This is a genomic window from Protofrankia sp. CiP1_Cm_nod1, assembly GCF_920888515.1.
Lineage (GTDB): Bacteria > Actinomycetota > Actinomycetes > Frankiales > Frankiaceae > Protofrankia.
In genome coordinates, this window is the sequence record NZ_CAKKTM010000026.1 from 1 (window position 1) to 56,879 (window position 56,879).

Here is a 56,879-nt window from a genome sequence, read left to right on the forward strand (position 1 = left end):
GTCCCCTGTCGCCTGTCGGGGCGGGCCGCTCCCGGGCGCGCCGGAGTGTCCGGCGGGCGGGCGCAGAGCCTCCCGCGGGCCGGGAGCCCCCCGCGCCGGGCCTCGGCCGGGCCCTGGCCGGGCTGCCTTTCCTCCTGGTCGCCAGGGTATTTTCTGCCCGGCGGGACGGGTATTCCTCCCTATTTACCGAGGCGATTTACCGGGAGTTCGTCAAATCGACCGGAAGTCGCTCGTGGACGACAGGTTAGAAGTGTGTAAAAATTCCATTTCGCAAACGTCGACCGGCCCGCCTCGATGATTCATTAGTGGCGACGTCCTCCCAGCTCACAGGGCATCCGGGAGTTCGCGGTGCCGGCTGGCTCCCATAGCAGACGGCGGGTCCAGCGCCGGTGCGCTCTTTCCGTCCCGTGATTCACGACTCACCGCTCCAATCATACGTGCGTATATGCGGACCGTACGATGGAATTGTGTCAGGTGCGAGAATCGTGAAAGAAGGCAGTGAGCCACATGAATCCGCAGTCGCCCGACACGAACAGGGCCCGTGAGTCCGCCGACGTCGTCCTCATCGGCGCGGGAATCATGAGTGCCACCCTCGGTACTCTGCTGCGCAGACTCCAGCCGGACTGGTCGATCGACGTGTACGAGCGATTGCCCAGGGTCGCCGAGGAGAGTTCGGATCCGTGGAACAACGCGGGTACCGGTCACGCCGCCCTGTGCGAACTGAACTACACCAGTGAGCTCCCGGACGGCACCATCGACGTGCGGAAGGCCGTCGGGATCAACGAACAGTTCCAGGTGAGCCGGCAGTTCTGGTCGTATCTGGTGGAGGACGGAACATTTTCCGAGCCGGAGACCTTCATCAACTCGACGCCGCACATGACCTTCGTGCAGGGGGCGACCGATGTCGACTTCCTGCGCAGGAGATACGAGGCGCTGCGTACCGAGCCGCTGTTCTCCGCCATGGAGTTCAGCGACGATCCCGCCGTGATCCAGCGGTGGGCTCCGCTGCTGATCGAGCAGCGCAAACCCGGCGAGCAGATAGCCGCGACCCGTGACATCTCCGGGACCGACGTGGACTTCGGTTCCCTGAGCCGGCAGCTCTTCCGGACGCTTGAGGCCTCTGGCGTCGGTATCCACCTCAACCAGGAGATCAGGGCGCTGACGCGGAAGCCGGACGGCCGGTGGCGGCTGCGCATCCACAACAACACGACCGGGAAGACCAAGGAGGTCTCCGCGCGATTCGTGTTCGTCGGCGCGGGTGGGTGGGCGCTGAAGATCCTGCAGAAATCACGGATACCCGAGGCCTACGGTTTCGCCCTGCTGCCCATCAGCGGGCAGTTTCTCCGTACCGACAATCCGGCCGTCGTCGCCCGGCACCACGCGAAGGTGTACGGCAAGGCGCCGATCGGCGCGCCGCCGATGTCCATGCCGCACCTGGACACCAGGATCGTCGACGGCAAGAAGTCGATCCTGTTCGGCCCGTACGCCGGCTCGAGTCCGAAGTTCCTCAAGCACGGCTCCGTCCTTGACATGCCGTCGTCCATCCGTTGGCACAACGTCCTCCCGCTGCTTGCCATGGCGAGGGACAACATCGCCCTTGTCGCCCTGCTGGTGAACGCGCTGCGAGCGACCCGGAAGAAGAAGATTGCCGAGCTCGCGAAGTTCGTTCCCGGCGCACTGGCCAAGGACTGGCGGATCATCACGGCCGGGCAGCGGGCACAGATCGTGAAGAAGGATCCCGAGAAGGGGGGGATCCTCCAGTTCGGCACCGAGGTCGTCGCGTCCGCAGACGGCTCCATCGCCGGAGTTCTCGGTGCCTCACCCGGAGCGTCCACCGCTGTACCGATCATGCTTGATCTTCTCCAGCGGTGCTTTCCAGAGCGTTATGACGTCTGGCGGCCCATGCTGAACGAAATGATCCCCACGTTCGGTCAGCGGCTCTCGGACAATACCGAGCTCGCGGCCCAGACGATGGCCGCGACCGCGAAGACCCTGCACCTCACCGAAATTTCTCGGCCCCTTTCGCGGCGATCCGCCGATCCGGTGGACTGACCGGCCGCCGGATGAACCGGATGTCGCCGGACGACGATGCTCGCTCGGTGGGTGCGGTCCGCTCGCGGGGGTGGGCGCGGCCGTCCGCACCCGGCCTGGGACGGACTTCGACGAGGCCCGGACAGCACCGTTCTGTCCGGGCCGGCCGTCGCGTGGCCGCGCGGGAAACGGGTGGCCCCGGTAGCTGGTTTTCCCGGCATCCCGGCATCCCGGCATCCCGGCTCCGGGTCCCGGCATCCCGGGCCGGGTCCTAGACTGACGGCATGGCGTTGGGCGATGCGAAGTATGTTGCTGTGACGACTTTCCGTAAGACCGGTGTCGCCGTGTCCACGCCCACGTGGATCGTTCCGCTTGACGGGGGCCGGGTCGGATTCAACACGTCGTCGGTGTCCGGTAAGTACAAGCGGCTCCGGAACAGCCCCAGGATCGTGCTGCAGCCGTCGGACGCACGCGGGCGCGTCCGGGCCGATTCGTCGCCTGTCGAGGGGACCGCCGAGTTGGCGACCTCCGGCGACGGCTTTGACGAGGTCCAGCGCAAGGTCCGCGCGAAATACGGTGTGATGGTCTCGGTGTCAAGGCTGTTCAACACGCTCAGCCGTCTCGGCCGGGCGAAACTGCCGTACGGCGACGTCGCCGTCATCATCACGCCGGCCACCTCGGAATAACGATTATCTCCACGCCATCGCTGACGGCGGCTGCCCGCGGCCGCGTGCTCAGTCGGGGAGGCCCTGGTCGCGGATGATGCGGTCGATGCGGCGGTCGGGGATCAGCCACAGGATGGCGACGGCGACGAAGAAGCCGAGCGCGATCCGGATGCCGATGCGCCCGTGGCCGGTGAGCAGCGCGCTCACGATGCCGGCGAGATAGAGGATCACGGATGCCTTGCCCTTGAGGTCCCGTCCGACAGCCTGCCGCAGCGGGGAGCCCGCGCCCTCGTTCCGAATGATCACAGTTTGTAGCACGAAGTAGGCGATCGCGGCCGCGAGCAGGTTCACCCCGTAGAGGACCACGGGCGTGCGGGCGAATTCGCTGTCGTCCATCCACGCGGTGGTGAATGGAAACAGGGAAAGGAAGAACAGCAGGCCCAGGTTCGCCCAGAGCACGCCGCCGGTGCTGCGCTGGACCAGTTGGAAGGTGTGGTGGTGGTTGTTCCAGTAGATGCCGACATAGACGAAGCTGAGCAGGTAGGTGAGCAACGAGGTCCCGGTGGTGTGCCGCAGCGCCGCCAGATCGTGCCCTTCTGGAACCTTCAGCTCCAGCACCATGATCGTTATGATGATGGCCAGGACAGCGTCGCTAAACGCTTCCAGCCGGCTCGTTCTCACGCGACGGCCGCCCGATCGCGCCCATGACCGGCAGCCCGGCACGCCGGCGGCCGCACACCACGAACATCCCTCCACACGGCGCCCATCATCCCATCCTGGCCGCCGTCCTCAACGCAGGCATGACCACGCCGGGCGCCGCCGGGCACGGATGAGTACCCAGGCGCCATCCGGATCGTGCTCGTTGCTGATCTACGATTGACCAGCCCGCGCACCGCGTCCGATGTCATCGCGCTCAAGGGCGTCATCCGGCCAGGGCGCCCTGTGCTGACCAGCCTTGACACGCTCGTTTCGGCCCGTTATGCCCCCGAGGTTCGCGCTGGCGACTACGATTGTTTTGGCTACCTTCGGTGGTGGCTCCACTGTGAGTGATCTAACGGTGGCAGAGGGGCGCCCAGGCGGACGCCTACGCGGGGCGGAGGCGAGGGGATGGCCGAGAACACGCTGCTGACCATCCGTGCCTCGGGCTCGGCGACCACCGGGGGTCGCCTGCCGCTGGCCGAGTTGGCCCGGCTCGCCGGTGAGTTCCAGGCAACCGTGGAGCGGATCGCGCTTGGCCTGCGTGGGCTCTCCCCCGTTGCCGGCCGTCGCCCGAAACATGTCGTCGAGGCCGTCGGCATGGAAGTCAGGGCGCTGACAAGCGGATCCGCGGTTCTGACCGTCGGTCGGATAACCCAGCCGATGTTGGGAGACGATCTCCTGATCGATTCTCTGGAGACGCTGGAAGCAGGGCTCGACGCCATCGCCAACGGTCGACCGACGCCGGAGGTCTTCACCGCCCCCGTCCTCGACGGGCTGTTGAAGCTCTCTGGTGGTGTCGCGGACGGCACGCTTGCGGGTGTTGAGATCCAGCGCGGCGGGCGGACGACAATCCGCTTCGACACGCAGCTGTATTCCTCGGTCCGCGCCGCTCGGCGCGCTGTCAGCATCACCGAGCAAGTGATCGTGGGCCGGCTGCAGATGGGCGACTTCGCACGGGGCGCATTGCGTTGCCGGATCGACACGGTTACCAGCAGTGTCTCCTGCACCTTCGACGAGGGGCTCAAGAAGGATGTCCTCGCGGCAATGAATTCGCTGGTCCGTGCTCGTGGGCTTGCCGAGTCGACAGCGGGTGGCGTGATCCGAGCGTTCACGCTGCGGGCGGTGGAGCGCCTTCCCAGCTCCCCTCATCGCACATTGGACGACATGGCCAGAGAGCAGGAGGTAGAGCCAGTGCGGAGTCTCGCCGAGCTGGCCATGTCGGAACCGCTGACCGACGAGGAGTACGAGGATTTCCTCGCCGCGGCGATGTCGGCACGGGGGGACCAGCCGCCGAGGTGAGTGACTACGTCATTCTTGATACCGACGTCTTCTCCGCAATCACCGCGGGCCGGGCGACGGCGGCGAGATACGAGGCCGTCCTGCGGAACAAGACGCAGGCACTGACCTTCGTCTCGGTCGCCGAGCTGCTCTATGGAGCGCGGCACGGCGGATGGGGTGAGCGTCGGACCACCGCGCTTGTGGAGAAAATTGAGCGCCTGCTGCTCATCCCGTTCGACAAGGAGCTTCCCGCGGTCTGGGCGCAGTTACGCGACCTGGCCCGCCGCCGCGGCCATCCACTCGCCCAGCCCGCGCACACCAACGACCTGTGGATAGCCGCTTGCGCGGTCCTCTATCAGGCACCGCTGTTGACCGGCAACCGGCGACATTTCCTCGGCGTACCCGAGCTGACGGTGGTCAGGGCGGAGGATCTGGAAGCCGGCGTTCCGTACTGATCCGTCGTCTCCTCCTCGGCAGCCCCGGGCCTGCGTGGTGATCGTCCGCTCGGTGGAGTACACGCTGCTCTGGGTCGACTATCGCGTGGTGACCGCGGTTCGTGGGCTCGGTCTGCGACTGCTGTACTGGCCGAGCGAGGTGATCGTTTTTCTGGCCGGAGTCGGCCTGTGGGTCGCCGCGATCCCCCCGACCATGGCCGGCGTTCTCCATCGCCGCGCGGGACGGATCGCACTGATCGTCGCCATAGTAGGACTGTTGACCTGGAACTTCTCTCTGTGCGTCCCCGGCGGGGGTTGTGTGAGTCCGATCGAGGGCTGGTGGAGGTTTACCTCGAAACTGGGCGGGGTCAAACGGTCGTAGCGACGTCCCGATAGGATGATCGTGTTGGCGTCGAGTGGCTGGATGGTGGATGGGTCGGCGGGGCTCGTTTCGAGGACCATCGGATGGGGGTGGTGACGAGTGAACCCCACCACAATGAACGCAACAGATCCGCGCTGGCTTTCCCGGGGGTGTCGCCGGAGCGGCAAAGATAACCCACCGCATCGCGCCAGCTCAGATGCCGTCGACATGGGACAGTAGCTGACCAGCAGGTGTGGTTCAAGCAGCTACGAAGCCTATGATCATCGTTTCTGTCCGGCGAGGATCGTCGTGTCCGTCGTACGTCAACCGATGAGTTCTGCCTCGGTCGATGGTCGTACTCTGCAACAGCCGGTTCGAACCAGCAGAGGAGCAGCAGATGGTGATCGTCGCGGGGCATGTCGTCGTCGATCCGCAACAGCGCGAGTCCTACCTCGTGGACTGTGTGAACGTGGTTGAACAGGCCCGCCGCGCATCCGGTTGCCTCGACTTCTCTATCACTGCGGATCTGGTGGATTCCGGCCGCATCGTCATCTTCGAGCGCTGGGAGTCGCAAGCGGCTGTCGAAGCATTCCGGGGCAGCGGCCCCAGCAACGAACAGAGCGCTGCGATACTCGCCGCATTGGTGGCCGAGTACGACGTCGCCGATGTGCGTTCGCTGACCTGAACGGCGGGCGGGCGCCGACGACGACAAGACGCTCAGGTCGCGTGGTTCGCGCAGAACGCGTGGGCCCGGGGACCACCGCGACCACGCTCTGGTCCAGAACATCCGACGCGGCCACGACGACCTCGGGATCGACGTCGACCCACAGCTGCGGCTCTCGGCCGTGTTCACCGAGCTCACCCAGGCCGTCTGACCGCGATCGCCTGGGCCCTGGCGTGCACCGCATCCCCGTAACGCAACAGCGCCAACAGACCCGCCTGATGTGCCTGGGCCGAACGCTGGCTCGGCCGGTGACTGAGTCGATCACCGGCCGAGCGCAGGGTCCTGCTCTGCTTGCGTGCGCTACTTCTGAGGGTTTGTCATACGTCTCCCATTAGGGCTTCGGGGCCAGCGTGGGCGTGGGTGCCAGTGTGGGGGTCGGGATCGGGGTCGGAGTGGGGATCGGGGCCGGCGTGGCGGTCAAGATCGGAGCCGGAGCCGAGATACCGGGAGGAGTCCAGGTGATCGTGACCTCACCGTTGCCGTCGTTGATCGTGCCCGAGTTGACCCCGGTGGTCAGGACGGGGTTCCCGATGGTCGACGCGGCGAACGAGCTCCCGCCCGCGCCCCCGCCGCCGGCGCCACCGTAGCCGCCGAAGGTGCCGCCGCCACCGGAGCCGCCGCCACCACCGAAGTAGCCGCCGCCCGCGCCGCCGCCCGCGCCACCACCGGACGTGGTGGCGGTCGGGTCCAGGCAGGGCGGGGTGTGCACCCCGCTGCAGGGCAGGTTCCCGGCACCGCCGACACCGCCGGCACCGGACGTGCCGTCAGTACCGTCTCCGCCGCAGCGCGGATCGGCCAGCGGATCGGTGGTCGGGGGATTCCCGGCGCCGTGCCGGCACGCGTTCAGTCCTCCGGCGCCTCCGGTGGTCTGGGTGCCGCCCTTGCCCGGGAGTCCGGCATTACCACCATCGACGGTCGACCCAGCGTCGGTGCCGGCGTCACCGCCGCCGGCACCCCCGGCTCCGCCGAGCGCGTTGCCCTGCCCGCCGGTGCCGCCGCCGCCGCCTCCGCCGGCACCGACCAGCACCCGGGTGGACTGGTCGCACTTCCGTGCGGCACATCCTGCCGCGGCCACGCGGACGTCGGAGGAACCGCCGCCGCCGGAACCGTTACCACCGTCGAACGCTGTCCCGCCGTTCGCGCCGGAGCCATCACCAGGCCCACCTGACACGCCGGCGTCGGACCCACCGAACCCGCCGAGTGCTCCCGATCCGCCGGAGGGGCCATTGCTCATTCCGCCCGAGCGCGAGGCCGCGGTTCCGTTGGCGCCCTTGCCCGCCACGTCCACCTGCAGGACCTGGTTGCCCTTCAGCCCCGTCAGTGATCCGGACGCCTGGCCACCGCCACCTCCGGGACGCCCGGTGATGTCCCCTGCCGGGGACGGGTGTGCCGCGTCACCAGTGATGAAGTAGTGCCCGCCCTGGGCGCCGGTCACCACGACCTCGACCGAGCTCACTCCCGCGGGCACCGTGAAGGTGTCCGATCCGATGTTGTGATAGGTGCAGGTCATTGTCGTCGTCCCGGACAGCACACCGGTCGTCCCGCACACCGGCGGGGGCGGTACGGCCTTCGGTGGTGCGCTGATCGCGATCCCCACCGGCCGGTCACCGACGGGGATCGGGGTGCCGGCGGTGTTGCTGGCCACATCGATCGGCGTCACCGTGTCGCTGTCGCGGTTGACCGCATAGGCGGCCACGCCGTCCGGCGTGACCGCGATGTAGAACGGTTCGATGCCTCCGGTGGAGATAGGAGTGCCGGGGGTGCTGGTGGCCACATCGATCGGCGTCACCACGGCGTCACGCTCATTGGTGACGTACACGGTTCGGCCATCGGGCGTGATCGAGATCCCGACCGGGCGGTCGCTGACCTGAATCGGTTTGCCAGGGGTGTTGGTGGCCACATCGATCGGTGTCACGGTGGCGCTGGCAGCGTCGGCGTTGTCCGTGACGTACACGGTCCTGCCGTCGGGTGTGATCACAATTCCCTGCGGGTTGTTCCCGGCTGGGATCGGTGTGCCGGGGGTGTTGGTGGCGACATCGATCGGCGTCACCGTGTTGCTTGCGGCGTTGGTGACGTAGGCGGTCCTGCCATCGGGGGTGATCGCGACGTAGTGTGCGTCGTCCCCCACCGGGATGCGGGCACCGGGAGTACTGGTGGCCACATCGATCGGCGTCACGTCATCGCTGGCGTTGTCCACCACGTAAGCGGTCCGGCCGTCGGGAGTCACTGCGACCCCGAACGGGAACTGACCGACCGGGATCGGGGCGCCAGGGGTGCTGGTGGCCACATCGATCGGCGTCACCGTGTTGTCAGCCCGGTTCGTCACATAGACGGTCCTGCCATCAGGTGTGACCGTAAGCCCTCTGGGGCTTGCACCTACCCGGATCGGGGCACCGGCCGTATTGGTCGTCACGTCGATCGGGGTGACCGTGTTCCCGAAATTGTTGATCACATAGGCGGTGGCCGCTGCCGGCTTCGGAGCAGGGCTCGGCGTTGGGTTCGGACTCGGTGTCGGGCTCGGTGTCGGTGTCGGTGTCGGTGTCGGGCTCGGTGTCGGAGGCGTGGACGGCTTCGTGGGCCTGGGCTCCTGCGAGGAACCCCACGTGATGATGACCTCGCCGTCGCCCTTGTTGACGGTGCCGGCGTTGACACCGGCGGTCAGGGCGACAGAGCTCACTGTCGGTGCGGCGAAGGAGCTTCCCCCGCCCCCACCGGCGCCTGCCCCGCCGCCACCGATCGTGAGGCCGCCACCTCCCGAGCCACCGCCACCACCGAAGTACCCACCACCACCGCCGCCACCGGCGCCACCGCCCGCAGCCGAATCATCGGGGTTCCGGCAGGGCGGGGTGTGCACACCCAGGCAGGCCTGGTTTCCCACGCCCCCGGCGCCGCCTGACCCAGAGCGGCCATCGGTGCCATCACCGCCGAAACGCGGATCGTTGGGATCGGGTGGAGGCGGAGTCGCGTGCCGCCCGGCGTTGAGCCCCCCGGCCCCACCCGCGGTCTGGGTTCCACCGCCCCCAGGAGTCCCCGGGTGGCCACCATCGACGACGGCACCACCAGCCGCGCCGGCAGTACTGCCACCGGCGCCGCCGGCACCGCCCAGCGCGTAGCCCTGGCCGCCAGTGCCGCCGCCTCCGCCGCCGCCCGCACCGACCAGCACCCGGTCCGCCAGACCGCACGTCAACGTCGCGCAGCCACCAGCCGCGATCCGTACATCCGAGGAACCGCCGCCACCGGCGCCGTTGCCACCGTTGAGGCTCGCGGTCCCGCCATCAGCCCCGGCGGCGTCCCCCTTACCGCCTGCCACACCACCGTTGGAGCCGCCGAAGCCCCCCACGGCGCCCTGTCCTCCGGATGGTCCGTTGTTCTTCCCGCCAGACCGGCTCGCCGCCGTGCCGTCAGTACCCTTGCCGGCAACATCGACCTGCAGAACCTGACCTGCGGACAGATCCGCTATCACGCCGTACGCCTGGCTGCCGCCCCCACCCGGACGGCCGGTGATATCACCCACCGGCGAGCCGCCATGACTGGCGTCCCCGGCAATAAAGTAATGCCCGCCCTGGGCGCCGACCACCGTGATCTCGACCCATTTTGCGCCGTTGGGCACGGTGAAGGTGTCTGACCCGACCGTGCTGTAGGTGCATGTCTTCTTGTCGAGGACGCCTGAGCTCCCACAGGATTTTTTCGGAGAGGCGCTCGACGAGGACACCGCTGCCGCGGAACCGGCCAGCAGCATACTCAGCACAACGCCTAGCACCGAAACAGACCATGCAAAGACACGACGATTGCGTATGATGATCAGCCTCCTCTGGCAGCGTATTCGTGAACCAAACAAAAATCCCAAGACCGGACACCCTCTTGGCTATGCTCCCCGGAACGAGGGTTCCAGGGTCCCGAACTGCTTCTTGCCAGGTCGGGGTTGATGTGCCGGCAAGGCGGCGGGCCATGATATTGATCACCACAATGTGGATCATTGCTTTGGAGCGGTGGACAGGGTTTCTGTAGTCGCGCGGCGGCGATAGGAAATCAACCGGCCGAAGGTCCGTTCCACAGTCCACGCAGAATCGTGGGGTCGCCCAGCACCGCGGGCCCCCGCGCTTCCTGCCCACGATCTTCTTCACCACGTCGTCCGTATACCCGTACAGTTTCGTGGTCCCGGCGCGCGGCACCGGGACCACCTGTCCGCTATGGGTGTTGCAGAAACCGCGTTTCGTCACGTGACGAAACGTCGGGCGGGCCATGCTCGGTGCCGCGCCCGCCCGCGGACCGGGGTTACAGGTGTCTTCAGACGCCGTCGTTGGCGCACAGCGCCCAGACGTCGGAGTAGGTGTTCGGCGAGCTTGTGCCCCCGGTATGGGTGAAGGCTGTCCAGTACGCCGCCGTGGTGGTTCCGTCACTGACCGGGTTGCCGCTCGAGTCGCTGGGGAAACTTCCGTTGAGGTGGTCGCCGCCTGAGCCCGGTCCGGTGAAGTCGGTCGTGGTCACGCTGCCTCCGCTGATGGCGGCGCCCCCGCTGATCAATTTCCCGTCCCCGCTGGGGCAGTTGACTGTCGTCTTCTGGCCTGTGCTCCCCGTGGTCGGGCCGCTCGCCTCGCTGAAGTGGACTTTGACGGTGACGCCGCTGATGTTGATGTTGTTTCCGCTGCAGACCGCGTAGGCGTAGGTCTCGTTGGTGCTGTTGGTGCCGTTGGCCCACCCGACGGCGGTCCAGGCGTTCGGGTTGGTCTCGCCGTCGGCCGCGGCTTTCTGGCCGTAGTCATGTGCGGAGTTGTTGAAGGTGGGGAAGCTGGCGATCGGCTTGAAGTTGCCGACACTGGCCGGGGTGGCGCGCGCCCCGCCGCCGAGCAGGACCGTGTTCGCCGGATAGGTCGCGGTGACCAGGCCCACCGTCGACCCGCTGGTGGGTGCGTTGGTCTTGTTCATGACCACCTGGGTGTGGTTGATCAGGTTGCTGGTGAAGCACACCGCGAAGGGGGTGGTGGAGAAGGAACTGTCGGCCTGGCCGCCGCTTCCGCCGATCCCGAGCCAGTGCGTCACGTCGGTGCCGACAACCCCGGTGGAACCGGTGTATTCGGTGGTGCCGTCGGGACTGGGTGAGGTGCCCATCACATGGTTGCCGTTGCCGGTGCCGGTGGCCTGGTTGATCCCACCGCCGGAGATCAGGCCGCTACTACAGTCCGCGTGGGTTGAGATCTCGGAGTTAGGGTTTGCAGGACCGCTGGTGGCCCCGGGTGACTTCACCGTGACGCCCACGGTGTTGGCGTGTGCCGTGGCCGGGAAGGCCACCGCCAGCGCGGCGCCCAGGACCAGTGCTGTTCCCGCTGTGCGCGTACGCACGGACAGATGTGATCTCACGTCAACCTTCGCGTCAGGGGTGCGCGATGCGAGCAGATGCGCCCGTCCGCACCGGGGGTGACAACTTCTGCGCGTGTAACGCAGGGTGTGCGACGCTGCACAAGACCCGCAGATGCGGAGCTATCGGCGACTATAGACCGCTTCTACGCGGAACTTGTGGTCCCTTGCGCCGATCTGAAGCGAGGAAGTTGTGGAACGCTGATAAATTGTCCTGAATTATCCGTTTCACACCTTTCCGGTGGCGGCGTGGACGCGGCTTCCGCGCCGGGGAGCTGGGCGTATGCGCGGCGCGTAGGGGGTTGGTGGAGCGGTCGGCGGAGGCTCCCCACGAGCTGGTTCGGGTGCCGGCGCGGCAGACGCGGCAGTCCCCGGCTGCCCTTCCGCGCCCTTTCAGCTGCCGAGCAGCGCAAGATCCTCTTCCGGCTCAGCTTGATCTTTAGCCTTTTCGCTGCTGGTGGGCGGTGATGGTCCGGTCCCGTTTGACGGTTTTCCCGACGTCGTGGCGGGGTGCTGGTCTGCGGTTGTGGGTGCTGGGTGGGCGGCCGGGGTGGCCACGGTCGGGACATGGGCCGATCTCCGCGCTATCCCTCCGATATGTCCGACGCGGAGTGGGCCTACGTACAGCCGCTACTACCTCCGCAGCCGAAGGACGGTCGCCGCGCCATCGCCTCGAGTTTTCGTCGCTACACCCGTTGCTGCATGATGATCTTAAAAAGATCTCACTCTTGGAGTGAAACCGCAGGTCGGGGGTGGTGGACAGGAGCGGGGTCGAACCGCCGACCTTCCGCTTTTCAGGCCGAATCGACCGTGTCGCCAGTGTCCGTAGCCGTGCATTTCCGTCCGTGGAGCGCCGCCGAAGTACCTGTTTGGTCGTCGACATTGCTACACCCGCCGCTACACCTCCGGCTAACGGGCCGTGAGTCAAAGAGCGGCGACGAACTCCTCGATCGACAGCCCCGTGTCACGAACGATCCGACGCAGTGTCCCGACCGGGATGTCACGACCCGGATGAACAGGTACGACCGTGAAACGACCCTCGGTGTTCCGCATCATGTGATGGCTTCCCTTGATACGAACCACCTCGAAGCCGAGCTTCTCAGGGACCTTGACCACATCCCCGCCAGGCAGCACGGGAAGAGGAGGCATCAGGCGACGTCCTGCACGATCGTCAGGACCGGTGGGACACCGAACTCCTCGATGACCAGCCTGACGGCCTCGTAGAGATCCGCTACAGCGTCCTCGGGAGTGTCACCGAGCCCGTGCGCGCCACCGCTGGGGAACGACGCATGGGCCGCCCAGGTGCCGCCCTCCTCCTGCTCCAGCTCGTAGGGAATCTGGACCATCCGCTTCATGGCGCTGACTGTACGCCGCCAGCCGCAAGGTTTGCGGCCTCCGCGTGTTCCACTGGATGGCCCTGGCGGCGGACACGTGGACGTTTCCACAACCATGGCGTTCCCCTCCCTGCCCGGGCGCCCGGATGTCCTGGCCAGAACTGGCAGAGCTGCCCGGGATGCCAGCCCCACGTGTGCCCGTCCGGGAGAATCCAGCCTGAGGGCTCGCCATCCAGGTTCTCGACACCGTGCGCCGCCCCCGGCTTCCACCTTCAAGATCGACATCGCCTTCTCCGCCGGCCGCCCGGCGTTGTCCAACGAGATCCGGCTGCCCGCGCCCGGGGCCGAGGCCAACGTGCAGATCTTCGCCGCGACCGGACTGCGCCGGCAGCGGGCGCTGCCGCAGCACCGTCGAGGTAGAAGCGCCGCGCAGCCTGTCTGCGGTCGGCGTTTGAGGCACTCGTCGTTGGCGGCATTGTCGAGCGCGGCCGTCGTGGCGGCGAGTTCGCGCGCGACCAGCTCATGAAGATCCCTGCCGCTGGTGAAGTCGTCCAGGCGGCGTAGCTGCGCGCCCCGATCCTCCACCGTGCGGGGTGAACGCCTCCCGGCGGGAACCACGCAGGTCAGACCCGATCCGACCTTGACCGTCCGCCGCTCTAGCATCACGGTCGTTGCTACACCCGTTGCTACAGAATAATCTTCAAGTAGCTCTAATTGATCTCAACATGGAGACAAAAGGCCTGGTCAGATGCGGTGGGCAGGGGCGGGGTCGAACCGCCGACCTTCCGCTTTTCAGGCCGGTCCATACCGTCCAGGAATGTCCGCACACGTACCCTGACGTGCACTTCTGGCTGCTGGAGTACCCCTCTGGCGGCCCGCGTTGCCACACGCACTGCCACACATCCGCCGCCCCCGAGAGGGCCGGCGGTGCCGCTGCCGAGACTTCGCTGCACCCATGTGTGGCAACGACTACGGCAGCAGGCAGTGCGAACCAGGCAGCGCCACCCGAGAGATCCCCCGCGGCCTGGCGGCCGAACACGGCCGTGCGTGATCTCTGATGAGCGCCGACGCGGCAGAAGCCGCCGCATCGACGCCGATTTCCCCCCGAAGCGGGGGATCCGCCGCCACTCCCGTGAAGATCGTTACAACTGTGATCGTGACGGTCGTCGGACTGACGTTCCTGTTCAGCTTCGGCAACATCTTCGCGCTCGGACTCCGACTCGGCGTCTCCCTCTGGGTCGCCCCCCTCGTCGCACCCGCCGTCGATCTCTCTGTCGTCGGACTCCTCCTCGGCACCCGCCACCTCGCCCTGCACGGCGGACCCGCCGACGTACAACGATCCGCACGACGCCTGCTCATCTTCGCCAGCATCGTCACCTTGGCGCTGAACATCGCCGAACCACTGATCACACGCCAGTACGGCAAAGCTGCCTTCGACGCAGTCGGCCCGCTCCTCCTTATCGGATGGGCAGAAGTCGGACCAAAACTCATCCAAGCAATGCAAGGCACCGGCACCGGCACCGGCACCACACAGACGTCATTTCCGACGAACCTTGGCCCAGGTTTCCACACCGGAAAGAAACTACCCACCACCGACCAGCGCGATCTGGCGTCGCCATGCATTCCACACCAGCAGAAAATGGACCAGCCGTCGTCTCGCGGACACCGCAGGAGAGCCTCCGAACAGGACCTGCTGCACCGTGCACGCGCCGAGGACGCACTCCATTGGGAGACCCACCACCGCCCGATCTCTGCTGAAACACTCCGCAAACACCTCCACGTCGGCGCGCCTACCGCTCGCAACATCGTCACGCAACTCCGAACCGACACCCACGCCCGCCTCGATAATGGAGCCGATACCGACATTCCCAGCGGTGAAGGCAACGGAGTCTCGGAACCATGACAGGGGCGGTGGGTAGCTGGACGGATACGGTCCAGCTACCCACCGCCCGTTAAAATGCGCGTCGACGATGGCCCCCACCGGCGTCCGTCAGCTGCGCTCGGCGAGATCGTTCGCGCCGTCTGACAGGGCTCGGCGTTCAGGGTTTCGCGAGCCCTGGTTTCGCTGAATGCGAGGTTCCCGCCTGTCCTGTGGACACCAGTGTGCGACTGGCCGTTGCCGCGACGGCAAGGGCGGCCAGGCGGTGCGGGGCCCGCAGCCGGGTGAATGAGCCCGCCGCGAGAGAGATCGCGAGTCCGCTTCCGGCGAGGGTGAGGGCGTGGCCGAGTCCGGTGTGTTGGGCGGTGAGCCCGCCGGCCGCTGCGCCGATGGGCTGGCCGCCCCAGGCGATGATCCTGGCGGTGGTGTTGACCCTTGCCTGGAGCTCGATGGGTGCGATGGTCTGGCGTACGACGATGCCGTTGAGGCTGACGGTGGTGTTGGCCGCCTGCCAGGCGAGCAGTGCCAGCGCGCCCGGGATCAGAGTGGTACTCACCGCCCAGCAGCCGAGGAAGACCAGGCCGGCGGCCAGGCCACCGAGGGTCAGCCAGCCGACCGGAAAGCGCCGCTGCAGCGGCGCGATCAGCAGGCTGCCTGTCAGGCTGCCGGCGCCAGCGGCGGCGTAGAGCAGTCCGATCCGCCCGTCGTCGTCGGGGAGCCCGAGCCGGCGGACCGCGACGACGACGATCAGGCCGGTGATGAAGCCCGCGGTCAGGCTGTTACCGAGGCCGATAAGTGTCAGGGTGCGGACGAGCCGGTGCTCCCACACCCACCGCAGGCCTTCGCCGATGTCGGCGCGCAGCGACCGCCGGACTGGCCGCACTGTCGGTGAGGGCGGGGGAAGCCGGGCCATCAGCAGTGCGGAGGCGGCGAAACTGGCGGCGTCGACGGAGAGGGCGGGGCCGGCGCCGACGGTGGCGGCGAGCAGGCCGCCCGCCGCGGGCCCGGCGAGGGCGATCACCGTGCTGACGGAGCTCATCCGTCCGGTGGCCTGCCCCATCGCGCCAGGGGGGACCAGCGCGGCCAGCGCTCGGAAGCCGGCCGCGTCGGAGAAGGTCAGAGCTGCGGCGTTGCCCGCCGCGACGATCAGCAGCTGCGTGGTGGTGAGTACGTCGATCGCGTCTGTCAGCGGGATGCTGGCTAGGAGAAGGCAGCTGGCCAGGTTCGATGCGACAAGCACGCGGCGGGGATCGAGGCGGTCGGCCCATGCTCCGGCGGGTAGCCCGAGCAGCAGGTAGGGGACGGCTTCGAAGGCGGTCAGCAGCCCGGTGAGGGCGGCGCTGCCGCTGCGTTGGTAGATCAGCAGCGGCAGCGCGACGAGGCTGACGGCCGATCCGGCCCAGGAGACCGCCCGTGCGGTCAGGAAGCGCCGATACCCGGATCGGTCGAGGGCCTGGTCGGCGAGAACCTGGTCGGCGTCGAGGGCGGTCGCCGGCTGCTCCGGGCTGGGGGGTGTGGTCATGGGTGCAGGGCCGCGGCCAGGGCTTCGACGCCTTGGACGCCGGCGAGGTTCGTCGAGTTCCACTGCGGGAGAAAGACGATGGTGCTGGTGCGGACGGCGGTGACCGTAGGCAGTGTCCTGGCGAGGAAGGTCCGGGCGTCGGTCTGGCTCTCGCCGCCGCTGAGCAGGTACACGAGTGTGGCCGGGTCGTCCTTGATGATGGTTTCCTTCGACAGCTCGCCGTAGTACTGGCCCGCGGGGAGTGCACCGGCGTAGATGTTGCGGGCACCGGCGCGCCGGGCGATGTCGGTGTAGACGCCGTCGTAGGTGTAGATCGAGCCGTTGTAGGTGCTGATCATCGCGACGGGTACGGGTGGCTGGCCGTCGACTTTCGCCGTCACCGCGGCGAGGCGGGTGTCGATGTCGGAGCTCAGCTGGGCCGCCTTCTCCTCCACGCCGAAGATGCGGCCCAGGGTGTTCAGGTCGGTGGTGACGTCGGTGACCTTCGCCCTGGTCGCGTCGTCGGTGCAGAAGCCGCTGAGGATCAGGACCGGGGTTCCTCGGGCGGTGAGGTCGTCGAGGGTGGGCAGCTGCTGGCCGTCGAAGAGGTACGAGCCGTCCGCCCAGATCAGGTCGGGACGCGCGGCGAGGAGTTGTTCCCGTGTCGGCGCGCTCTCGCTGAGGACGGGGATGGCGGTGACAGCCGCGGCGTAGGCGGGCTCGGGGCTGCCGTTGCTGGTGTTGTACTGGCCCACGATCTTCTCCCCGAGTCCGAGCGCCGCGAGAAGATCGGTGTTGGTGGGCCACCCGGAGATGACCCTGGTGGGCGCCCGGTCGAACCGCAGGGTGCGTCCGCAGTTGTTCACGCTGACCGGATAGCCGGCCTGGCTGCCGACGGCACCGGGCTGCTGTCCAGCCGGCGTCGAGGACGGCGCGGAGGAGTCGCCACAGGCGGTGGATGCCATGGCGGTGGCCAGGAGGGCCAGACCGAACGCGAGCGCCGTTCTCGGGGCGCGGCGGGTGATCATATGGTTCCTTCCAGGGAGAAGGTCGCGCTGTCAGGTGCCGGTGCTGGCGGGGTGGACGGCTCCCGTGGTGGTGGCAGCGGCTGCTGGACGAGCGGCTGCCGGGTGGCGGGCGGTGGCGGTTGGCCACCGGTCAGCGAGGTGAACGCGAAGTGCGGCCGTCCGGTGAGCGGATGGGTTCCGCGGTGGGCGTGCACCCCGAAGACCGTGCGCAGCAGGTCGGGAGTGAGGACTTCGGTGGGGGTGCCCGCGGCGACGACCCGGCCATCGGCCATGACGTGGACCACGTCGCAGTACGCGGCGGCGAGGTCGAGGTCGTGCAGTGCGGCGAGGACGGTGATCCCCAGCGAGTGAATCAGGTCGAGCAGGTCGAGCCGCGACCCGATGTCGAGGTGATTGGTGGGTTCGTCGAGCACGAGCAGGCGGGGCTGCTGGGCCAGTGCCCGGGCCAGCAGGACCCGTTGCTTCTCCCCGCCGGACAGCGAGGTGAACGGTCGCTGTGCCTTCTCGGCCATCCGTACGGTGCGCAACGCCTCGTCGATGATCTTTTTGTCGCCCGGGGAGGTGGGGCTCCAGGCGTTCTGGTGCGGGAGGCGGCCGGTGCTGACCACGTCGCGCACCGACAGAGCGACGTCGCCACCGTGTTCCTGCGCGAGTGCGCCCACCTGTCGGGCGGCGGCCCGCGGTCCCAGGTCTCGGTGCAGGTCGCGGCCGTCGAGCAGCACCGTTCCGGAATGCGGTCGCAGGGCGTGGTAGACGGTCTTGAGCGCGGTGGACTTGCCGCTGCCGTTCGGTCCGAGTAGCCCGACGAAGGTCCCGGGAGCGCAGTCGACGGTCAGGTCCCGCACGATCGCGGCCCGGTCGATACGGACCTCGACGCGTTCGATGCGCAGTCCGGTCACGAGGTGCCTCCGGGGTTGCCGCGCCGCAGCAGGACAAGGAAGAACGGAACGCCGGCGACAGCGGTGACGATGGTCAGCGGCAGTTCGAGCGGTTGGGTCACCGTCCGCGCGGCGAGGTCTGCCAGCACGAGGAAGTTGCCGCCGAGCAGGGCGGTCAGCGGCAGCAGTCGGCGGTGGTCGGCGCCCACCAGCAGGCGGACACAGTGCGGGGCGATCAGGCCGACGAACTGCACCCCGCCGGCGACCGCGATGACGGTTCCGGTGAGCAGCGCGGCGATGACGAGCAGCTCGGTGCGCAGCGCGCTGACCGCGACCCCGGCGGAGGCGGCCATGTCGTCGCCGAGGAGCAGCGCGTTGAGGGTCCGTCCGCGCAGGATGAGCCAGCAGGTGCACACCGTGACGATGGCGGCGGGCGGGCCCAGCTTGTGCCAGTCGGCGCCGGACACCATCCCGAGCAGCCAGAACAGGAGGTGCGCGAGCTGATTACTGGACACGCGCAGCTGTAGGAAGCTGGTCGCGGCCTGCAGCAGGTACCCGAGAGCGACGCCGGCCAGCAGAAGTCGGGTCGGTTCGACACGCCCCGCCCGCCGGCCCAGCACGAGCACCGCGCCCAGGGTGAGGACGGCGCCGGCGAAGGCGGCGCCGGACACGCCCAATGTGGACAGCCAGCCGGCGGCACCGGATCCGCCGGCGCCGGCGAGCGTGAGCACCGCGGCGGCACCGAGGGACGCCCCCGACGAGACGCCGAGGACGTAGGGGTCGGCCAGCGGGTTGCGCACGACCACCTGCAGCGTGGCGCCGGCGACCGCGAGTCCCGCACCGACGACGAAGGCGAGCAGGACCCGCGGGGTGCGAACCTGCCAGATGATCTCGTCGTCGGCTCCGGGCCGGCTGTCCACACCGAAGGCGGGCCCGACGACGTGGGCGACGACGCTCGACCAGACCTCACGCAGCGGAAGCCGGACCGCGCCCACACTGATCGCGACCGCGAGGATCAGGGGTGTCGCGACGATCAGGACCGAGAGGACGAGCCTGAACCGGGTCTGTTCGGAGACCGCCGCGCGGGGGGCTGGGTGTGCGGGCGACGAGGCGACCGCGCTGTTGGCGTACAGAGCCTCTCCCAACAAGAACGATTTTGATCACAAGGAGAGGACCTCCGACGTGCGGCAGCGAGTCGGAGTCCTCGCAGGCCAGGGCCGGTCGAGCAGAGCGGCTGGTCCACGCGGGTGGAGTTCGAGGAGTTGGGCGGAGTCCGATCGGCGCTCAGTGCGGCAGGGGCGTTGCCGGCAGGGATGCCGTCCGGGGCAGGGACCGGGCGGCGGGTAGCCGCTGGCCGCCGAGGAGGGGCATCCCGATCGGGGCGTTGCAGTACAGGCCGGGAACGATCACCCGGGTGACGTGCAGCCCGGCGCGGTGGACGTCCGCGGTGGTGACGTCCACCGCCACGGCCCGATGCCCGCGAGAGGCGAGCCGGTCGACGAGGACCGACAGCCGCCGGTCCGGGGTCGGCGTGGCCGGCGGGGCGAGATCCGCCAGGCTGGTCTCCCCGGTGACGGCGTCCGCGAGCTCGCGGTGGAACTCCGCGCGCACGGCCGGGTCGAGGTGCAGTTGAAGATGGCAGCCGTAGTCGACGACGTCGGAGAGGTCCCGGCGATAGGACTTCCGGTAGGCACGGTCGGCCCGCCACGCTTTGAGCGGGCTGGTCGGGCTGGTCGCCATCCGGGCGTAGGAACCGGTCGGGTCGTCGTAGTCCGCGACGAACAACTGCAGCTGCAACGCTTCGCCGTATGCCTTCATCGCCGCGTCGAGGGGATCGTGGTGCACTCCCATGCCGAGCGTGAGGTAGCCGGTGTGCCTGTCCGCGACGAGCGCGCCGATGACCGGCTCGGAGAACTCGTCGTCGAAGACGAGGAAACGCACGTCGAGGACACCCCGCGGGCCCTGGCAGAAGTCACGTAGCCATCGGGGTGGGACGGCCTGGCGTAGCCCACGCCCGCCGTACCAGGACAGCGTCATGGCGTCGCGTTCGATCACTTCCAGCAACGCCCCGGTCTCGGCCGACAGCCGGTCGGCGCCCGCGGCGAGACCGGCCTGCATGACCGGGTTGGTCCGGGGCACCTGGTTGCCGGCCGACGGCGCGTTCCACGAGACCCAGACCAGCGAGGCGGGAACGAGAACCGGGGCACCGGTACGCAGGTCGCGACCGTGAGCCCACTGCTGGACGAGGTCCGTGGTCATCGGGACCAGGGGGAATCCCGGGGTCTCGTACTGCGCCCGCGCATAGAGCGCGAGACTGCCCGGATCGACGGCGTCGACCCCCGCGTCGGCCAGTTCGGCGTGGCTGGCGCTGATCAGCCCAGGTGGAACGAGGTTGCCGCAGTACCGCTCAGCGGCCTCGCCCAGCGCCGCCGCGACGGTGCGCCGTGGGTCGGCGAAACCGTACCCCGCGCCGGTGGCGTCCGCCGGCCACGGCCCGAACCGGGTCGTGTCACACAACCATGCGTGGGTCAGTGCGAACGACGGGGGAAACCACGACGGCACGGCGCGTGGCACCAGGCGACGCACGATTCCGGTTCTTCCGTCGACGAGCCGGGGATAAGGGACACCGTCCGTTGTCGCGTCAGGAACGGCCCCCGTAGCGGTGCTCATTTCCGTCGCCATCTCTCGCTGTCTCGTCGTTTCGTCATTTCTCGCCGTTTCGCCACTTCTCGCCGTCTCGTCGTTTCTTGCGGTCTCGTCGTTTCTTGCAGTCCCGCAATCACGCGCGGAACCGTCAGGCCAGCGGTAGGGGTTGGTTCACCAGGTCGTCCTGGGTCAGCGGCGCCGTGCTCCAGCCCATGGCGACGGGCACGTCGTAGAGCCGGCGCCCACCGCGCAGCGGATAGGCCGGCGGCCCGTTGCCGACCAGTCCGGGAACGACGACACGAACCACGCGCAGCCCGGTACGCGCGACGTCCGGCGTGGTGAGATCGACGGCCACGGCATGCAGTCCGGCCATGCTCAGGTGTTCGAGGTAGGCGGCGTGGGGGCTCGCAGCCTTTACCGGACAGATTGCGTCAAGCGCGATGCTGGTCTGCGGGCACAGCCGATCCCAGGCGCCTCGCTGAAGGGCCGGGTCGAGGTAGAGCTGCGCGATCGCCGGAAGGTCCACCAGCTCCCGGTAGTCCGCGCTCACCGACGCCCCGTAGCGGCGGTCGGCGCGAAACGGCAGGAAGACATGCTCTTCGATGTCGCCCGCCGCGACCGCCCGCCACACATCGCTGTCGGGGGCCGCGAGCTGCCGGGTCAGCGTGAGCAGTTGCAGGGACTCCACCAGCGCTTTCACCGCGGCGGCGGACGGATCGGCGCGGCAGGCGCTGCCGAACGCGATGATGCCGTCGGCCTCGTCCGCGAGAAAGGCCCCGAGGACAGGAACCCCCAGCTGGGAGGGGACGGCGAGCAGTCGGACGGTCAGGGGGCGATCCCGGTACGGCCGGCCCAGCTGACCGGTCACCACGCCCCCATCGGTCACCGCATGTGTCGGTGCGCCGGAGGCCCACCAGATCGTGGTCGCGTCCCGTTCGAACAGCTCCTCCAAAGCCGCCGTCTCCGCATCGGCCCGACTCACCCCGGCCGCGATCCCCGAGTACATGAGAGCGTTCGTCGGCGGCTCAGCGCGATGCGGGCCGTGGAAGTAGTCGAGATAGACCAGTGAGGCCGGCACGAGCACGCTGTCACCGCTGACCAGATCCCTGCCTGTCGCCCAGGCAACCTCTAGATCGCGGGTGAAGCGGACGAACGGGAAGCCTGCCGCGGCGTACTGCCGGTCGGAGTACAACGCGAACTCCCACGGATCAGTCGCGGCAATCCCCCGCGCGCGCAGCGCCTCCCAGCTCGCGACCGGCAGCACCGCCGGCACGGCGTTGCCGCAGTAGCGCTCCACCGCTTCACCGATCGCCGCACCACGCGCCCGCCCGGCGTCACCGAGGGTGGCACCGAATCCGAACCCGTCCGCCCGCCACCCGGCGAACCTGTCGACGCGGGCCACCCGAGCGCTACGCCCCAGCCAGCCCGCCGGCATGCCGGGAGCAGGCGGCTGATCGACCACCGCTGTCAGCAGCCCCAGCCGGGAATCGACGAGATCCTCGACGGTCACGACGCACTCCCCCCGCCGACACTCATCGCCACGCCGGCCCGCTGGGTACCGATGTCGCGGGTGGCCGAGGTGTCCTCGTCCATCCGTGCCGCCGTTCCCATGGTCAACAGGACCAGGCGGGTGCCGGTCTGCCCCGATCCGACCAGTACTGTCTGCGCGCAGACGCGCGTCGTCGTGGTCGTGTAGCGGTTCCGCCCCGCGCCCAGGTTGCGTGCCAGATTCGGATGATCACTGCTGGTGATCTCCAGGACCAGCCGTGCGCCAGCCGGCACCCGCTCCGCCGCACCGGACAACACGATCGTCCCGGTAACCACAGACCCAGGGCGCGCCGCCCAGGTGGCGCTACCAAACGCGAGCTCGTAGGCAGGGCCGACAGGCAACCAGGCAAGCACCCGGACAATCCAGTCGGCCTCGACGGCGTCCGTCGACACGGCCAGTTCCACCGTGGCGGAGCCGACCATCGTCACCGCTGCCGCCAGCGGCTCGGAGACGAAACGGACGGCATCCGGACGGGCGAGCAACGCTCGACGGTCCGCGCCAGGCACGGTCGAGGGAAACGGATCCCGCGGGTCGTAGCGGAAGCCGCATGATGCGTCCGGGCCAGGCCGGTCCGCGGTCAAGGTCCCGTCAGCGCGGGCGTGCCAGACAGCCTCGCTGACCTCCTGCGGCGGCCAGTCGTCGCCAATGGACCACTCGTCAGCGCCGCGGATGAAGACCTCGGCGCCGGACGCGGCCGTCTCCGGGACGGTGACCGCGGCCGTGCCGGCGGCTCCGTCCGCGGGCGTGGGCGTCGCGCGCTCCGTCAGCACCTCGCGCAACCAGCTGACGCAGCTCGCCGCGAAGTCGTAACGTGAGCTCGGTCCATGGTCACGATCGGCGACCCGGGTCGTCGTGGCGAAGGCGAGGTCGTGCCCCCATGCCCCGATGAGCAGACGCCGCGGCGGTCGGGGCGTCACCGCCGAACCGACGAGCCGCCAGTGCTCCAACGTCTCGGAGATCAACAGGTCGTACCAGCCACCCACGTGGAACGCGGCGGCGCGGACGGCCGCGAGCTCGCCGTCGGTGAACGCCTCCGGCCCTGGCTCCGTGCCAGTCCGCAGAATGTCACCCCAATGCGGCAGGACAGTCCCCATCCGCTCCGGCAGCTCACACACCGGCAGGTGATCCAAAACGTCCGGCTGACGCGCATGCACCAGCCGGACCAGACCATCCCGGCTGGTGCGGGCATCGGCGCGTTCCAACCACCAGTACGCGTGCTCAGCCAGGCGCAGAATGCCACCGGGCTCGAACTTCGTACGGTGCAGACCCATCGACGGACCAAGACTCACGACCGCCCGCACCGCGTCGGGCCGCTCCACCGCCAGCGCCCAGGCGGTGTATCCGGCGTACGAGCCGCCGTAGGCCACCAACCTGCCGTCGCTCCAGGGCTGGGACAGGATCCAGTCCACCAGCGCGGCGCCGTCGGCCCGCTCATCCCGGTACGGCCGCCACGTACCCTCCGAGTCGTACCGGCCCCGGACATCCTGCACCACGTAGCCGAATCCACGCTCAGTCCAGCCCTGCCCCTCGGCAAGGTGGGCGGAGCGCCCGTAGGCGGTACGCGTGACGATCACCGGAACCGGCCAGGTGGCACGTGGCGGAACATGGGCATCCACCGCGAGCGGCGTGCCATCACCCCCTGCCACCGTCAGGTTCACCCACGCACCGGCGGCCGTGGCCTTCATGCGTGCACCGCGGCGGCCGGAACGCTGAGGGCGGACCCGCCATCCGGTCGGGCCGGGTCGAAGACCACCGGCAGGGGCAGCACCGGGTGGCGCGCCACCGAACCCAGTGCGGCGACCTCCACCTGGACGTCGACCTCCGGTAGCCGGTCGGACGTCCACCAGGCTTCGATCTCGGCCAGCAACAGACCCGCCACCATGGCCAGCACGCCCCGTCCGGGCCAGGGGACCTCGGGGTGCATCTCGCCGGACCGGTCCAGCCAGGCCCAGTGGGCCAGCAGTTCCTCGGGCGCATCGGCAGCAGCGAGCCGACGACCACGCACATCCTCATAGCCCGCCGTACGCCCGGGGACGGTCAGTGGACCGGCGAACAACGACAGGCCCTCCGCGTGACAGCGCGTCCACGCCGTGGAGTGCGCCCGGCACCACCGCTCCACCTGACGCCAGTGCGTGTCAGGCAACCAGTGTGCGCAGTCCACCAGCACATCCGCGCCCATCACGGCCTCCTCGTCGACCGGACCGCGCCGCACGCGCACCCAGTCAGCCGCAAGGTCCCCGACAAGCTGGGCGACCGGACCGTCCCCGGAAACGTGCAGCAGCGGTGGGGTGGTCCGGGCCGGCGTCGATGCTCCGTCGCCTCCGTCGATCAGGACGCCCCGATCGGCCAGCGCCTGAACCAGCTGCGCGAGCCCGGACTCCGAGCTCGCGTCCCCCTCCGCGGCAGGCGCAGGCCCCGATCCCACGGGCCCGCTCACCCGTAGCCGATCCCGCAGCTGGGCGACCACCTCCGACGGTCCCAGCACCCGCAGGAACACCTCGCCCGGTCCGACCACACGCCAGCTCCCGTCCGGGAGCGGATAGAGGTGATGGCCATCGGCCAGCTTCATCGAGAACCCTTCACTGACTGAGAAGGCACGCGCCGGGGACCGGGTCCCGGCAGGAACACGCCGGGACCCGGCCGCACAGTCAGCGCCCGATGACGAACGGGTTGTGGACCAGGGCGTTCGTGCCCGGACCCTGCGGCGCCGCCACCGGCGCCACCACCGACACCGGCTCGACGACGAACGGGTTGTGGACCAGCGCGTTCGTGCCCGGACCCTGCGGTGCCGCCACCGGCGCCACCGCGCTCACCTGCTCGACCAGGACCTCGCTCACACATCCTCCTCTTATTGGTATCGGAAACCATTTCCGATAAGGGGACGCTAGAGGTTCTCTGCGCTGACCGCAAGACCCTTCACATCGTCACTTCGGGACGGTCAGGTCGTGGTCCACGCGGTGAGGGCCATGAGCGAGGCAGGTCGAGCTCTGCGTCACGACCCTGCAGCACCGGCGCCCGATGGACCGAACAGTCCCGAGCGCCGAGGTTTCCGCGACAGCACGATGGTCACGTTCTGCCCAGCGGCTCCGGAACAGGGTGGGTCTGGGTGGTGCGCCAGGTCCGGGGGTGCAGGAGCCGTAGTCCGTTGAGGCCGACGATGAGGGTGGAGCCTTCGTGGCCGGCGACGCCGAGGGGCAGGGGTAGGTGGCCGAGCAGGTCCCAGGCGACCAGTGCGGTGATGAAGGTCGCCGCGATGGCCAGGTTGGCGGTGACGACACGGCGGGCGTGGCGGGACAGCTCGATGACCGCGGGCAGGGCGATCAGGTCGTCGCGGACGAGGACCGCATCGGCGGTTTGCAGGGCGAGGTCGGAGCCGTGGCGGCCCATCGCGACGCCGAAGTCGGCGGCGGCGAGCGCGGGGGCATCGTTGACGCCGTCGCCGACCAGCAGCACTCGCCGCCGCTGATCCTGCAAGGCATGAATCCGGGTGACCTTGTCGGCTGGCAGCAGCCCGCCGTGCGCCTCATGGATGCCCAGCTCGGCGGCGAGTCGGCTGGCGGCGCCGGGGTTGTCGCCGGTGAGCAGGACCGGGGATGTTCCGGTGAGTCGGGTCAGGGCGGCCACGGTGGCGGCGGCATGCGGGCGGGTCCGGTCGGTGAGGGTGAGGACCGCGGTGTGATGGTCGTCGATGGTGACGACCACGGCAGTGTGCCCGCTGGCCTGCACGGCGTCTATCGCGGCTCGCGGCCCAGGGGTCAACTGCGCGGCGACAGGACCGTCCTGCGGCCCGTCCAGCAGGCGCGGACTTGCGACCTGCACGCGATGGCCGTCGACGGTGGCGGTCACGCCGCGTCCGGGGGTTGAGGTGAAGTCGTGCGCGGCGGGGATGGCGAGGTTGCGGTCGCGGGCGGCGGCGAGCACGGCCGCGGCGACTGGATGCTCGCTGGGATGTTCGGCGCCAGCGGCCAGTTGGAGTACCCGGTCCGCGTCGATCGCGGGTGCTCTGGAGGGCTGGCCGTCTCCGGAGCCGTCATAGGCGACGTGAACGTCGAGGAGACGGGGGGTGCCTTCGGTGAGGGTGCCGGTCTTGTCGAACGCCACCAGGGTGGTGTCGGCCAGCCGTTCCATGACCACGGCCGACTTGACCAGTACGCCGTGGCGCCCGGCGAGAGCGATCGCGGACAGCAACGGTGGCATCGTCGCGAGCACCACCGCGCACGGCGATGCGACGATCATGAAGGTCATGGCGCGGAGCAGGGTGGGTCGCAACGCCGCGCCGGACAACAGGGGGATGGCGAACAGGGCGAGGGTCGCTGCCACGACGCCGATCGAGTAGCGCTGCTCGACCTTCTCGATGAACAGCTGCGTTCTCGCTTTGGTTGCGGAAGCCTCTTCGACCAAAGCGACGATGCGGGCGATCACCGACTGGCCGGCGGGGCGATGGACCCGGACGGTCAGCGTGCCGGTGCCGTTCAGCGTGCCCGCGAACACCTCATCTCCGGTCACCTTCGCGACCGGCAGGGGTTCGCCGGTGATCGTGGCCTGGTCGGCCTCGCTGGCGCCGCCGACCACCATGGCGTCGGCACCGATGCGTTCCCCGGGGCGGATCCGGATGACGTCCCCGACCCGAAGGTCCACGGTGCTTACCGTCTCCTCCGTTCCGTCGGGACGTATCCGGTTGGCCCGCTCAGGTGCCAGGTCGAGCAGGGCGCGCACGGAGTCGGCGGTGCGCGCGGTCGCGACCGCCTCCAGTGCCCCAGAGGTGGCGAAGATGACGATCAGCAGGGCGCCGTCGAAGACCTGCCCGATACTGGCTGCACCCCACGCGGCGACGATCATCAGCAGGTCCACGTCCAGCGCGCGTTCCCGCAATGCCCGCACCCCGGCCGCAGCTGGTATCCATCCACCGGCGGCGTAGCAGGCGAGGTACAGCACCCACCAGACCGGCGCCGGGGCGCCGGTCACCTGCATGACGCCGCCGACCGCGAACATCACACTCGCCAACGTCGCCCAGCGCACCTCGGTGAGGACCCAGAGACGGGCGGCCAGCTCCCGCCCCGCCACCACGGCGTGCGCTTCGGCCGGATGAAGGGCGGCGGAAGCGGGACTCGTCGTCAGCGTCACCCGAATCACGCTACCTGCGTGACCACGTATATAGCTAGGCAGGAAGGCTACTGGACAGCCGAGTAGCAGGGTGTATCGGTTAACCTTGGTACGTGCACAGCGATCTGCCGGACTTCCGGATGCCGAACGAGGAACAGGTCCATCTGGCCGCCGAAGGCTTCCGGCTACTCGCGGACCCCACCCGCATCAAGATCCTCTGGGCGCTGCTACAAGGTGAGTCCTCGGTTGCCTGCCTCGCTGACCTCGTCGGCGCCGCACCCACGACGGTCAGCCAGCACCTGGCCAAACTGCGCCTCGCCGGGCTGGTCCGTGGACGCCGCGAAGGTACCTTCGTCTACTACTCCGCCGCGGACGTCCACGTGCAGGCCCTGCTCGCCGAGGCACTGTTCCACGCCGACCACGCCGACCGGAACCTGCCCGACCACACGGCCGGCGAGGCGGCACCCCACACCCACATCCCCGCCCGGCCGATCGCGGCGAAGACAAGCCTCTGATCATCAAGCCCGTTCGAAACGGCGACCAGGTGCCGAACACCGCCCATTGGACCGTTCGACGCGGGTCGCGGTAGTCGAGGTCGGACGGCTGTTCGTCGCCGTGGACGGCCTGGCCGAACCACGCGAACGCGCCATGCCCGGGAAGACCACAGCTTTGCCGCGCCGGAGATCCCCTGGGCCGCCGCCCAGCAGGTGACGCACACACCACCCGAGGCAGAGCCCGCCACGCGTTGGAGGGCAGAGACAGACGACACCCCCACGCCCGGAGGGGCAGGGCCCCGCCAGCGCTGCTAACGAAAACGATTACTATTACGGACAGCCATCAGGCAGTTGGATCGCGGCAACGCCGCCACGACCTCGGAGCCACCTATCATGAAGATCGCTTTTGTCGGCAAGGGCGGCAGTGGCAAGACCACCCTGTCCTCGCTGTTCTGCCGCCACCTCGCCGCAGCCGGCGCACCCGTCCTCGCTCTCGACGCGGACATCAACCAGCACCTCGGCGCCGCGCTCGGCCTCGACGACGCGGCCGCGCCCGTGGCGATGGGCGAGCACCTCCACGAGATCAAGGACTACCTCCGCGGCGACAACCCCCGCGTCCCGTCCGCCGACATGATGGTCAAGACCACCCCGCCCGGCACCGGATCACGGCTGCTCCCCCTCGCCGACGACAACCCGCTGTGGCGACGCTTCGCCACCGATGTCGATGGCGTGCGATTGGTCGCGACCGGAGCGTTCACCGACGAAGACCTCGGTGTGGCCTGCTACCACTCCAAACTCGGCGCGGTCGAACTCCTGCTCAACCACCTGATCGACGGACCCGGCGAATACGCCGTCGTCGACATGACCGCCGGCGCCGACGCCTTCGCCTCCGGCCTGTTCGCCCGCTTCGACCACACCTTCCTCGTCTGCGAACCAACCCGCAAAGCCGTCGCCGTCCACCGCCAGTACCGCGACTACGCCCGCGAGTTCGACATCACCCTGTCCGTGATCGGTAACAAGGTCACCGATGACGTCGACGAGGAGTTCCTGCGCCGTGAGGTCGGCGACGACCTCCTCGTCTGTGTCGGACCGTCGGCACCAGTGCGTGCGATGGAGCAGGGCAGACCCTTCCACCTCGACGACCTCGAACCGGTCATCCGCATCGCACTCGACACCATCCGCGACGCCGTCGACGCCACCGAACACGACCCCGATGCCTTCCTCCGACAGATGCACGACCTCCACCTCCGTAACGCCCGATCCTGGGCCGACGCCGCCACCGGCACGGACCTGTCGATCCAGATCGACCCAACCTTCACCTTTCCCCATGCCCGCAACCCACATCAGGCCGTCACGCCGCGCTAACCGGACCCGACAGGCTCAGCGGACGCCCGCCAAGCCACTCGCCCCAGTCCACGACGGGCTGGCTCGCAGTGCCGCGGAACGGAGATCAGGATGCGAGGCCACCCCATGGCGGCCTTCGCCCCTTACAGTCACGGTAAAAGCGGTGCCGCGGCCCCAGACCACCCAGCCGGTGTAGCCACCCTTCACGGTCACCTTGGCGCGGCGCCCGGTGACGTGTTGGCGTCCTCGAACAGGTTGAGCGGGTCCAACACGCCACGTCGCCAGCGTCGTCGGGAACGGCCACCAGCTCTTCCAACCGCTTCACTGCGGCGGCCGGCAGCCGACTGACCACCAGCGCCGGTGAACTGCTGCTCGAACGCCGCCCGCGCCGCGCCCAGCACCCGCTCAACTCACGACGGCCCCGGCGGCTCGACCCGCTGCGCCCGACACCGGGCCAGCAACGCCCGACGCTGCCAGTCGTCGGTCAACTCGACCGGACACACCTCGAAGGCCATCCAGGCGCCCACGCGTCCTCATCGGCGAGAGCGCACTTCCGGAACCCCAACTCCCGGCGGATCTCCGCACAGTGACGTTCGATGGCTCGGCCGGAAAACACGTACTTCCCGAACGGATCCGGCTCGACCCCGACCTGCTGCTCGACGTAGTCGACCACAGCTCTGGGCACCTCGCCGGCGTGCCGCGGGAACCGCGCGCCCCGACGATCACCCTCCGCCCCAATATTGACAATAGTTTTCGTTTTCATCAGGGTGGCACCATGCCCCGTCCCGTTCCCACCGTTCCCACCGAGCCCACCGTGGCCACCGTGGCCGCCGGATGAGCCTGCTCAGTCCCGGTGGAACACGGCCGCCCGCAGTCGATCCGGCCATCGCCGAGAAGCTGCGCGGCTGGATCCGCGCCGCGCTGGACCTCGACGAGGAGGTGACCATGCTCGTCGCCCAGCTGGCGTGCGCGGAGCCGGGCTGTCCACCCGTCGAGACTGTCCTGGCCGCACTGCCGGCAGCCGGCCGACGCTCGGTCACCCTGCCCGGTCCCGCGGCGTGCCTCACCGAGTCCGACGTGCGCCGTGCCTTCCACCTCTCCGGAGAAACGCATGCCCACTGACGCCACCTCGCCGCCGGCCAGTCAGGCCGCCAAGGTCCCGGTGACTGTGCTCACCGGCTTCCTCGGCAGCGGCAAGACCACGCTGCTCAACCGGATCCTCACCGAAGAACACGGCAAGCGCATCGCCGTGATCGAAAACGAGTTCGGTGAGATCGGTATAGACGACGCTCTGGTCGTCGACGCCGAAGAAGAGATCTTCGAGATGAACAACGGCTGCATCTGCTGCACCGTGCGCGGGGACCTGATCCGCATCCTCGGCACGCTGATGCGCCGCCGGGACAGGTTCGACCACATCCTCATCGAGACCACCGGGTTGGCCGACCCGGCCCCGGTCGCGCAGACCTTCTTCGTCGACGACGAGATCGCCGGCCAGCTCCGGCTGGACGCCATTCTCACGCTCGTGGACGCCCGGCACCTGGCCCGCCACCTCGACGACACCAAGCCCGAGGGCGTGGAGAACGAGGCGGTCGAGCAGATCGCGTTCGCCGACCGGATCGTGCTGAACAAGACCGACCTTGTCGACGAGGCGCAACTGGACGAGGTGATCGGCCGGATCCGGGCGATCAACAAAGTTGCGGAGATCCTGCCCGCCCAGTACGCCAAAGTCGACCTCGACAAGGTCCTCGACGTTGGCGCGTTCGACCTCGGGCGCGCACTCGACGTCGACCCCGCGTTCCTCACCGACGGTGAGCATCAACACGACCTGACCGTGTCCAGCGTCGGCATCGAACTGGCCGGAGACCTGTCCATACCAAAGCTCAACGACTGGCTCGGCGAGCTGCTGTCGACCAAGGGCGCCGACATCTTCCGGTCCAAGGGGGTACTCGCCGTCGCCGACCAGCAGAACCGGTACGTCTTCCAGGGCGTCCACATGCTCTTCGAAGGCACCGACGGCCAGCCCTGGGGCAACGCGGCCCGGGTCAGCCGGTTGGTCTTCATCGGACGCCACCTCGACCGCGCCGCCCTCGAAACCGGACTACGCCGCTGTCTCGCGAGCGCACGGTGAGCCGCACCGCCAACCTCCTCACCGCCGGTCGAACACCGACCACACCCGTCTGGTCGATCGACCTCGACGACGCGGTGAGCACCGTCACCGCCGCACCGCGCGGGTCGTTGGTCGCCGCCGCCTCCCTGTCCGGCCGCACCGTCGTCATCGACACGGACGAAGGGATCATCGTCACCGAGATGCCACACCACGAACTCGGGGCACTCGCCGCGGCGTGGTCGCCGGACGGCCGCCGCCTCGCCGTCGGCGGAGCCGACGGGACCGTCGTCATCGGCGACATCACGATCGGCCGGCGCGACGCCGTCATGGGCCAGGGTTGGGTACACGCACTGGCCTGGTCCCCCGACGGGCAGTACCTCGCCGCCGGCCGAGGCCGCGAGGTCCTGCTGCTGCGGCCCGACGGGACCATCGTCACCCGCTGGCCCGGCCAGCCCAGCACCGTCACCGCACTCGCCTGGGCCGGCCACCGACTTGCCGTCGCCTGCTACGGCGGCATCCGCTGGTACGAACCCGGACCCAACCGCACTGAACCGGTACGCACCTTCGACTGGAAGGGTTCGCTGCTCACCATCGCCGTCGCACCGAACGCCCGCTGGGCCGCCTCCGGTAATCAGGACGCCTCGATCCACCTGTGGCGGCTGTGGTCCGGCGAGGACTACGAGATGAGCGGCTATCCCGCCAAGGTCACCGCTATCGCCTTCGCCCCGGATTCCCAACGGCTCGCCGCCGGCGGCGGCGAGGAAGTCACCGTGTGGAACCTCGGCGGCAAGGGCCCGGCCGGGCAGCGCCCGGCCTCACTGCGCACGCACGCCGGACTCGTCGTCGCACTCGCCTACGCCCCCGCCCCCGTCCCACCGGTCCGAACGGGCTCGGCAGCCGGCCGGGCTGGCCAGCGCACGGCCGCCCCGCCGCTGCTCGCCAGTGGTGGCAGGGATGGCCGTCTGGCCGGTTGGCGGGGAAGTGGTAGTTCCCGGCGTCCGCATTTCGAGGTCGATCTGGGCGCGCCCGTCAGCTCGGTCACCTGGACCGCCGACGCGGCGCTTGTCGTGGCGGGAACCCAGGGCGGCCGGCTGAGCGCGGTCCGTCCGTCGGACAGTCCGCCCGGCACCGGTACGAGACGCAGCAGCTGACCGGCCTGGCCGGCCAGTTCCCGAGCCCAGCCAGCCCACTTCCGGAGAACGACCACTATGCGCCAGCCGATCCCACTGTCTGTGACGTTGGTGTGCACTGCCGGGGGTGACGTCGGGGTGGTGGCGGCCCCCGCAGGCGGTGGGGTTCGCCCCGTCCCCGTGCTCTCCTACCGGTGCCCGTCCCACCCGGTGGGAGGAGTCGTCGTCCGATCGCTCGACGTGGGTGACGGATCGCCGTGCAGGTCCGCGCTACCCGCCCAGGACGTGAGCCTCGTCGACGTCGTCTCCCGGGACATCGCCGCCTCGGCTGCGGAACTCACGGCCGATGGACACGTCGAAGCCGTCGTGGTGGCACCACCGGGATACGTTCCCTTGGACCTGATACCGGGCCTGGCCGGCTGCCCCGCGCTCAGCGTGGTGTCGTCGGTGGCGTTGGTCGACGCGACGACCGCGTTCGAGGACCTGGACGGCTGTGACTCCTTCGCCGGCCGAGGCCTCGCCGTTCCCCGTCTCGGTCGGACGGTGCCAGCGGCCCTCGTCGACCAGGTCGAACGCGCTGAGGTCGTCGCCCTCGCCGCCACCGACGAGATCGATGTCTGCGACATGCTGCAGCTCGACACGCTGGTACGGCGTCTGAACCCGACGGCCCGACCTGTGACCGTCGTCGGCCGAGCCACACCGGCCAGCGATATCCTCGCCTCCGCCGGCCCGGACGGCGGCGCGGGATACGACGAGATCGGCTCGCACCGGCACGCGGGCTGGTTGCGGATGCTAGGCGCACGCACCGCGGACGACCTGCCGACCAGCGAGGTCGGGATCACCGCCACGGTGCTCGCTGCCCGCCGGCCGTTGCACCCACAGCGGCTGCATGACTGCATGGACGGCCTGGTCGCCGGCGTGGTGCGTTCCCGGGGTTGGCTGTGGCTCGCCAGCCGACCCGACCAAAGGATGGCCTGGGACCACGCCGGGCGGGGACTCACGCTCGCTCCCGACGGCTACTGGCCCGCCGTCGACACCGCACCCGCGGACCACAGGGCCGCTTGTCCTGGCTGGGACCCCTACTACGGCTACCGCGTCCAGGAACTGGCCCTGATCGGTCTGCACGCCGACCCGGCGGCCCTCACCAGAATCTTCCGTTCATGCCTGCTCACCGACGCCGAGCTCGCTCTCGGCGAGGACAGCTGGCACGAGCTACCGGACCCCTTCCCCTCCTGGCTACCGGACCTGAACGGATAGCCAGGAGAACAAGGATGACCACAGCCCACATGCGGCTTGACCATAGGGCGCCCCACCGAGAACCGGAGCCGGCAGAGAAACCGCCCCCTGCTGCGGCGACATCCCGATCGAACCGACGCCCGGCCGAGCCGGTCACGCGACACAGCCATGCACCCTGACGGTCTGTCAGCAGTCGACAAACTCCGGCTGCTGGTTGAGGACCTGGCTCTCCGCGGAGATAAACCGGCGGTGCTGCTCGCCTCCGACCGCCTGCGGGCGGAACGCGGCCAGCCGATGGCAGTTCTGGAACGCCAACGCCACCCCGAAACGCCGTTCCAGCGCCCCGGATCGAAGTGCTCGCCATCGCCCGCAGCAACTGCCCCTGCGCCACGTTGTCCGCCGGCGGAACCAGGTTGTCGGCGAAGTCCCGCTCGGCGGTGGGCAGCTCACCGGCGAGCCGCTCCACCAGGCTGTAGGCGTACGGAAGCGAGTCCCGCACACACGCGAGAAACGCCTCCTGGTCGACATGACCGGCTTCAGCCTGAGCGAGCAGATCCGGGGACACGGTCAAGGACATCAGTGACCTCCTGACGCAGGTACTTGGAACATCAACAATCTCCGGCTTGACAACCGTTGTCAATACCAATTGGAGTGGCACGTTCACATGGCGCGAGACGGGAAGAGGCCCTACCGTGTTCATGTGATCGAACACTTACCCTCCGCCGCGCACCGGAGGGGCGAGCCCGCTACTGGGGGCACTCGCGCGTCGGTACGCCTCGCATGATCACTTGCCTCGCCGACGGGCCATGTCACGCGCCTGCACCGCTCAACGCCCTCCGCCAAGGAGAACGCCCGTGACCACCACCAGCCACCCGGCCCACCACACCACCTCAGAACACCCGCACACCTATGGCTGCGGCCACGTCGCCGTCCCCCACCACGACCACATCGACTACATCCACGACAACCATCGCCACGCCGACCACGACGGGCACTGGGACGAACACTGACCCGACGCCCCAGGATCACCGGTCAGGTTGACATCCGGCGCAGAGTCCGAACAGGTCGATCGCATGGCTGAGGTCGGCGAATCCGTGTGCGGCAGCGAGGTCTGCCGTCCAGGTCTCGACGGTGTCGGAGGCAACGTCGATGCTGTGTCCGCAGCTGCGGCAAACCAGGTGGTGGTGGTGCCCGGTGGTTCGGGCGAGGTGGAACAGCTGCTGGCCGTCCTCGCCGCGGATCGTGTCGACGGTGGCATCGCCTACCAGGTCGTACAGAATGCGGTACGTCGTGGTGAGGCCGATGCGGTGCCCGCTGGCGCGTATCTGCTCGTGCAAGGCTTGGGCGCTGCGGAACCCTCCGCCGGCAGCGGTGAGCGCAGCCAGCACTGTGCGGCGTTGCGGGGTGTCGCGTGGGGGACGAGGGCCGCGGGATACGCGCCACCGCTGCGGTTCCCGCCGTGCGTCGCGGGTGTCGGCTTCGTCAGGGGCACGAACGTCGTCGGTGGGCACCTTCTCTCCTCTCACGAGATTGGGGCTCATGAGGAGGTCGGAGACCTCTGCGCCGTCGAGGTTGCCGGTGATTGCACCGGCGGGTGGATGGCGGTGGCGGTGCGGGTGGTGACGGTCAGGGCGACGGCGTAACTGGCGGTGGCGAAGGCGAGGATGGCGAAGCTTGGGGGGATCCGCGGGGCAAGGTAACTGGTCGTCAGGCCGGCCCAGGTCACGGCGACCGCGACCGCGGTGGAGATCCCCATGCCGCGGTAGGGGCGGGTGGCGAGCCGGTGGGCGGCGCCGGCGGGCGCGGCGAGCAGGCCGAGGAGCAGGAGCGCGCCGACGGCCTGGGTGGCCTCGGCCGCGGTCGCCCCGACCAGGCCGAGGAATCCGACGCCGAGGAGGCGGACGGGGACACCGCGGCCGGCGGCGACCGCGGCGTCCAGGCTCGCAAACAGCAGGGGACGTCCGATCACGATGACGGCGAGGCAGAGCAGGGCGGCGAGCACGGCTGCTTCCCAGGCGTGGGAGGCATCCAATCCGAAGATCGAGCCGAACAGGACGGTGACGCCGACGGTGCCATTGCCGGTGCTGCGGTGGGTCGTGTACAGGGTGAGGAAGAGCACGCCGAGGCCGAGGACCCAGGCGAACACGCTGCCGATGACGACGTCGTCGGCGTGGCCGCGGGGGCCGAGGACACCGAGGGCGAACCCGACGGTGATGGTGGCGGCGAACAGGCCGATGCGGGCGTCGATCCCGGTGGTCAGGGCGGCGAGCGCGCCCGTGAACGCCACATGGGACAGCGCGTCGGCGGTGAAGACCTGCGCACGCAGGACGAGGAAATAGCCGACGAGTCCCGCCGCCATGGCGATCCCTGTTCCGGCGAGGAAGGCGTGCTGCATGAACGGGTGGTCGAACATCGCGGTCAGTCCGGTGTCCGCCGTCTCCGCGGTCATGCCGACGCCCGCGCGGGATGGGGGGTGCGGGCGGTCCGGTCGAGCAGGTCATGCGCGTGGACGGCGAGGCGGGCGAGCAGGTACAGGCTGAAGGAGAAGCTGGTGATGAAAAAGCCGATCGGGTACGGCGAGTAGTAGGCCACGGTCAGCCCGGCCCAGGTGACCAGCAGCCCGAACAGCACAGTGAGGGCAAGGCTGAGCGCCGGGCGGGTGGTGAGAATCTGTGCGGTTGCCGCGGGAATGACGAGCAGGGTGAACACGAGGAGAGTGCCGGTGATCTGACTGACCTCCGCGGCAGTACTCCCGAGCAGGATCAGGAAGGCCACCGACAGGGCCCGCACGGGCACTCCGGCGGCGGTCGCCACAGCCGGATCGAGCGAGGCGAACAGCAACGGCCGCCCGAAAAGCGCCAGCACGGCCAGGATCGCCACGGCGACGGCGGTCAGGGTCAGGACCATGCCGTCGGTGATCCCCAAGAAACTGCCGAACAGCAGCGCGTTGACCCCGCCGAGGAATCCCTTGTACAGGTTGACGAACAGGAATCCGCAGGCCAGTGCGAACGCCTGCACGGTACCGACGGTGGCCGACTCCGCGGCCCGGCCCGCGGCGGCTCCACCGGCGGTGGGAATGGCCGCGATGAGGAATGCCGCGGCCAGGCAGAAAGCGAAATAGCCGTAGGTCGCACCCAGACCGAGCCAGACCGCGCCAGCAGCGCCCGGGAAACCGGCCACGGCCAGGGTGTGGCCGGCAAACGTCTGGCGGCGCAGGACCATGAACCACCCGGTCGCCCCGGCGGTGACCGCGACGACGGTCCCGGCCCGGAACGCGTTCACCATGAACGGGTAGGCGAACATCTGCCGGACATCGCGGACCAGGTTCCACGACAGGCCCGCGTCGGCCGCGGCAGCGACGATCACGAGTGGCCGGTCCCGACGTGGCGGTCGGTGTGCGCCGCGGGCGGTTCGGGTTGGCCGACAACGACCATCCGCCCATCCGAGGCGGTCAGCACCTCGATGGGGGTCTGGTAGAGCCGGCTCAACGTCGCGCTGGTGATGACCTCGGTGGGAGAGCCCGACACCGCGCCGCCGCCGGCGAGGTAGACGACCCGGTCGAGGCTGGACAGGATCGGGTTGACGTCATGGGCGACCATCAGCACGGTCACCCCCGCTCTCTGGCAGATCGTACGGATCAGCGCCGCGACCGCGGCGGCGTTGTGCGGGTCCAAACTGTCCAACGGTTCGTCGAGGAGGAGTAGCCGGGGCCGGCGGGCGAGCGCCTGGGCGATCAGAAGCCGCTGCTGTTCCCCGCCAGAGAGCCGGCCGATCGGCTGGTGAGCGTAGCCGGTGGCGCCGACCAACTCGACGAGTTCGGCCACCCGCCGCCCGGCTGCCCGGCCGCGCTCCCCGCCGGGCAGGGGCAGACCCCACCGGTGGCCGTCGACACCGAGGCGGACGATGTCGATCCCGCGGATCCGTACCGACGGGTCGAAGCTGCGTCGCTGCGGCAGATACCCGATCTCGGCGCGGGCCCGCCCGGGCGGCCGATCCAGCACCACCGCCCGCCCCACGGACAGCGGCAGCAGGCCCAGAGCCGCCTTGAGCAGGGTGGACTTACCGACCCCGTTGGGCCCGAGAACCGCGACGAACTCCCCGGCGGCGACCTCGACATCCACCCCGCTCCACACCAGCCGCCCGCCCAGGCGGACCGCGGCGTTCCGGAACAACACCGCCGCCGTGTTCACTGCGGTCGGCGGGTCGGTACCAGCGGGCAGGACCGTGTCGATGGCATCGACGGACACCTGGGTGGATCGTGTGCGCACCGTCATCGCGTCACTTCCCGGTTGCCTGCGCCAGCGCCGTCCGCAGGCCTGTCAGCTGGGCGACCTGCCAATCCTGGAAGGACGCACCGGCCGGGGTGAGCGTCTCGGTAATAGTGATCACCGGGATACCGGCAGCCTTCGCCTCCTCGACCTGCCGCTGCACGTCCGGGGTGGCGTTCTGACTGTTGTACACGTATACCTTGATTTTCTCGGTGCTGATCTGATCGTCGATGGTGGTCTTGTCCGCGACGGTCGGGTCAGTGCCCTCCGTGATCGCACGGAGGAAGGCCGGTGGGGTCAGCAGGTCCAACCCGAGAGCCGGGGACAGCATCTCGAAGATGCTCTCCGACGCCCCGACCGGTGTCCCTCCATACGTCTTCTTGATCGACGCGATGAGATCGGTGTACGGCTTCAACGTCGTCGTGGTGAACGACGCCCGCTGCCGGTCGAAATAGGCCGCGTCCGCCGGGTCGATCTTCTTGTAGTCCGCGGTGATCGCATCGATCACACTGGTGACGTCCGCCGGGTTGTACCAGCGGTGCGGATTGTCCCCGTCCTTCGCACCAACCAGCTCACCGACGGTCAGCATCGTCCGCCCCTCCGCCGGGTTCGCCGCCGCCAGCCGGCCCGCCCACGGGTCGTAGCCGACACCGTTGTCGATGACCAACCGCGCACCGGCGATCGCCCGGCCATCCGCCGAGGTCGGCTCGTAGTCATGCGGATCGGCGTCAGGATTGTCGATGATGCTGGTGACCGCCACCCGATCACCCCCGAGCTGGGCGGCGATACTGCCCCAGAAATTCTCCGTCGCCACCACCGCGATCTTCCCGCTGCCACCATCAGCGCTCCCGGAATCCCCCGACGAGGACGTCCCACACGCGGCCACGAGCATCACCACGCCGGCGGCCACCGCCCCCAGACCGCGCCGGACCCGCCACCGCCCTACCACGACCAGCCTCGCACCATCCACCACGATCTCCCCGCTCGTCAGCCGACCGGACCCGCGATCCATACTAGGATCCATTTTCATTAACGTAGCAGGTAATGAAAACCATTACAAGTTAGTGGCGAGGTGGTCGCCTCCACCGTGCCGGGAGCACGCATCCCCGCCACCGAGCCGTCGTGATGCGACGGTGTCAACCAGCCGGATCGCCGCAGTTCCCGCCGTGCTGGCGGGCTTACCGTGGTCGACAGGGCCGCGCCCGACCTGCAGCTGCCCGATGCCATCGGCGCCGCGACCGCCTTCGGCCTCGCCGGAAGAGCCAGTGGAGTACGCCGGCAGCGGCGCACAGGTCGGCGGTCCGCGTGATGACTTCGGCCGTGTGCCGGCCGATGCCGGGGATGGTCGCCGGCCGGTCACACTGGCGGCGAAAAAGGCGCATGGCCTCCTCGATCCGCGCCGGCAGTTCCTCGATCGCCGTGGACGGCTGGTCGATGCGGTTCCAGGTGCCCGATTCTCACCGAGGTTGCCGATGGTTCTACCAGTGGATGCGGCTCCATAAGCGGACGGTGACCGGCTACGGCGGGTGACGCCGATAGAGGCCGGTTCAGCGACTTTGGCATCCTCCCGCCAGGTCGGTGGGCGTGATCGGACCGGACTCTGCACTGCCACGAGATGAACGCGGCCAGCCCGCAGTCCACTAGTTCAGCTGGTTCTGAGTTCAGGATTATCTGTACTGTTAAGTGGTGCTGACCGTAGCCCCCGACATCGAGATCCTTGCCCGGTTCGGTCGCGCCCTGGCCGACCCGATCCGCGCCCGGCTCCTGCTCGCCCTGCGCGACGCCCCGGCCCACCCCGCCGACCTGGCCGACCAGCTGGGCATCTCCCGAAGCCGCCTGTCGAACCATCTGGCCTGCCTGCGTGGCTGCGGCCTGGTCGTCGCCGTCCCTGTCGGGCGCCGCACCCGCTACGAACTGGCCGACCCCCGCCTGGGTGAGGCCCTCGACGTCCTGTGCACCGCAGTCCTCGCGGTCGCAGCTGACCGCGCCTGCCCCGACACCGAGGACAAGGGCTGCTGCTGATGTCCCAGCTGATCCTCAGCCCCTCCCCTGCCCGCCGGACAGCTCTCACCCGCAGGATCCGGTTCCTCGTCGCCGCGGCCATCACCTACAACGTCATCGAGGCCGTCGCCGCCCTCGCCCTGGGCACAATCGCGTCCTCGACCGCACTGATCGGTTTCGGTCTGGACTCGGTCGTCGAGGTCTCCTCCGCCACCGCGGTCGCCTGGCAGTTCTCCGCCGCCGACCACGCCTCGCGCCAGGCCCGGGAGAAGACGACCCTGCGGATCATCGCGGTGTCGTTCTTCACGCTCGCCGCCTATGTCACCGTCGACGCGGTCCGGGTACTCGCCGGGACCGGACAGGCGGACGGATCCCTGCCCGGGATCGTCCTCGCCGCGCTGTCCCTGGCCGTCATGCCATTCCTGTCCACCGCCCAACGCCGCGCCGGCCGGGAACTCGGCTCCGCCTCCACCATCGCGGACTCCAAACAGACCCTGCTGTGCACCTACCTGTCCGTCGTGCTCCTGATCGGCCTGATCGCCAACACCACCCTCGGCTGGGCCTGGGCCGACCCGATCGCCGCCCTGGTGATCGCCGTCATCGCCGTCAAAGAAGGCCGTAACGCCTGGGCGGGAGACACCTGCTGCCCGGTCCTGCCCACCCCCGTCGACCTGGGTGGCACCGTCGACGCCTGCGGATGCGTACTCGGCTGCGACTGCTGCACCTGACCAGAACAACGCGACCCGCAGAGTTCAGGAAAGCGCCGTCGGGATGCTATGCCGACAGCGTCGGGTGCTTGCCGGAGGCAAGGTCGGAGCGGGCGAGCCAAACCGGGACCGACCAGGTCACCGGGGCGAGCAGCAGCCGGATCAGCCAGGGTGGTCAGTCCGGCGGCGGCGGCCCCGGCGGGCACCGTGCAGGCGAGGTTGCGCATCAGCCGTTCCACAGTGCAACGGGCAAACGCCTTGCCGGTTCAGCGTCAGCCACGCCTCCGCGCTCCGTAGACGCCGTAGTTCTCCTCATGCACCCGCTTCACCAAAGGATTCCAGCTCGGTGTCGCGCAGCTGCCGAGCCGTAGGCGCCCGGCGTAGCGCGTCGCAGTAGGTTGACGGGGCGAGCTGCAAGCCGTGCTCGGACAAAATCCGTGCAGATCGGCTCGGCACCCCAACGCAGCCCGCCATCAGACTGTCGGCGATCCCCATAGGGGCCAGGTGGCCCCGTCCCCTTGGACCGCTCCGGCACCCGCTTCCGCCACGGGTAACCCGACACGAGAGAATTTGTACCGATGAGGACTGGTAGATCCTCGACCGTCCGCCGCACAAGCGGACGGTCTACCGGCCCCGATCCTGAGCACCGTTGCAGGTCACAGACCCGACGCGACCGGGCCGGCCGAGCCCCGTTGCCATACGAGACCTCTACCTTGTGGCAACGTCCGCGAACACAGGCCTCGTGACCTCCCATCCGGAAAGCGGATGGTCAGCTTCACCGTTTACGCAGGTCACCCGCGGTGACAGACGGGCCGCCACTGGGATCACGCGACGCCGCTGCCACACCTGTTGCCATATAACGATCAACCGGTGATCGACAAATCCTGCTATTTCCGCAGGTCAAAAGGGTGGGCAGGGGCGGGGTCGAACCGCCGACCTTCCGCTTTTCAGGCGGACGCTCGTACCGACTGAGCTACCTGCCCCGGTGCGACCATCCTGTCATACGCGGGCCTAGCAGGCCACATCGATGGATGTCGTCAGCGTGCTGTCGCTGCTGGCATCCGATGACGTGAGCGCGGTCCCGACGGGATTCGAACCCGCGACCTCCGCCTTGACAGGGCGGCGTGAACTCCAGACTTCACCACGGGACCATGCTGTGCTGTTCAGTTGTATCACATGCCTTGCCGGTTGCCGCTGCCTGTCTTCAGTGAGAAGAGCCTGCCAGGATCATGTGATCATGTTCCTGAGAAGCTTCCTCCGGGGCCTCTGAGGTTGATCGGGGTTCCGGTCGACCAAGGCTCCGTCTGATGCTGGACAACAGCCTACAGCACGGCGGGAGCGTCCGGGGATGGAGGCTGGCGTGCCTGCGCACACGGCGGATCTTTCGAGTCCGGCAGGCCGTCCGACAGGGCCCGGACGGGCCGGTGGTGCGCCTGTCCGGGCCCTGTCGTGGGCCTGTGCGGAGCCGCCAGCCATGCTGGGGCCGCTGGCAGGCCCCGGCAGCAGGCTCCGCGGGTCAGTCCGGCAGCTCGGCGAGATGCTCGGCGGTGCGGGTGTCGCCGTCGACGGTCGCGGCCACCACCACGGTGGTTCCGGTCCTGAAGTCGCCGATGCCGGCGTCGTCACCGTCGGCCCAGAGGTCGGTGTCGCCGGTCACTGCGTAGGTGGCTTTGTACCCGTCCTTGCTGCTGATCGTGACCGAGGTCTGGGACAGGCTGGTCAGCTCGCCGCGCTGGTAGGTGATGACCTGGTAGCCGTCGTCCGTCCGGACCGTCGCGTCGCCGTGCAGCGGGCGGGACACGTCGACGCCGTCGACGCCGTCGCCGTCGTAGCCCCACCAGCCTGGGCCGCCGTGCCAGTGGTGATGCCTGTGTCGCGGCTGGTCGGAGTCCAGCGTGGTCGTGTCCTTGCTTGAGTCCTCGCCCGGTGACAGGGTGGTCGCCGCCCCGGCTGGGGAGATCAGGTTGGTGGGGCTGCCAGGTGAGGCGAGTGCTACCGCGGTGACGCCCGCGATGCTCAGAGTCCCGACTGTCGCGATCGTCGTGAGCGTGGTGCCAAGTCGAGGTCGCATCGTCGTCTACCCCCTTCGACGTACCCCAGCGGCACGTCTGATCCATTCCTAGCGTGGGCTGATCACCTGAGCCCTGAGTTCAGGAAGCGTTCAGAGTTTATGAGAACTCTCCGCTGTTGACTTGTTGCACTCAGTATTATCAACCTGTCTGAAGAGATTGCGGCCCGGAAAAACCAGGAGCCAACGGCCGGAAGGGCATCGGCCGGGAGGAAATCGCCGGAAGGGAGGTCACTGCTTGGTGAGGAAGCCGAGGAAGAGCGGGTTGACGACCTCGGGGTGGGTCCAGCCGATGTTGTGCGGGCCGCCGTCGACTTCGTGATACTGCGCGTTCCTGACCAGGGCCCGCAGCCGGCGCCCGGTGTTGTCGATGGGCAGGATGCGGTCCTCGGTGCCCTGCGCGACCAGCAGCGGGACGTTCGACAGCGCGGGCACGTCACCGCGGAAGTCGGTGCACCACGCGTCGACGCACCGCAACGTGCCGAGCGCCGAGGCGTCGGTGGCCACGGCCCAGGCGTGCTGCCAGGCCTGCTCGCTGGCGCGGGCGGTACCGCCGAAGACGTCCATGTTGTAGAAATTGTCGAGGAAAACCTTCTGATAGGCGAACCGGTCGTCACGGATGGCCTGCTTGGTCTCCTCGAACACCGTTGCCGGCACGCCTTCGGGATTGTCGTCGGTTTTCAGCAGATATGGTGCGAGCGGCGCGAACAGGGCCGCGGCGGCGACGCGGTCGGTGCCGTACGCGCCGATATAGCGGGTGATCTCGCCGGTGCCCATCGAGAAGCCGGCCAGGACGATGTCGCGCAGGTCGAGCGTTTCGATCAGCGCGTTCAGGTCGGCGGTGAACGTGTCGTAGTCGTAGCCGGTTACGGGCTGGCTGGACCTGCCGAATCCCCGGCGATCGTAGTGGATCACCCGATAGCCGGCGTCCAGCAGCATCGGGATCTGCTTCTCCCACGATGCCCCGTTGAGCGGGAAACCGTGGATCAGTACGACCGGCTGGCCGGATCCGTGGTCCTCGTAGTAGATATCGATATCGCCGGAATTCTCCTGGTCGACGGTTACATAAGGCATTTTCTCCCCCTTGCGCGGATGTACGTGACCGCTGGCAACGGTCGTACCCGGCCGGGTCGTGCGGCATCCATCCGTGACCGCGCGTCGCCCGCGGCATCGCCTGTCCGGGTCCACCCAGGCGCCCGGGCCCGGGTGCGGCTCGACGGCAGGTCCGCGGATTTTACAGGTCTACAGGTCTACAGGTCTACAGGTCTACAGGTCTACAGGTCGCGGTTGCGCAGGTGTTCCAGAGCGCGTCGGTCGCGTTTGGTCGGGCGTCCCGCGCCGCGGTCGCGGACACCCGTCGCCGCGACGCTCTCCCGTGCCGCCGGCGGCGGGCTGCGGTCGATGAAGCATTCTCCGGCGACGGTCGCGCTGACCCGTTTGTTGAGAACGCGGGTGACGACGATGGTCCGCTCGCGCCCGGCGTGCCGCACCCGTACCTCGTCCCCGGCATGCACCGCGTGGGCCGGCTTGACCCGCTCACCGTTGAGATGGACATGCCCGGCGCGGCAGGCCGCGGCCGCCTGCGACCGTGTACTGACCAGCCGTACGGACCAGATCCAGGCGTCGACCCGTACGCTCTCCTCCTGCGCCGCCATGACACGACTCTACGAATCCAACAGCCGCCTGGTCACCAGCCGGACGGAGGACAGGCGGGAGGCAAAGGAGCGGTGCGTACGCTCCATCCGTATGGCACTGGCGCATGGTGACGGGGTGAGATTACGAATTGTCACCGGAATCTCCTGCCCGTCCGAGTGGTTTGCTCACCGTCCGTACAGGGGGAGCTGAGGGCCATCATGCCCGCGCCGAACATGCGCGGAGGCCGGGTGGCACGTTGTCGTCGGCGCAGCAGGGCGGCGATGAGTACGACGAGCGCGGCGACGGCGTAGGAGAGGATTCGCAGCGTCCGGGCATCGCCTGGCAGATCCGTGAACAGGGAGACGTACACGGGATGACCGGCGGCTGCGACGGCGAGCCATTCCAGTCGGCCTGCGAGGACGGCGAGCGCCACCAGCAGAATGCCGTACCAGGGCTGGACCGGGGTGGCGATGAGAAAGGCGGCCCCGACGAGCCACAGCGCGGCCCGTTCGAGGGGAACCCGGCGCGGGTCGCAGCGCAGGACGGCCACGGTGACCATCGCCAGCACCGACACGGCGACGGCCTTGGCGACGGCCCCGTCGAGGCCGAGGGCTGTGAGCAGCAGGAAACGGCTGCCCCGGCCGTATCCCTCGACGTTGAGGTACTCCGGGAGAAAGCCGAGGGCCGCTGGCCCGACGGCCAGGACGTGGGGCAGGTAGGAGAGCCCGACGACCGTGACGGTCGCCCCGATCAGGGTGACCGGGCGGCGTCGGGCGGCTGCCGGCAGGAGCAGCGCCGGGTACAGCTTGACCGCCACCGCCGCCGCGAGCAGCATCCCGGCGACCCAGGCCCGGCGACGGGTGGGTGTTTCCCCGGCCGCATCGGTTTCGCCGGCTGCGACGGTTTCGCTGGCTGTACCGGCGCCACCAGCTCCGCCTGTCCGCGTGGTGCTGGCGGATCGGGGACGGCGCCGCGAGGTGAGGAGCGCGATGCCGCCGAGCGCGAGCAGCGCGGCGAGGACGTCCACATGCGCGTCGGAGCCGATCTCAAGACCGGCGAGCGGCGAAAGGGCGTAGAAGCCGGCGTGGCGTGGGTCCCGGCCCCGCGCCACCAGCATCGTCATCATCAGCCCGACCAGGGCCAGTGACGCCAGCGACGCGTAGAACTGCGTCTTGTGCTCACCCGGCGGGCCGGGCAGGAAATGCACCATGGTGAAGTAGGCCTGCGCCACCGGGGGGTAGACGGTGTGCGCCCGGGGATAGTTCAGCCGGATGCAGCCCGGGCCGCGCCCGATGGCGGCGCAGCCGGCCGGGTCCGGGAACAGCCAGTGGTCGCGCAGGTGGGCGAGCGCGGGGTCGAGCGGGCCGTAGTGGTATGGGTCGATACCGGCTGCCTGCACCCGGCCGTCCCAGACGTAGCGGTAGAGGTCGTCGGACAGCTGCGGGCCATGGGTGAGCGCCACGGCGTGGATGCTGACGGTGCCGGCGAGCAGCAGGCCGACGGCGAGCCGGCGAGGGGCGGCGTGCAGCAGCAGGGCCGCGGTGATCACGCCGAGCACCCACCAGAGCATGGTCAGGTACAGCACGCTCGCCCGGCCGGGCAGGTAGCCGGGCTGGCGCAGGATCGCCGTCTGCACCGCGAGAAGGCCCAGCAGCCCGACGGCGGCGGTAACCAACGCCGTCCACATCCGCGTCCGCGTCCACATTCGCGCCCGCGCCGTCCGCGTGCGGGTGTGGCCGTGCCCCGGGTCGGCAACGGCCCGGGTCGCCGGCGGTGCGTGCGGTACGCGAAGGGCGCGGGGCATGGACCCGACCCTGGCAGCGTTTCCCGGCGGTCCGGGTGCCCTCACGGCCGGTTTCTCCGTTCCGTAAGGCTTCGGCGGGGCCGGCGGGGTGCGCGCCGGACCTACCGTGCGGGCGTGCGACCAATCACCGGCTTGTTCACCGGACGTCTTCCGGAGCCACCCGCGACACTGCGCCGCGGGCCGTTACGTGCGAACGCCTTTCCCAGCCGCCTGCACGACCCGCGGGTCGCCTCGCTGCTGGGTATCTGGCTCGGGATCGCCTTCGGGGTGTGTTTCCTGACCGGGCTGGTGTCGCATTTCATGCAGCACCCACCGTCGTGGTACGTCTGGCCGTCCCGCCCGGTGTCGCTGTACCGGGTGACGCAGGGGCTGCACGTGACGACCGGGCTGGTGTGCGTCCCGTTGCTGCTGGTGAAGCTGTGGACGGTGTACCCGCGGCTGTGGGAGTGGCCGCCGGTGCGTTCGGTCGCTCATGCCCTGGAGCGGCTGTCGATCGTGCCGCTGATCGCCGGGGCCGTCTTCCAACTGGCCACCGGGATCGCGAACACCGCCCAGTGGTACCGGTTCCGGTTCTTCTTCACCGTCACCCACTACTGGGTCGCCTGGATCACGATCGGCGCGCTGGGTGTACATATCGTCGCGAAACTCGCGGTCGTGCGGGCGAACGTGGGCCGCGGCCGGAACAGCCGGCAGCACCTGACGGACCGGGTGAGTGCTCCCGAGCCGCCGGGCAACGGGCTGTCCCGGCGCGGTCTCGGTATCGCCGTCACCAGCGCCGCCGGTGTCATCGTGGTGACGACCGCGGGGCAGTGGATGCCGGGCCTGTCCGGGCTCGACCTGCTCGGGCCGCGCCGGCCGGACATCGGCCCGCAGGGGCTGCCGGTCAACAGGACCGCGGTGGCGGCCGGGGTCGCCGCGGCTGCCCGCAGCCCGGGCTATCGGCTGGAGGTGGTCGGCCCGCGCCCGTTCGTCCTCACTCTCGACGAGCTGCGGGCGTTGCCCCATCACGAATCGAGGCTGCCGATCACGTGTGTGGAGGGCTGGGCCGCGGACGCCACCTGGCGTGGCCTCCGGCTGCGGGACCTGCTGGATGCCGCCGATGTCCCGGTGGACGCGACGGTGCGGGTGGAGTCCCTGGAGGCGGGCGGGGCCTACCGGAGCAGCGAGGTGCGCCCGCCGCATGCCCGGGACCCGCTGACCCTGCTGGCCACCGTCCTCAACGGAGCGGAGCTGGACATCGACCACGGATACCCGGCGCGGCTGATCGCGCCGAACAGGCCCGGCGTCCTGCAGACCAAATGGGTACACCGGGTGGTGATGCTGTGAACGGACAGGTGCCGCTGCCGCGCATCCACGGGCAGGAGGAGCCAGGTGGCCTGGGGCGTCCTGCCGGCCCGGCGGGCGCGGATTCCGGTACTGGTACTGGTACCGGTACCAGTACCGGCCTCACGGTCGCGGCCGTGCTGCGGGTTCTGGTGGTGGCCGCCGGCCTGGCCGCGATCGGGTACGGGATCCACGGCCTGGCCGACGGGCGGCCGGCCACGAACCCGCCGAACACGACGGCGTGGCTGATCGGCGGGATCGTGGTCCACGACCTGCTGGTCGTCCCGGCGACGATGGCCGCCGGATTCGTGCTCGGCAGGCTGGTCCCGGCACCGTACCGGGCGGTGCTGCAGGGGGCGTCGGTGGTCAGCGCGGCGGTCGCCCTGGCGTCGCTGCCCCTGTGGCGCGGCTACGGCGGGTCAGCCGACAATCCCTCGGTCAATCCACTGCCATATGGACGCAACCTCGGGATTGTCCTCGGCCTGATCTGGGCGTGCGCTGCCGCCATAATTATCTACCGTATTATTTGTACCCGTTTTTCTTCAAACGGAAAGTTCTGATCTGGTTCAGGGAGATTCCGGCCGGCTGATTGAAAGGGCCGGGGCTTGTGGCGCCCGGTGGACAGGACGGCGAAGTAGCGGCCCTGGCCGTGCCAGGTTTCCGTGACGCGCAGGTCGGCGTCCGCGGCGAGGTGGGTGATTTCCTCGACGCCCACGAAGGTCCAGGGGAACGCCCGCGACAGCCGGCCGTCCGGCCCCTCCAGCCGGATCAGGGACGTGCCGGTCGGTGTCCCGGGCGGTTCGAGCTCGATCAGTGCCCGGCCGGCGGGGGCGAGCAGTTCGGCGGTGCGGCGCAGCAGCCGAACCGGATCGCCGCCGATCCCGATGTTCCCGTCGGCGAGGACCAGCACGGCCCACCGCCCTTCGCCGGGCAGGTGGCCGAACACGTCACGTCGCAGCGCCACCGCGCCGGCGCGGCGGGCGAGCCTCACCGCGAACGGGGCCACGTCGATGCCGAGGGCGGGTACGCCGCTGCTGGTGAGCGCCGCGGCAAGGCGGCCAGGGCCGCAGCCCACGTCAAGAGTCGGCCCGTTACATCGACGCAGCAGGGACGCGTCACCCGGTTTGGCGCTGCCCCGCCAGCGGCCGACCGGCAGCGGCTCCCGCCGCCCGTCGGTATGACGTATCCACAACTGTCCTGAGACGGACCGTAGCCCAGCTTCGTAGACGGCGGTGGGGCAGCACCGGCCGTGGACGGCCGCGAGTGCCTGACCGCTGGTCATGGGATCATCGCCAGGTTGGCGTGATCTTCCTGGAAGCTTCGCAGCGTCGCGGCGAACCGTCCACCTGGTGCGATCCGGGCGACCACCGCCGCGTCGGCGGCGGTGTCGACATCCCGCAGGACCGGAAGGGTCACCACCCGCAGGCCGGCTTCGGACAGGCGGGCCCGCTGCCGCGCACCGGTGTCGGGACGGGACGTCGGGACGTCGCGCAGCAGCTCGCCGTCGGGGCGTCGCAGGCCGAGCGCCCACCAGCCGCCGTCGGCGGCGGGGCCGAACACCGCGTCGGCGGAGTCCAGCGCGAGGCAGGCGTCGGCCAGCAGCGCCGGTGTCACCTGCGGGGTGTCCATCCCGATCAGCAGCGTCGGGCCGTCGCTCCCGTCGAACGCGGCGGCGAGGCGGGCGTCGAACGGCCCGGACAGCTGCGGCACGACCTCGAGCGCAGCCGGTGCCCCCGGCGCCTCCGGCGCTTCCGGTGTTTCCGGTGTTTCCGGTGTTTCCGGCACACGTAGCCACGGGCCCACGGCGCCGTCGAGGACGAGGGTGGGACGCAGCCGGCCGAAACCGGGAAGGCGGCCGAGCGCGCGGACCGCGGCCAGGGTGTCCGCGAGCGCGGCGGTGGCCACGGCCGCCGCCTGCTCCGGGCTGAACGGTGGCGTCAGGCGGGTCTTGACCCGGCCGGGCACGGGTTCCTTCGCCACCACCAGCAGCCTCACCGCAGGCCTGCCAGGAGCGCGGACATGTCGCGCACGGCCCGGGCCGTGCCGAGCGGCGAGCCCGTCACCTTCGACCGGCCGACCCGCGGGCGGTAGTCAACGTCGATCTCGACGATCCGCCAGCCGGCCCGCGACGCCCGCAGGAGCAGCTCCAACGGGTAGCCGAACCGGCGGTCGGCGACCGGCAGCCGCAGGAGGTCGTCACGGCGGGCGGCCCGCATCGGCCCCAGGTCGCGGACGGGTACGCCGCGGCGGCGCAGCCGTCCGGCGACGACCGCGTTGCCGAGCCGGGCATGCGGTGGCCAGGCCCGCGGCGAGGTCGGGCGCCGCCGCCCGAGCGCCAGCTCGGCACGTCCGGCCAGCAGCTCGTCGACGAGACGGGGCAGCTGGGCCGGGTCGAGGGACGCGTCGGCGTCGCACACGCACACCACCTCGGCGTCCGTGGCCCGCAGGCCGGCGTGTACCGCGGCTCCGTAGCCGCGTTCGGGCACGGTGACCACGACCGCCCCGCGCTCGCGGGCCAGCTCGGGTGATCCGTCGTGGGAGCCGTTGTCCGCGACGACCGCCCGGTAGCCGGGCGGCATCCGGCCCAGAACCCAGGGCAGCGCGCCGGCCTCGTTCAGACAGGGCAGGACGACGTCCACCAGAGGTCGCAATTTGTCACTTTCTGTAACCATAAGTGCGACTGTAGGGGCGAAACCTCCTGATCGACCCTTACGGGACGAGGAACGCCCCGCCTCACCAGTCACCGCCCCAAGGCGCACAAATGAGCGAAAGCTCGCGAAGCGCACGAAGGATGTGAATCTCGTGCTCGCCGCCTACCGCAGAGGATTACGAAGTGGAGAAGCTCGTCCCCGAGCTGGTCACAGCCGGTTGTCAGGCCCTTATCGTGACGGCGTGACCCGTGTCCTCGTCGTCGATGACGACCCGACCGTGGCCGAGGTCGTCGACCGGTATCTGCGTAACGCGGGCTTTGACGTCGACCGCGCCGCGGACGGCCTCGCGGCGTTACGGATGGCCGAGAACAGCGCGCCGGATCTCGTCGTACTCGATCTGATGCTCCCGGGCATCGATGGCATCGAGGTCTGCCGCCGGCTGCGGGAACGCCGGCCGGTTCCGGTGATCATGCTGACCGCTCGGGGTGAGGAGGCGGACCGTATCGCGGGCCTCGAAACGGGTGCCGACGACTACGTGACCAAACCGTTCTCACCGCGCGAGCTGACGTTGCGGGTGCGGTCCGTGCTGCGGCGGGCGACCGAGCCGCCGCCACCGGCATCCGGTGTGCTGCGTGCCGGCACGCTGGTCGTGGACGCGGCCGCCCGTACCGTCACCCGGCACGAGGTGGCGCTCTCCCTCACGGTGCGTGAGTTCGATCTGCTGGCCTTCCTGCTGCGCCATCCCGGCCGCGCCTTCACCCGTGCCGAGCTGCTGGAACAGGTGTGGGGATGGAGCTACGGCGACCCCTCGACGGTCACCGTCCACATCCGCCGGCTGCGGGAGAAGATCGAGGACGATCCGACCGCCCCCCGGATGCTCGTCACCGTGTGGGGTGTCGGCTACCGGTACGACCAGGCGCCGCCGCCTGCCGACGACCCGCCTGTTGCCTATGGATCGTGACAGAAAGTAGCGAAGAACGCGGCAGAACGGAGTGATCGTGAGCGCCGAACTACAGGTCGTGATGATTGCGCTTGCCTGTTCGGCCGTGGCCGCGCTGACGGGGGTGCCGCTGCTGCGTCTGCTGCGGGGACGGCCGCTGTGGGCCACGGTGGCGGCGCTCTCGGTCGTGCCGGTGCTGGCGGTGGCGGCGGGGGTCGCCGGTACCGCGCGGGCGATGTTCCTTTCCGACCACGACCTGCGGGTCGTGCTGATCGTGGTCGCTGTCTCGACGGTGGTCGCCACCGCCGCCGCGGTGCGGCTGGGGCGGCCGGTCGTTACCGCCACCACCATGCTGACCAGTGCCGCGGCCACTCTCGGTGAGGCCGGCTATCACGGAGCGGGTCGCGTCCCCACGGCTGAGCTCGCCACGCTGGCACATACGCTGGATGCCACCCATATCCGGCTGGTGGCGGCGCGTGACCGTGAACGGGCGCTGGAAGCCAGCCGACGCGAGCTGGTGGCCTGGACAAGCCATGACCTGCGGACCCCGCTGGCGGGAATCCGGGCGACGGCGGAGGCGCTACAGGACGGCCTGGTGACCGACAGTGAGACAATGTCTCGTTACCATCGGTTGATACTTGCCGATGCCGAGCGGTTGACCGGCATGGTCGACGACCTGTTCGAGCTGGCCCGTCTGCAGGCCGGGGCCTTCCGGCTGACTCTTGAGAAGGTCTGCCTCGCCGACCTCGTGTCGGACGCGATCGCCGTCGTGGACCCGATCGCGCGGGCCAAGGGCGTCACCCTCACCGGCACCGCCGATCATGCGCTGTTCGTCATCGCCGACGCGACCGAGGTCGGACGGGCGCTGACCAACCTGCTCGTCAACGCCATCCGGCACACTCCGGACGACGGGACGGTGGAGGTCACCGCGGAGGCGGACACCGCGCGGGACCGGGCGCTGCTCGCCGTGGCCGACCGCTGCGGCGGTATCCCCGCCGACGATCTGCCCCGCCTGTTCGAACTCGGTTTCCGTGGCGAGGCGGCGCGGACACCCGGCGGCGGCGATCATCCCCACCAGCTCCGGGTGCGCTCGGGGATCGGGCTGGCGATCGTCCGCGGGATCGTCGAGGCCCATGGTGGCGACGTCACCGTGCACAACCACCGGGGCGGCTGTCGCTTCGTCGTCGCGCTCCCGGCCGCCTGACCAACGCTCCCTGGCCACCTGGGCAGACGCATGCCCGCGGGCCGCGTCACGCATCCGGGCTTCCCGGGCTTCCCGGTCTCCTCCGGGCTTTCCGGTCTCCTACGGGCTTCCTCGACTTGTAAGATCTGGAGCGCCCCGGAGCCGTTAGCGTCCGCGGGTATGCGCATTCTGGTCACCGGCGGCGCCGGGTTCATCGGTTCCCACGTGGTCGACACGCTCGTGGCGGCCGGCGACAGCGTCCGAATCCTCGACGCGCTGCTGCCGGCGGTGCATCGCGGCAGGCCCGAGGTGAACGCCGCCGCCGAGCTGATCGTCGCTGACGTGGCCGACCGCTCCCAGGTCGAAGCCGCGCTCGACGGTGTGGACGCCGTCTGCCACCAGGCCGCCATGGTCGGTCTGGGGGCAGATCTCGACGACCTGCCGGCCTACGCCACGCACAACGGCCTCGCCACCGCGGTGCTGCTGGCCGCCATGGCCCGTCGCGGGGTACAGCGCCTGGTGCTGGCGAGTTCGATGGTCGTCTACGGCGAAGGTGGCTACCGCTGCCCGGCCGACGGGCCGGTGCGCCCGGGCCCGCGGCTACCGGCCGAGCTGGATGCCGGCCGGTTCGAGCCGCCGTGCCCGCGCTGCGGCTGTCCGCTGGAGCCGACGCTTGTCACCGAGGACGCGCCGCTGAAGCCGAAGAGCGTTTACGCGGCCACGAAGGTTGCTCAGGAGCACCTTGCCGCCGCGTGGGCCATCGCCACCGGCGGCAGCGTCCTGGCGCTGCGTTACCACAACGTCTACGGCCCCCGAATGCCCCGGGACACCCCGTACGCCGGTGTCGCGTCGATCTTCCGTAGCGCACTGGAACGGGGCGAGCCGCCACGCGTGTTCGAGGACGGTGGACAACTGCGCGACTTCGTCCACGTCCACGACGTCGCGCAGGCGAATCTGCGCGCGCTGCGGCACCCGGGCGCACCCGGCGAGCTCGTACCGCTCAACATCGGCTCGGGTGAGCCGCACAGCGTCGGTGACATGGCCTCGGTACTGGCTCGGGCCTTTGGTGGACCAGGGCCCGTCGTCACCGGTTCATATCGGGCCGGTGACGTCCGCCATGTCACCGCCTCGTCCGCCCGCGCCCGGGGCTTTCTCGGTTATCAGCCCCGGGTTGTCTTCAGCGACGGGGTGAATGCCTTCGCCCGCGATCCGCTGCGCGGATGACGACCCACGGTGCCTTCGTTCCCGGCACCGGTGAACGGTGGGCTTCACGCTCCGGGATATCGCCCCTGCCGGAAAACGGCCTGTTCTGCCAGCCGGGACGATACCCGGGCGGACGATGGTCAGGCGGATGGTGCTCAGGTGATGCTGCTCAGGTGATGGTGCGGCTGACCCGGACGAACAGGTGGTGGAAACCGGCGAAGCCGCCGAACAGGCCGCCGATCTCAAGCACCTGGACGCGGGCCAGCCCGTCGGCGAGGATGATGTCCGAGGGCGGCAGGTTGGCCACGGCGTTGGCGAACGCCTCGTCGAAGCTGAGCTTGGACGACAGGCCGATGGCCTCCTCGGCTCCCGCCGGCGGAGCGGGCCGGTCGGCGCCACCGCGGACGGCCTCCACAAAGCTGACCAGGTCCTTGCCGGCGGGCTCGATGTCGACGTGGTCGGTGCCGTCGGCGTGATGGACCGTGATCGTGTCCTGGTCCTCGGGGTAGCGGACCGCCTCGGCGTAGCGGTACGGCGTGACGTGCTGCGGGAAGATACCCGGCTTCGCGCGGCGCAGGAGATTGAACTGCTGCGGGAAGATGCGCAGCAGGCTCCTGGCGATGTCGACCTCGTAGCCGGGGCTGGGCAGCTCGCCTTCGGCGACGAGCAGCACGAACGGCCCCTCACGGAAGGCGCGTATCCGGGTCCGGCTCGCCAGTTCCCAACGACTCATGACTCCTCCTGGTAATTGTCGGTCGCATCCGGGATGTGGCTTCTCCGCCACGGATATCTTCTTACTTTAGGCAACTGATCAGATACTATTGGCATATAGGCGACAGTTTTGCGCCTGCCGTGGGAACACGGTGTAGGCATATGTTGCCTGTAAGCAGATCACGAAAGCCCATGAGAGCCGTTCGGGGTGGCGGGTGTGGCCGTGAGCGCGCCGATCGCGATCTACGGCACGATGTAGATCGCGATGTAGAGGCCCGACCGTGAGGCGGGGTTCCGGAGGGCTGGCGGTCCGCTTGATCCCGGTGGGCCCGCCTGCCCGCCTGCCCGCCTGCCCGCCTGCCCGCCTGCCCGCCTGCCCGCCTGCCCGCCTGCCCGCCTGCCCGCACGGCGCGGTGGGTCTGTCGTCCTGGCCGGTATGACCGGCCTCTCATGGGAGTAGGAAAAGCTCCCTTATGGGTGATGCGGGATTCGTGACCGACATCACATGATGAGGTGCACCGCCGGACGGGGCCGTTCAGACCGATCAGACGGCTGCTCGCCCTGACGCAGGAGCCTCGCATGACCGTCACGTACACGGGGTCCGCCTCGGCCGTCGGTGTCCCGGGCGAGATCGCGCGGCATGTGGCGCTGCCCGAGGGGCGCCGGGGCGACGAGCCGCTCCGCACGGCGTACCGGCGGCGGCGGGAGAACGCGCCGCTGGCGGAAGCGCACGTCGAGGGCTATGGCCCGATCCGGCTCATCACCAGGTACGCGGACATCGTGCGGGCCGAGAAGCAGCCGGCTGTTTTCGCCGCCGGCGGTGGCGGTGCGGGCGTCCGGCCATCGAATCCGTACCAGGCCCATACTCCCCGAGGAGATCTGTTGACACTCATTGTGAACCCACCGGCGCCTACGGACTCGTCGACGCGTCTCACGGTCAGCGACCGGATCGAACGCGCCTTTTCGGCGGTTGTGCCGATCGGCGTGCTCCTCATGTTCGTCGGCCTGCTGGTCGCCGGTTATATCCCGGCGCTGCCCGCCTACTGGTCCGCGGAGAAGGTCGCCGACTTCTATCGGGACAACACGAACCTCATCCGTTTCGGGATCATTCTGACGCTGGTCGGATTCATGGTCTGGGGCCCGCTGATCACGGTGATCCTGCGTCAGATGTTACGTATCCGGCCGGAGCAGAAGGCCCTGGCCTACCTGCAGTTCGGCGCCGGCCTGGCGGCCTGGCAGTTCCTGTGGGTGCCGATGCTCGTCCTGGCGGCCGCCTCGTTCCGGCCGGAGCGCAGCCCCGAGGTGACGCAGACGCTGCACGACCTGGGCTGGATCCTGCTGTTCATGCCGTTCATGCCGTTCGTTCTGCAGAGCGGCGCCATCGCGCTGGCGGTGCTGCTGGACACCGGGCCGAAACCGGTCTTCCCGCGCTGGGTGGCCTACTTCAACGTGCTGGAGTGCTTCCTCTTCATGGCGGTGATCCTGATGCTGTTCTTCAAGACGGGGCCGTTCGCCTACCACGGCGTGCTGGTCTACTGGATCCCGCTGTTCATATTCGGTGTGTGGCTGCTCGTGATGGCATGGGCCACCTATCGGGGGGCCGTGGAGGAGCAGGCACGGCGGCTTGAGAGTGCCTCGGGCGCGTATGCGGGTTGAACGGCCGGCGTCGGCGTACCCGCCGTCGTCGGGCGCTCGGGCCGGCGCCCCCGGGCCGCGTGGCCACGTCCCGGACGTGCCCGATGGCGGCGGTCATGCCCCACCCGCGCGTGCCCCGCATGTGCCCGGTGAGGCCGGTGTCTGGGTCCTCGTCCTCGGCGAGATGTCGATGTTCGGGGTGTTCTTTGCGATCTTCATGGACGCCCGTGCCGGTGACCGGGAGCTGTTCGCCCGGTCACAGCAGCATCTGGGCATCGCGATCGGGCTCGTCAACACGATAGTTCTTCTGGCGAGCTCGCTGTTCGTCGTACGGGCCGTCCAGGAGGTCCAGGCCGGTGGGTTCGGCCGGGCGTCGAGATTCTTCACGCTGGCGCTGTCCTGCGGCCTCGGATTCATGGGCGGAAAAGCTCTGGAGTACGGCGAGAAGCTGCACGCCGGCATTTATCCCGTGACGGACGCGTTCTACATGTACTATTATGTGCTCACCGGGATACACGCTCTCCACGTCGCCGTCGGTATGTGTGTGCTCGCTTTTCTGCGGAAGGCGACGAGAAATCCGTCGCGTCGTCCGAAGGCCACGACGGTCGAGGCGTGCGCGTCCTACTGGCACATGGTGGATGTATTATGGATCGTTCTGTTCCCGTTGCTGTACCTCATCTGACGGCGATCTGATGGCGCGCCCGCGCACGGTGGCCCCGGGCCGGCTGGTCCGGCTGGTGTTCGTGGGGCTCCTGCTGCTGACGGCCGGCTCGTCGTGGTTCGCCGAGTCCGAAAGCGCCCGCGGCGTCGCCACGACGGCGTTCGTCATGACCGTCGTGGCGGCGAAGCTCCACCTGGTCGGCATGCACTTCATGGAGCTCAGGCACGCCCCGTTCGCGCTGAAGCTCGCCTTCCACGGCTGGATCGTCCTGGTGTGGGGCCTCATAGTCGGCCTCAGCTGACCCGTCCAGCCG

General features: G+C 69.3%; 54 protein-coding genes, 2 tRNA genes and 4 pseudogenes. 28 read left to right on the plus strand and 32 right to left on the minus strand.

The annotated features are described in order from the left end of the window. The first annotated feature begins 507 nt into the window (after positions 1–507). Positions 508–2,052, plus strand: a complete 1,545-nt coding sequence (mqo, locus tag NBX02_RS01450) for a malate dehydrogenase (quinone) (RefSeq protein WP_250281008.1) — start codon at positions 508–510, stop codon at positions 2,050–2,052. A gap of 263 nt (positions 2,053–2,315) precedes the next feature. Beyond that, positions 2,316–2,717, plus strand: coding sequence for a PPOX class F420-dependent oxidoreductase (locus NBX02_RS01455; RefSeq protein ID WP_445548201.1), 402 nt, complete (start codon positions 2,316–2,318; stop codon positions 2,715–2,717). Positions 2,718–2,765: 48 nt separating this feature from the next. Here NBX02_RS01455 and NBX02_RS01460 read toward each other — a convergent pair whose 3' ends face one another. Next, the gene (locus tag NBX02_RS01460; protein WP_250281004.1) at positions 2,766–3,377 is read right to left on the minus strand and encodes a TMEM175 family protein; all 612 of its coding nucleotides are present in this window, start codon (positions 3,375–3,377) and stop codon (positions 2,766–2,768) included. 426 nt (positions 3,378–3,803) lie between these two features. On the opposite strand from NBX02_RS01460, the gene NBX02_RS01465 reads away from it, so the two are divergent. The 5 genes and pseudogenes from NBX02_RS01465 to NBX02_RS01485 all read left to right on the plus strand — a co-directional run. Next, positions 3,804–4,694: a hypothetical protein gene (locus NBX02_RS01465; protein WP_250281003.1), complete on the plus strand. Its 891-nt coding sequence runs from the start codon at positions 3,804–3,806 to the stop codon at positions 4,692–4,694. After that, the gene (locus NBX02_RS01470) at positions 4,691–5,128 is read left to right on the plus strand and encodes a PIN domain-containing protein (RefSeq protein WP_250281001.1); all 438 of its coding nucleotides are present in this window, start codon (positions 4,691–4,693) and stop codon (positions 5,126–5,128) included. Before NBX02_RS01465 ends, NBX02_RS01470 begins: the two co-directional genes overlap by 4 nt. Positions 5,129–5,180: 52 nt before the next feature. Continuing rightward, complete coding sequence (locus tag NBX02_RS01475; RefSeq protein ID WP_250280998.1) at positions 5,181–5,489, plus strand: hypothetical protein; 309 nt, start codon at positions 5,181–5,183, stop codon at positions 5,487–5,489. Positions 5,490–5,865: 376 nt separating this feature from the next. Next, a complete protein-coding gene (locus NBX02_RS01480; RefSeq protein WP_250280997.1) occupies positions 5,866–6,153 on the plus strand; it encodes an antibiotic biosynthesis monooxygenase family protein in 288 nt (95 codons plus the stop codon). Positions 6,154–6,235: 82 nt separating this feature from the next. Beyond that, positions 6,236–6,343: pseudogene (locus NBX02_RS01485) on the plus strand (IS6 family transposase); the annotation flags it as partial. Positions 6,344–6,523: 180 nt separating this feature from the next. On the opposite strand, the gene NBX02_RS22840 reads toward NBX02_RS01485, so the two are convergent. After that, positions 6,524–9,070 carry a beta-propeller fold lactonase family protein gene (locus NBX02_RS22840; protein ID WP_445548202.1) on the minus strand — a complete coding sequence of 849 codons (2,547 nt, stop codon included), beginning with the start codon at positions 9,068–9,070 and terminating at the stop codon, positions 6,524–6,526. Positions 9,071–9,226: 156 nt separating this feature from the next. Between NBX02_RS22840 and NBX02_RS01495 the strand changes: the two genes are divergently transcribed. Further along, positions 9,227–9,817, plus strand: a complete 591-nt coding sequence (locus tag NBX02_RS01495) for a hypothetical protein (protein ID WP_250289654.1) — start codon at positions 9,227–9,229, stop codon at positions 9,815–9,817. A gap of 662 nt (positions 9,818–10,479) precedes the next feature. Here the strand turns inward: NBX02_RS01495 and NBX02_RS01500 are convergent. Next, the gene (locus tag NBX02_RS01500) at positions 10,480–11,550 is read right to left on the minus strand and encodes a hypothetical protein (RefSeq protein ID WP_250280996.1); all 1,071 of its coding nucleotides are present in this window, start codon (positions 11,548–11,550) and stop codon (positions 10,480–10,482) included. A 564-nt stretch (positions 11,551–12,114) separates the two neighbouring features. On the opposite strand from NBX02_RS01500, the pseudogene NBX02_RS01505 reads away from it, so the two are divergent. Continuing rightward, positions 12,115–12,213 (plus strand): annotated as a pseudogene (locus NBX02_RS01505) (transposase); the annotation flags it as partial. A gap of 258 nt (positions 12,214–12,471) precedes the next feature. Here the strand turns inward: NBX02_RS01505 and NBX02_RS01510 are convergent. Next, positions 12,472–12,696 (minus strand): type II toxin-antitoxin system HicA family toxin, encoded by a 225-nt coding sequence (locus tag NBX02_RS01510; protein ID WP_250280994.1) that lies wholly within the window; start codon positions 12,694–12,696, stop codon positions 12,472–12,474. After that, entirely contained in the window at positions 12,696–12,902 is a 207-nt protein-coding gene (locus NBX02_RS01515) for a hypothetical protein (protein WP_250289656.1), read from the minus strand. Before NBX02_RS01515 ends, NBX02_RS01510 begins: the two co-directional genes overlap by 1 nt. Before the next feature lie 1,036 nt (positions 12,903–13,938). Here NBX02_RS01515 and NBX02_RS01520 point away from each other — a divergent pair. Beyond that, the gene (locus tag NBX02_RS01520; protein WP_250280990.1) at positions 13,939–14,784 is read left to right on the plus strand and encodes a hypothetical protein; all 846 of its coding nucleotides are present in this window, start codon (positions 13,939–13,941) and stop codon (positions 14,782–14,784) included. A gap of 136 nt (positions 14,785–14,920) precedes the next feature. Here the strand turns inward: NBX02_RS01520 and NBX02_RS01525 are convergent, their stop codons facing one another. The 10 genes from NBX02_RS01525 to NBX02_RS01570 all read right to left on the minus strand — a co-directional run bounded on the left by NBX02_RS01525 (position 14,921) and on the right by NBX02_RS01570 (position 27,480). Continuing rightward, a complete protein-coding gene (locus NBX02_RS01525) occupies positions 14,921–16,282 on the minus strand; it encodes an MFS transporter (protein ID WP_250280989.1) in 1,362 nt (453 codons plus the stop codon). Further along, on the minus strand, positions 16,279–17,289 hold the full coding sequence (locus NBX02_RS01530; RefSeq protein WP_250289657.1) for an ABC transporter substrate-binding protein: 1,011 nt from the start codon (positions 17,287–17,289) through the stop codon (positions 16,279–16,281). The genes NBX02_RS01525 and NBX02_RS01530 overlap by 4 nt, the downstream gene beginning before the upstream one ends. Continuing rightward, positions 17,286–18,188, minus strand: coding sequence for an ABC transporter ATP-binding protein (locus NBX02_RS01535; RefSeq protein WP_250280987.1), 903 nt, complete (start codon positions 18,186–18,188; stop codon positions 17,286–17,288). The genes NBX02_RS01530 and NBX02_RS01535 overlap by 4 nt, the downstream gene beginning before the upstream one ends. Beyond that, the gene (locus NBX02_RS01540; protein ID WP_250289659.1) at positions 18,185–19,312 is read right to left on the minus strand and encodes an iron ABC transporter permease; all 1,128 of its coding nucleotides are present in this window, start codon (positions 19,310–19,312) and stop codon (positions 18,185–18,187) included. The genes NBX02_RS01535 and NBX02_RS01540 overlap by 4 nt, the downstream gene beginning before the upstream one ends. A 139-nt stretch (positions 19,313–19,451) precedes the next feature. Continuing rightward, entirely contained in the window at positions 19,452–20,753 is a 1,302-nt protein-coding gene (locus NBX02_RS01545; protein ID WP_250289661.1) for a YcaO-like family protein, read from the minus strand. Positions 20,754–20,961: 208 nt separating this feature from the next. After that, positions 20,962–22,323 carry a YcaO-like family protein gene (locus tag NBX02_RS01550; RefSeq protein WP_250289663.1) on the minus strand — a complete coding sequence of 454 codons (1,362 nt, stop codon included), beginning with the start codon at positions 22,321–22,323 and terminating at the stop codon, positions 20,962–20,964. Beyond that, the gene (locus NBX02_RS01555) at positions 22,320–24,047 is read right to left on the minus strand and encodes a CocE/NonD family hydrolase (RefSeq protein ID WP_250289664.1); all 1,728 of its coding nucleotides are present in this window, start codon (positions 24,045–24,047) and stop codon (positions 22,320–22,322) included. Before NBX02_RS01555 ends, NBX02_RS01550 begins: the two co-directional genes overlap by 4 nt. Beyond that, positions 24,044–24,931 carry a hypothetical protein gene (locus NBX02_RS01560; protein ID WP_250289667.1) on the minus strand — a complete coding sequence of 296 codons (888 nt, stop codon included), beginning with the start codon at positions 24,929–24,931 and terminating at the stop codon, positions 24,044–24,046. Before NBX02_RS01560 ends, NBX02_RS01555 begins: the two co-directional genes overlap by 4 nt. A 79-nt stretch (positions 24,932–25,010) precedes the next feature. Beyond that, positions 25,011–25,199 (minus strand): streptamidine-related RiPP repeat protein, encoded by a 189-nt coding sequence (locus tag NBX02_RS01565; RefSeq protein WP_250280976.1) that lies wholly within the window; start codon positions 25,197–25,199, stop codon positions 25,011–25,013. A 229-nt stretch (positions 25,200–25,428) separates the two neighbouring features. Then, a complete protein-coding gene (locus tag NBX02_RS01570) occupies positions 25,429–27,480 on the minus strand; it encodes a heavy metal translocating P-type ATPase (protein WP_445548207.1) in 2,052 nt (683 codons plus the stop codon). 98 nt (positions 27,481–27,578) lie between these two features. On the opposite strand from NBX02_RS01570, the gene NBX02_RS01575 reads away from it, so the two are divergent. Together NBX02_RS01575 and NBX02_RS01580 are read left to right on the plus strand one after the other, a co-directional pair. After that, on the plus strand, positions 27,579–27,980 hold the full coding sequence (locus NBX02_RS01575; RefSeq protein ID WP_250280973.1) for an ArsR/SmtB family transcription factor: 402 nt from the start codon (positions 27,579–27,581) through the stop codon (positions 27,978–27,980). Positions 27,981–28,352: 372 nt separating this feature from the next. Next, positions 28,353–29,324, plus strand: coding sequence for an ATP-binding protein (locus NBX02_RS01580; RefSeq protein ID WP_250280972.1), 972 nt, complete (start codon positions 28,353–28,355; stop codon positions 29,322–29,324). 463 nt (positions 29,325–29,787) lie between these two features. Here NBX02_RS01580 and NBX02_RS22845 read toward each other — a convergent pair whose 3' ends face one another. Beyond that, a complete protein-coding gene (locus NBX02_RS22845; protein WP_445548203.1) occupies positions 29,788–29,976 on the minus strand; it encodes a hypothetical protein in 189 nt (62 codons plus the stop codon). On the opposite strand from NBX02_RS22845, the gene NBX02_RS01585 reads away from it, so the two are divergent. From NBX02_RS01585 to NBX02_RS01605, 5 genes are all read left to right on the plus strand, one after another. Then, positions 29,890–30,141 carry a hypothetical protein gene (locus NBX02_RS01585; protein ID WP_250280970.1) on the plus strand — a complete coding sequence of 84 codons (252 nt, stop codon included), beginning with the start codon at positions 29,890–29,892 and terminating at the stop codon, positions 30,139–30,141. The two genes, NBX02_RS22845 and NBX02_RS01585, sit on opposite strands and share 87 nt — an antisense overlap. Continuing rightward, positions 30,138–30,425: a hypothetical protein gene (locus NBX02_RS01590; protein ID WP_250280968.1), complete on the plus strand. Its 288-nt coding sequence runs from the start codon at positions 30,138–30,140 to the stop codon at positions 30,423–30,425. The genes NBX02_RS01585 and NBX02_RS01590 overlap by 4 nt, the downstream gene beginning before the upstream one ends. Beyond that, a complete protein-coding gene (locus NBX02_RS01595; RefSeq protein ID WP_250289668.1) occupies positions 30,415–31,431 on the plus strand; it encodes a CobW family GTP-binding protein in 1,017 nt (338 codons plus the stop codon). The genes NBX02_RS01590 and NBX02_RS01595 overlap by 11 nt, the downstream gene beginning before the upstream one ends. Beyond that, positions 31,428–32,561: a WD40 repeat domain-containing protein gene (locus NBX02_RS01600; protein ID WP_250280962.1), complete on the plus strand. Its 1,134-nt coding sequence runs from the start codon at positions 31,428–31,430 to the stop codon at positions 32,559–32,561. The genes NBX02_RS01595 and NBX02_RS01600 overlap by 4 nt, the downstream gene beginning before the upstream one ends. Before the next feature lie 264 nt (positions 32,562–32,825). After that, complete coding sequence (locus NBX02_RS01605; RefSeq protein ID WP_250289670.1) at positions 32,826–33,797, plus strand: CobW family GTP-binding protein; 972 nt, start codon at positions 32,826–32,828, stop codon at positions 33,795–33,797. 165 nt (positions 33,798–33,962) lie between these two features. On the opposite strand, the pseudogene NBX02_RS01610 reads toward NBX02_RS01605, so the two are convergent. Continuing rightward, positions 33,963–34,353: pseudogene (locus tag NBX02_RS01610) on the minus strand (SCO5389 family protein). A 301-nt stretch (positions 34,354–34,654) separates the two neighbouring features. Here NBX02_RS01610 and NBX02_RS01615 point away from each other — a divergent pair. Beyond that, positions 34,655–34,786, plus strand: a pseudogene (locus NBX02_RS01615) (zinc transporter permease); the annotation flags it as partial. Positions 34,787–34,801: 15 nt separating this feature from the next. Here the strand turns inward: NBX02_RS01615 and NBX02_RS01620 are convergent. The 5 genes from NBX02_RS01620 to NBX02_RS01640 are packed head-to-tail and all read right to left on the minus strand — an operon-like array spanning position 34,802 to position 39,014. Then, positions 34,802–35,287, minus strand: coding sequence for a Fur family transcriptional regulator (locus NBX02_RS01620; protein ID WP_250283694.1), 486 nt, complete (start codon positions 35,285–35,287; stop codon positions 34,802–34,804). Positions 35,288–35,313: 26 nt separating this feature from the next. Next, positions 35,314–36,225: a metal ABC transporter permease gene (locus tag NBX02_RS01625; protein ID WP_250283696.1), complete on the minus strand. Its 912-nt coding sequence runs from the start codon at positions 36,223–36,225 to the stop codon at positions 35,314–35,316. After that, positions 36,222–37,142, minus strand: a complete 921-nt coding sequence (locus NBX02_RS01630) for a metal ABC transporter permease (protein WP_250289672.1) — start codon at positions 37,140–37,142, stop codon at positions 36,222–36,224. Before NBX02_RS01630 ends, NBX02_RS01625 begins: the two co-directional genes overlap by 4 nt. Next, positions 37,139–38,050 (minus strand): ATP-binding cassette domain-containing protein, encoded by a 912-nt coding sequence (locus NBX02_RS01635; protein WP_250283699.1) that lies wholly within the window; start codon positions 38,048–38,050, stop codon positions 37,139–37,141. The genes NBX02_RS01630 and NBX02_RS01635 overlap by 4 nt, the downstream gene beginning before the upstream one ends. A 4-nt stretch (positions 38,051–38,054) precedes the next feature. Further along, positions 38,055–39,014 (minus strand): metal ABC transporter solute-binding protein, Zn/Mn family, encoded by a 960-nt coding sequence (locus NBX02_RS01640; RefSeq protein ID WP_250289674.1) that lies wholly within the window; start codon positions 39,012–39,014, stop codon positions 38,055–38,057. 716 nt (positions 39,015–39,730) lie between these two features. Here NBX02_RS01640 and NBX02_RS01645 point away from each other — a divergent pair. Together NBX02_RS01645 and NBX02_RS01650 are read left to right on the plus strand one after the other, a co-directional pair. Beyond that, positions 39,731–40,066 (plus strand): ArsR/SmtB family transcription factor, encoded by a 336-nt coding sequence (locus NBX02_RS01645; protein WP_250283737.1) that lies wholly within the window; start codon positions 39,731–39,733, stop codon positions 40,064–40,066. Next, entirely contained in the window at positions 40,066–40,773 is a 708-nt protein-coding gene (locus tag NBX02_RS01650) for a cation transporter (protein ID WP_250283703.1), read from the plus strand. The genes NBX02_RS01645 and NBX02_RS01650 overlap by 1 nt, the downstream gene beginning before the upstream one ends. Positions 40,774–41,661: 888 nt before the next feature. Here the strand turns inward: NBX02_RS01650 and NBX02_RS01655 are convergent. The 6 genes from NBX02_RS01655 to NBX02_RS01680 all read right to left on the minus strand — a co-directional run bounded on the left by NBX02_RS01655 (position 41,662) and on the right by NBX02_RS01680 (position 46,259). Beyond that, positions 41,662–41,735: transfer RNA gene (locus tag NBX02_RS01655), tRNA-Phe, on the minus strand. Positions 41,736–41,828: 93 nt separating this feature from the next. Continuing rightward, positions 41,829–41,903, minus strand: a tRNA-Asp gene (locus NBX02_RS01660). Positions 41,904–42,268: 365 nt separating this feature from the next. Then, a complete protein-coding gene (locus NBX02_RS01665; RefSeq protein WP_250283705.1) occupies positions 42,269–42,823 on the minus strand; it encodes a hypothetical protein in 555 nt (184 codons plus the stop codon). A gap of 228 nt (positions 42,824–43,051) precedes the next feature. Beyond that, positions 43,052–43,894, minus strand: coding sequence for an alpha/beta fold hydrolase (locus NBX02_RS01670; RefSeq protein WP_445548204.1), 843 nt, complete (start codon positions 43,892–43,894; stop codon positions 43,052–43,054). Positions 43,895–44,094: 200 nt separating this feature from the next. Beyond that, on the minus strand, positions 44,095–44,475 hold the full coding sequence (locus NBX02_RS01675) for an RNA-binding S4 domain-containing protein (protein ID WP_250283707.1): 381 nt from the start codon (positions 44,473–44,475) through the stop codon (positions 44,095–44,097). A 131-nt stretch (positions 44,476–44,606) separates the two neighbouring features. Further along, positions 44,607–46,259, minus strand: coding sequence for a glycosyltransferase 87 family protein (locus tag NBX02_RS01680; protein ID WP_445548205.1), 1,653 nt, complete (start codon positions 46,257–46,259; stop codon positions 44,607–44,609). A 114-nt stretch (positions 46,260–46,373) separates the two neighbouring features. Between NBX02_RS01680 and NBX02_RS01685 the strand changes: the two genes are divergently transcribed. Together NBX02_RS01685 and NBX02_RS01690 are read left to right on the plus strand one after the other, a co-directional pair. Continuing rightward, positions 46,374–47,585 carry a molybdopterin-dependent oxidoreductase gene (locus NBX02_RS01685; protein WP_250283711.1) on the plus strand — a complete coding sequence of 404 codons (1,212 nt, stop codon included), beginning with the start codon at positions 46,374–46,376 and terminating at the stop codon, positions 47,583–47,585. Beyond that, positions 47,582–48,142, plus strand: a complete 561-nt coding sequence (locus NBX02_RS01690) for a hypothetical protein (protein ID WP_250283713.1) — start codon at positions 47,582–47,584, stop codon at positions 48,140–48,142. The genes NBX02_RS01685 and NBX02_RS01690 overlap by 4 nt, the downstream gene beginning before the upstream one ends. Here NBX02_RS01690 and NBX02_RS01695 read toward each other — a convergent pair. The 3 genes from NBX02_RS01695 to NBX02_RS01705 are packed head-to-tail and all read right to left on the minus strand — an operon-like array spanning position 48,097 to position 50,224. Continuing rightward, on the minus strand, positions 48,097–48,864 hold the full coding sequence (locus NBX02_RS01695; protein WP_250283715.1) for a class I SAM-dependent methyltransferase: 768 nt from the start codon (positions 48,862–48,864) through the stop codon (positions 48,097–48,099). The genes NBX02_RS01690 and NBX02_RS01695 overlap by 46 nt on opposite strands. Beyond that, positions 48,861–49,562 carry a DUF2064 domain-containing protein gene (locus NBX02_RS01700; protein ID WP_250283742.1) on the minus strand — a complete coding sequence of 234 codons (702 nt, stop codon included), beginning with the start codon at positions 49,560–49,562 and terminating at the stop codon, positions 48,861–48,863. The genes NBX02_RS01695 and NBX02_RS01700 overlap by 4 nt, the downstream gene beginning before the upstream one ends. 11 nt (positions 49,563–49,573) lie before the next feature. Beyond that, positions 49,574–50,224, minus strand: a complete 651-nt coding sequence (locus tag NBX02_RS01705) for a glycosyltransferase family 2 protein (RefSeq protein WP_445548208.1) — start codon at positions 50,222–50,224, stop codon at positions 49,574–49,576. 250 nt (positions 50,225–50,474) lie between these two features. Between NBX02_RS01705 and NBX02_RS01710 the strand changes: the two genes are divergently transcribed. From NBX02_RS01710 to NBX02_RS01720, 3 genes are all read left to right on the plus strand, one after another. Then, a complete protein-coding gene (locus NBX02_RS01710; protein WP_250283718.1) occupies positions 50,475–51,194 on the plus strand; it encodes a response regulator in 720 nt (239 codons plus the stop codon). Positions 51,195–51,231: 37 nt separating this feature from the next. Next, positions 51,232–52,377, plus strand: coding sequence for a sensor histidine kinase (locus NBX02_RS01715; protein WP_250283721.1), 1,146 nt, complete (start codon positions 51,232–51,234; stop codon positions 52,375–52,377). Positions 52,378–52,536: 159 nt separating this feature from the next. Further along, positions 52,537–53,580, plus strand: a complete 1,044-nt coding sequence (locus tag NBX02_RS01720; protein WP_250283723.1) for an NAD-dependent epimerase/dehydratase family protein — start codon at positions 52,537–52,539, stop codon at positions 53,578–53,580. A 148-nt stretch (positions 53,581–53,728) separates the two neighbouring features. Here the strand turns inward: NBX02_RS01720 and NBX02_RS01725 are convergent, their stop codons facing one another. Beyond that, on the minus strand, positions 53,729–54,292 hold the full coding sequence (locus tag NBX02_RS01725; RefSeq protein ID WP_250283725.1) for a hypothetical protein: 564 nt from the start codon (positions 54,290–54,292) through the stop codon (positions 53,729–53,731). A gap of 557 nt (positions 54,293–54,849) precedes the next feature. Between NBX02_RS01725 and NBX02_RS01730 the strand changes: the two genes are divergently transcribed. The 3 genes from NBX02_RS01730 to NBX02_RS01740 all read left to right on the plus strand — a co-directional run bounded on the left by NBX02_RS01730 (position 54,850) and on the right by NBX02_RS01740 (position 56,867). Beyond that, complete coding sequence (locus NBX02_RS01730; RefSeq protein WP_250289676.1) at positions 54,850–55,926, plus strand: hypothetical protein; 1,077 nt, start codon at positions 54,850–54,852, stop codon at positions 55,924–55,926. 76 nt (positions 55,927–56,002) lie between these two features. Continuing rightward, positions 56,003–56,587 carry a cytochrome c oxidase subunit 3 family protein gene (locus NBX02_RS01735; RefSeq protein ID WP_250289678.1) on the plus strand — a complete coding sequence of 195 codons (585 nt, stop codon included), beginning with the start codon at positions 56,003–56,005 and terminating at the stop codon, positions 56,585–56,587. A 10-nt stretch (positions 56,588–56,597) separates the two neighbouring features. Then, entirely contained in the window at positions 56,598–56,867 is a 270-nt protein-coding gene (locus NBX02_RS01740; protein WP_250283730.1) for a cytochrome C oxidase subunit IV family protein, read from the plus strand. The last annotated feature ends 12 nt before the right edge of the window (positions 56,868–56,879 follow it).

Bases quoted from the DNA above. Each gene is read 5' to 3' on its own strand.
- mqo (WP_250281008.1), top strand. From the start codon at position 508: ATGAATCCGCAGTCGCCCGACACGAACAGGGCCCGTGAGTCCGCCGAC.
- NBX02_RS01455 (WP_445548201.1), top strand. From the start codon at position 2,316: ATGGCGTTGGGCGATGCGAAGTATGTTGCTGTGACGACTTTCCGTAAG.
- NBX02_RS01465 (WP_250281003.1), top strand. From the start codon at position 3,804: ATGGCCGAGAACACGCTGCTGACCATCCGTGCCTCGGGCTCGGCGACC.
- NBX02_RS01480 (WP_250280997.1), top strand. From the start codon at position 5,866: ATGGTGATCGTCGCGGGGCATGTCGTCGTCGATCCGCAACAGCGCGAG.
- NBX02_RS01510 (WP_250280994.1), bottom strand. From the start codon at position 12,696: ATGCCTCCTCTTCCCGTGCTGCCTGGCGGGGATGTGGTCAAGGTCCCT.
- NBX02_RS01515 (WP_250289656.1), bottom strand. From the start codon at position 12,902: ATGAAGCGGATGGTCCAGATTCCCTACGAGCTGGAGCAGGAGGAGGGC.
- NBX02_RS01520 (WP_250280990.1), top strand. From the start codon at position 13,939: ATGAGCGCCGACGCGGCAGAAGCCGCCGCATCGACGCCGATTTCCCCC.
- NBX02_RS01525 (WP_250280989.1), bottom strand. From the start codon at position 16,282: ATGACCACACCCCCCAGCCCGGAGCAGCCGGCGACCGCCCTCGACGCC.
- NBX02_RS01530 (WP_250289657.1), bottom strand. From the start codon at position 17,289: ATGATCACCCGCCGCGCCCCGAGAACGGCGCTCGCGTTCGGTCTGGCC.
- NBX02_RS01555 (WP_250289664.1), bottom strand. From the start codon at position 24,047: ATGAAGGCCACGGCCGCCGGTGCGTGGGTGAACCTGACGGTGGCAGGG.
- NBX02_RS01560 (WP_250289667.1), bottom strand. From the start codon at position 24,931: ATGAAGCTGGCCGATGGCCATCACCTCTATCCGCTCCCGGACGGGAGC.
- NBX02_RS01580 (WP_250280972.1), top strand. From the start codon at position 28,353: ATGAAGATCGCTTTTGTCGGCAAGGGCGGCAGTGGCAAGACCACCCTG.
- NBX02_RS01590 (WP_250280968.1), top strand. From the start codon at position 30,138: ATGAGCCTGCTCAGTCCCGGTGGAACACGGCCGCCCGCAGTCGATCCG.
- NBX02_RS01595 (WP_250289668.1), top strand. From the start codon at position 30,415: ATGCCCACTGACGCCACCTCGCCGCCGGCCAGTCAGGCCGCCAAGGTC.
- NBX02_RS01625 (WP_250283696.1), bottom strand. From the start codon at position 36,225: ATGACCGCGGAGACGGCGGACACCGGACTGACCGCGATGTTCGACCAC.
- NBX02_RS01635 (WP_250283699.1), bottom strand. From the start codon at position 38,050: ATGACGGTGCGCACACGATCCACCCAGGTGTCCGTCGATGCCATCGAC.
- NBX02_RS01650 (WP_250283703.1), top strand. From the start codon at position 40,066: ATGTCCCAGCTGATCCTCAGCCCCTCCCCTGCCCGCCGGACAGCTCTC.
- NBX02_RS01665 (WP_250283705.1), bottom strand. From the start codon at position 42,823: ATGCGACCTCGACTTGGCACCACGCTCACGACGATCGCGACAGTCGGG.
- NBX02_RS01670 (WP_445548204.1), bottom strand. From the start codon at position 43,894: ATGCCTTATGTAACCGTCGACCAGGAGAATTCCGGCGATATCGATATC.
- NBX02_RS01675 (WP_250283707.1), bottom strand. From the start codon at position 44,475: ATGGCGGCGCAGGAGGAGAGCGTACGGGTCGACGCCTGGATCTGGTCC.
- NBX02_RS01680 (WP_445548205.1), bottom strand. From the start codon at position 46,259: ATGCCCCGCGCCCTTCGCGTACCGCACGCACCGCCGGCGACCCGGGCC.
- NBX02_RS01695 (WP_250283715.1), bottom strand. From the start codon at position 48,864: ATGACCAGCGGTCAGGCACTCGCGGCCGTCCACGGCCGGTGCTGCCCC.
- NBX02_RS01720 (WP_250283723.1), top strand. From the start codon at position 52,537: ATGCGCATTCTGGTCACCGGCGGCGCCGGGTTCATCGGTTCCCACGTG.
- NBX02_RS01725 (WP_250283725.1), bottom strand. From the start codon at position 54,292: ATGAGTCGTTGGGAACTGGCGAGCCGGACCCGGATACGCGCCTTCCGT.
- NBX02_RS01730 (WP_250289676.1), top strand. From the start codon at position 54,850: ATGACCGTCACGTACACGGGGTCCGCCTCGGCCGTCGGTGTCCCGGGC.
- NBX02_RS01740 (WP_250283730.1), top strand. From the start codon at position 56,598: ATGGCGCGCCCGCGCACGGTGGCCCCGGGCCGGCTGGTCCGGCTGGTG.